Below are 57,671 nucleotides of genomic sequence, written 5' to 3'. Positions count from 1 at the left end.
CGGAAGAGAACTGTGTCGAAGTCGCGATTGATGAGGCGGCGAGTGAGGTAGCCGCGGAAGGCGAGTTCTTCGGCAATGGGTACGGTGATGACGGCTGCTGTGACACGAAATATCAGCCAGGTATAGCGAGCAATGGGCGAGAGTGAGGCCAGAGCGGTGCCGAGATTGCCAGCCGCGTTGTCGGTACCGGTTTGCTTGCTCCAAAAGGTGGATGCGATCCAGATCAGGAAGACGATTGTGCCTCCCAGGGGTGCGGTCCAACTGAAGCGCCAATTCAGGTTTTTATATTCAGCGCGGTAATGCCAGATGGAGAATGCGGCGGCGACGAAGCGCAGGGGGTAGAGCCATTCAAAGTGGCCAGAGGCGGCGCGAGAAATGAAGGTCGCAGCGAGAATCGCGAGGAAGGGAACGAGGTATGCGGCTGTAGCTGGAGATTCCCCGGATTCTTCAAGGGAGAGTGTTGAGACGACTGCTCCGCCGTGCGCGCTGGAAGTAACGGGATCTTTGCGGACCCAAGAGAGTTTGCGCATGGCCATGGAGAAGGCGAGAGCTACGGCGGTGAATGCAATCCAACCGGCCTGGGAATGGAAGCCAACCATGGCGATTTCGCTGGAGAATGCGTTACCGATGAGGACAAGTGCGCTGATACGAACAACATTCAGTATCCAGACGCTTATGAGGGCACAGGGAATGAGCACGAGTGCCTGGGGAAAGCGGCTTTCCTTGCGAAAGTACCAGAGCCATAGCGTGGTGAAGACGAGAACCAGTGCGAGGCCTTCGAGACCGGAGCAGGCCTCAGCGACGATGACGACAAAGTTCGGGGTGCCGATGGTGAAGGATGCGGGATCGACGGTGACTCCGGGCAGAACTGCCTGCAATACGAGGCGGACTGAGTCGAAGGTGATGCCTTGCAGGATGCGTCCAGGCGCAGAGCTTGAGCCATTCCAGATGGATTGGAATGGGCTACGCAGATACAGAGCGGTAGCGCCCGCGAGCAGGGAATAGAGCCAGAGGAAATGAGTGGTGCGGAGGGTGCGAATCCAGGCCGAGATGGGTACGCAGGCCACGGCAAGCAGGGCTATGGCAGCGACTATGGCAATACGCAACTCTACGATGAGATGACTGCCATGAGCGACAGCGATGCTTCCGATAAAGACACCGACCATCAGCAGGGCGTGGACGATAAAGGGCAGCCAGCCAAAAGGGAGGCTTTCGCGATCTGTTTTGAGGCGGGAGTAGCCGAGTCCGATGAAGACGGCGAAGGCGACGATGCCGACAGGAGCGGCAGGGCCTACGAGTGCCTGATGATGCGGAATGCTGGCGACCACAATGCAGTCGATCGCCAGCACCGCAGCAAACAGAAAGAACCGTGCAAGTAAATGGTTCAGAAAAGATGGAACGTTGAAAAACGACCTTGCCTGGGAGGGGTTGCTCCCAGTGCAAGCGTGGTTGGAGTGGGGAATCAAGAGCCTACTGCTTGCGACGCTTCATGCGAAGAACCGTGAGTGCCCCACCCAGCAGCGTGAGTCCGCTGATGGCCATGCCAGGGTCAACTTCCGGTGCAGTGCTGCCAATCGGGTGTGGGTGCGACTTGGCAGGAGATGCATTGAGTCCGTTTGCATGGGCCAACGTGCTGGTACCTGCAACCAAAGCCAAAGCGAGAATCGAATACTTCAGAGTTTTCATCATTGTGTCCTTTCGGGCAGTTGTGGACAGTGGCCGGGATTACGGAATCGAATGTACCGATGCCCGACTCATTTGCCAGGCATTTCGATCCTTCGTCTTCGATCTTGCTGATTCCGCAATCGAGGTTCCAGGACTCTGTGCGTTACGTTGCTCGAGCGAAGAAGTTCTTGAATCGCCCGATTATGGAGCTACAAGCGAGGGATGAATGGCTGAGGCTAAACCCAATCCCCGGATGTAGCTGGCAGCAATGCTTGATACATCTCTTGCCTCACCATGAGTGTGAATGAGGAATGACAATACTGAAATAGCTATTCAGCGTCAGCGACTTGCAGCAAAGGTAATGCATTACTGCTCAATTTAGGTAATAGTGTCGCAAGGTACCAAGGCGTATCCGACGGCTGTAATGTCTTGTAACGTTCATAGAATGAACATCCTATCTGCTTATGGCGATAAACAATCCTGTGGCATGGGCGAGGATTGTTCCGCCTGCATTGAGGATCTGGGCGGTAGTCCAATGCTTGCGTCCTTCGCTGCGAGTGACGCGACCCTCTATTTGAATCAATCCGTTCGAGGCTACCGGGCGGAGGTATTCGACCTGCATTTGGCGAGTCATGGCCGTGACACCACGGGCACGATTGGCTTTGCTCATGGCTTCGTCAAGGAGGGTTGCTATGATACCTCCGTGGAGGTAACCAGGCGGTCCTTCATAAGAGTCGGAGATTGATGTGGAGCAGATTACGGTCTCATCCGGCAGTGTAGAAAATTTCAGTTGCAAACCTACCGAGTTGCCGGGGCCGCAACCGAAGCAGTGGTTTTGGGCTCCGTGAAAGAGCGGTTCGATATTCTGTTGCTCTGGATTTTGTTCGCTTGACCATGTTGTTTCCGTGCTTGTCGTTTCCGTGATGGCTGTTTCTGTAATGGTCGTTTCCGTGATTTCAGAACCTGCTTGCATCGGGCCGTTTTCGGGGGTAGGCAATGGCATAATTTCAGCTTACGATATGGTTTCTAAAATACCTGCTTCGGATGGCGAGGCAGGACATCCCATGTATGGCATTCCGCATTTTCTATCCATAGTCAAAAGAGTCAAAAACTTAAAGGAGAGTTCCATGAATCGCAGGACAGCAATCAAGCAAATGGGCGGGTTGGCCAGCGCGGTATTACTGACCGAATCCCTGGTGGGATCAGCACAGACGGGCGCAGCTAAACCTCAGACGGCTCCAACAGCTCCAGCGCCAACCGGGCCATTCACCTTACCGCCGCTGCCTTATGCGTATGACGCTCTGGAGCCATACTTCGATGCCGAGACGATGCATCTGCACCATGACAAACATCACCAGTCTTATGTAGACAAGTTGAATGCAGCGGTCGCCGGACATCCCGATGTTGCGAGCAAGTCTGTGAATGAGCTGGTGGCGGATCTGGGTTCGGTGCCGGAGGATATTCGGAAGGCGGTGCGCAACCAGGGCGGCGGACATGCGAATCACTCTTTCTGGTGGACATCGTTGGGCAAGGGCGGAAGCGGGCCGACCGGCGAGTTTGCAAAAGCGATCGATGCCAAGTTTGGAAGCTTCTCGGGATTTCAGGACAAACTGTCGGCTGAGGCTGCCGGAGTTTTTGGCAGCGGCTGGGCATGGCTGGTGATATTGCAGGATGGATCGCTGGAGATTGAGAGCACTCCGAACCAGGACAGCCCGCTTACACTTGGGTACAAGCCAGTGCTGGGCATCGATGTGTGGGAGCATGCCTACTATCTGAAGTACAAGAACAAACGGCCTGATTATGTGAAGGCTTATTTCTCAGCGGTGAACTGGGATGCGGCCAGCGCAAGGTATACCGATGGGAAGAAGGCTGTCTGATCTTGGGATTACAAAAGGGAACTGATCGTACTCGATTGCGGGCCGGGGCGGCGTTGGTTTTCGCTGCTCTGGCTCCGGTGGGGTTAGTCCTGTTTGGAATAGGTGCTTCAGGGTGCCATCATCAGGAACTCACTCCGCAGCAGGCTGAGGGGCAAAATCTGTACATGACGCGCTGCGCACATTGTCATGAGGACAATGACCTGATGCTGAAGCCGCCTCCGCCGAACATTCATGGAGCCATGCGGAAGAACCATCTGCCTAGCGGTGCGCCGGCGACGGATGCAGAGATACAACGGCTGGTGCTTGCGGGGAAGAACAAGATGCCGAGCTTTGCCGGGCGGTTTAACCAGGAACAGATGGCGGCGCTCCAGGCTTATCTGCATACCGACATGCCGTTGACTCAACCTGAATAGTGAACTTAAGCGGCTGGTTTGAGCAGTTCTAAAGCAGAAGCGAATGGGGAGCGAATCGGGCGTTATACTTGAATTACTATGGCGTCTGAAAAAACCTTCTACATTGAGACCTTTGGCTGCCAGATGAATGCCCATGACTCGGAAAAAGTCATCGGCACTCTGGAACAGCAGGGCTATACGCAGGTTCAGGTAGAGGAAGCAGCAGACCTGTTGCTGTACAACACCTGCTCGATTCGCGACAAAGCGGAGCAGAAGGTCTTCAACCGGCTGAACGATTACAAGAAGCTGCACAAGCAAGGCAAGCGTTTTGCGGTGATCGGCTGCGTGGCACAGCAGGAGGGCGAGAAGATTTTTGAGCGCGCTCCGTATGTTTCGCTGGTGGCCGGGTCGGCCTCGTATCGAAAGCTGCCGGAGATGCTGGCTCGGCTCGAAGCGGGAGAGACACGTATCACTGGCCTCGATGACCGGCAGACGGACGAGACTTTTGAGACGGAGTTTACCTCACGCACCAATCCTTACCGGGCGTACATCACGATCATTGAGGGCTGCGACAAGTTCTGCGCTTACTGTGTTGTTCCTTACACGCGCGGCAAGGAGCGGAGTCGAGGGTCGGACTCTGTGATGGAAGAGGCGCGACGCATCCTCGACCTGGGATACACCGAGATTCAACTGCTGGGGCAGAACGTTAATAGTTACCGCGATCCTACTGGAAAGAGGACATTTGCGGAACTACTGGGTGCGCTCGGTGAGCTGACTGGGGTTCGACGTGTGCGGTTTACCACGAGCCATCCTCGGGATTTCACCAGGGATATTGTGGATGTCATTGATGCGGTTCCGACGCTTTGCGATCACGTACATCTGCCGGTGCAATCGGGTTCGTCGCGGATTTTGCGAATGATGAATCGGGAGTATACGCGGGACTGGTACCTGGAACGGATCTCGTGGATCAAGGCCGCCAAGCGGCAGATTGCACTGTCCACGGACATCATTGTCGGCTTTCCTGCGGAGACGCCTGCGGACTTTGAAGAGACGGTTGATCTCCTGAACGAAGTTCAATACGATGCTGTCTTTGGATTCAAGTACTCACCACGGCCGAACACGCCGGCGCTGGTGATGATCGATTCCATTCCGGATGCGGAGAAGTCAACGCGGCTTCAGGTGTTGCTGGATCGCCAGCGCGAGATTCAAAGAACGAATTATGACAAGCATTTAGGTCAGGTTATGGAAGTAATGGTTGAGGGCAGCAATCCTTCCCGGGGACAGATTACCGGACGTAGTTCACAGAACAAACCGGTCAATTTTACCTGGAATCAACTGATCAATCCTGCGCCGGGAACTTATCATCAAGTACGGATTACGAAGACTTTTCCTAACAGCCTGGTAGGGGAAGCCGTTTAAGGAAAGGCTGCGAGAGGGGATTGGCATGGATATCGAAATGCGTATTCGCGGTCTGATGATGGACCCAAACACCAACATGCCTATCATTGTCCTGAAGGACGTGGGTTCCGACATGGTGCTGCCTATATGGGTTGGGATCTACGAGGCGAATGCGATCGCTCTTGAAATTGAGAAGCAATCCGCGTCGCGGCCAATGACTCACGACTTAACTAAAAACCTTATTGATTACATGAATGGAAGGCTGGATCGTATTGTTATTACAGAACTTAAAGACGATACTTTTTACGCAGTTCTATGGCTCACGCATCAAGGTGAGGCCATGACGGTAGACGCTCGCCCCTCGGATGCGATCGCACTGGCATTGCGCGCGGATTGCCCGATTTATGTGGCGGAGCCAGTGTTGGCGTTGGCCAAGCTGAATACATCCGGGCCATCGGATGGACCTAGCGCGGAGCAATTGAAGAAGTGGCTTGAAGGGTTGAACGACGACGACCTCGGCCGATACAAGATGTAGTTCTATTCACGATTAGCGCTCTTCCATAAGAAAGATCGGATGTTGCAATGCTGATTCCATCGAAAGGTGGAATTGCATGCCATCCCTTATGTCCAAGACACTTGTCTGACCTCACCGATAAGGTTCTCCTGTACCGAAAACAATAATCAGGAGAACTGGATGTCATTGAAGAGGCTTGTAGTTAGGTCAGGAATAGTGGTTTTGGCTGTCGCCGCGTTAGGGGTAGCAGTTCCCCAGGTATTAGAGGCTCAGGGATGTGTTGTAGCTCATTCCGTAGGTGGAGTGGGAGGTCCAGACAATGATGGAGGTTATCTTGCGCCAGGTCATTGGCAGCTTAATTTTGATTACAGGCATTTGTATTCCTTTCGCCATTATGTAGGGTCGGTTGAGCAGGTTTATAGGACGCAGGGACATTCCAATGTGCGCAATCGGATCAACTTGCTGGATGCAGGGTTGACGTACCAGATCACGCCACGATTCAGCGTAGAAGGGAATATTCCAGTAGAGTTTGCCAGCCGCCGGTATTTCATCGCGGCAGGTAGTCTCGGCGGAGGAGCACCCGGAGTCGATCTCATTGGAGATTACGGGGTATCTGGAGTTGGCGACGTGAGTTTCCAGGGGCAGGGCTGGGTCTGGAATCCGAAGAACAATCCAAGCCATAACATCCAGGTTGGATTGGGTGTGCAGATGCCGACAGGACGAGACAATATCCAGAACAATTTTGTGGCTATTCCGGGAACGCCATCGGCGAATTCGACGGCTGATTACTCCATCCAGCCGGGAATTGGCGTGTGGGCTATTCCGGTGACAGTGCAGTCGTTTCAGGCGCTTTCCCATTCGACACAGGCCTATTTCAATGGGAGCTACCTGGTGACTCCATCTGAGACGAATGGCGTTGCAAACGTTTCACCGCTTGGAACCCCGGAACCGGCGCAGGAAGCCAAAGTTTCGGCAGCGGATGAATACCTGCTACAGCTTGGTGTGGCCTACATGGTCGCCAAAGTGCCGGGCCTGACAGTGACCGGCGGACTGCGCAAAGAGGGCGTTCCGGCACATGACCTGATTGGTGGAGATGAGGGTTTCCGGCGGCCGGGATATGCGGTTTCGCTTGAGCCTGGAGTCATCTACAGCATGAAGGGCGGCCATGACCTCATCACGGCCAACATCGACCGGGCTGTTTACCGAAACCGAATTGCCAGCGTTCCGGACATGCAGTTGGGTACACATGGAGACGCGGCGTTTGCGGATTGGCTGTGGCTGGCCAGCTTCCAGCATCGCTTCTAGTATTTGCCGAAACTATATGTGGAGGATGGCCCTGTCGCTGGGTACAGGGCCACCGCCCATTTGCTGATTACATATCGAAGGAGAGTATTTTGAAGCGACTTTCATGGATGGCAGCCGTCATGCTGCTGGCTAGTTTTGTGGTTCTGAATGTGGGAGTTCTAAATGCGGGATCGGAAAAACCAGCTTCGTTGTCCCTGAGAAATTTACAGGGAAAAGACATGCGCCTGTCCGATCTGCGGGGAAAGATCGTCGTGCTGAATTTTTGGGCTACTTGGTGCGGGCCGTGCGACGCGGAGATGCCTATGCTCGTCAAGGCTGCGGATAAATACAAGGATGACAATGTTGCGTTTTTGGGCGTCTCGGTCGATGCCGCCGATACACAAAAAAAGATTCCTGGGTATCTGGAGAAGCGCGGGATTTCTTATCCTATTTGGGTCGGAGCGACAGATGAGGATCTAAAGCGGCTCAAGCTGGGAGAAGCTGTTCCGGCAACAGTATTTTTGGATACGGATGGTATGGTCCGCGCTCGAATACTCGGGCAGATGAGGCCTGGAGAAATTGAAGAACGAGTGGAGTGGTTACTAGGCAAAAAGCAGAGTAGCGAACCTCTGGCGCTAGTTAAACATTTGGATGAAAAATAAGAATTCAAGCCATAGTAGCCAAGATGGTTAGCTAATTTAATCTAATTGTTACAGAATATCTGTTATCAGACATGATGATTCTTTTCCTGATACTGCATAAAAGCGTCTATAAAGACCTTTTACACCGCATCTCGTCTCGTTGGTTTTGGGTCCGTTGTCAGCACTCATCACACCTCAATTTCCATGCGATGGTGCTGATTGGCGGCCGGATTCATCTTACAGATTCCTTGCCGCCGCAGTTCTTCAAAATGTATAGCTGAACGCTAGCCGGCTAGCATTCAGTCAATAGTGGGCGACGATAGGCTGGCCGCTTCACGCACGAATTTCCCTCGCTGCGCGATGCCCCGATTCGATAGCTCCCTGCATCCATCCATTCCAGCGGGACGTATGCTCGCCCGCAAAAAGAATTCGCCCTTCCCTGCGCGCGTTCACAGGAATAGAGCTGAGTTCGCCAGGGCCGAAAGCCGAAAGACCGCCTAGCTGCCAAGGATCCTGAGCCCAACTCTTTGATCGAGCTGCTTCAAAGTGTTCGACCGCACCGGGAAACACGATTTCTGCATCAGCGAGTGTTTGTTTTATACGGCTTTCTACATCCATTTCGTCCAGCTTCGCTGCTTTCGACCCGATTACATAGGACAGCAGGAGACCTCGCTTTTCGGGCGTATCCGGTCCCAGTGCCCAGAAACGCTCAGACAGCAGATCGGTATTGGCGAATCCGCTCTGGCCGCTCGCCTTCCAAAATTGGCTCTGCATTTGAAGGAATATCTTATCTACCGGGAAGTATTTCAGTTCCTGGATAACGCGTTGCTTGTCAGCGGAAAGGCGCGCCTCAGAGAACAGATTCCTGGCTACCGAGAACGGAAGCGCGGACACAACATAGTCACCGCGAACGGTCTCGTGGCCTTCGGCATTTTGAATAACTGCCCATGCACCGCCGTCATCCTGCCCGATGCTTACGACTCGGCATCCATACCGGACTGCTCCGCCGAGCCGGCTGGCGAGCGCTCCTGGAAGTTGATCGTTACCGCCGGAGATATGGAAATACTGGCGGGATACCTGCTCGTTGAAATTAACCAGCATAAGCAACCCGGCACTCGCAGCGGTGTCCCCACCCACGGTCATGAGTTCAATGCCGTCGGGGGAAAGACCTTGCTTGGTCAGATATTCGCGAAGCGTGGAGTCATCCTGCTCCAAAATAGATTTGGGAACATTGAGCGAATTCTCACTGCCCTTCGCGCGTTGCACTGGACCGCCCATGTAGCGTTCCGCCATACCCTTGCGGCCCAGGCGGCGTTCCTCCGGGCTCAGATTCAGTGGCCAGTCCGGTTCGGAATCGTGACGAAGAACGTAATTTTTCCCGCGCAGATGAATTACGTCTGCGAGATCACCGCCGTGGAAAGGTTCGAGTTTGAGACCAAATTCTTGTATATAAGAAAGCGTAAGATGATGCGTGTCCGGGATTCGTGTCGCCCCGGTTTCAGCGGTAAGCTCTGGATATAATCCTTCTCGCAGCGTTTGAACTCTGCCGCCTGCACGTCCCTGCCCTTCGAGAACAACAACATCGAAACCATATTTCTTCAACTCGTAAGCGCAAGAAAGGCCCGCCAGCCCTCCGCCCACGATAACTACTTTTCGTCGAGAGGTAGCCAAAGGGGCAAAGGCGGCATTGGCTGACGGGGTTAAAGCTGCGGCAGCCAATGCTGCGAGGAAAGCACGTCGGTTCATAATGTTCCTTATCAAATGGCACTAACTATTGGATTTATTACTTCTTAGCCGCAGCTACAGTTTCAGTATGAACTTCAGCAAGTCACTCCTTGCCATGCTTTACCCATACTGAAGATGCAAACAGTTCTTCCGATATTTGTTGTTCCTTAGAGTGTGACGACAGCCGCCTGAATGCCCTTATAGCTTGTGGTGGGTTCGGATAATCTCCGCGGCACGCTCGCCAATGATGATGCATGGAGCCATCGTGTTACCAGTAGTGATCCTTGGCATAATGGAGCCGTCAACGATGCGAAGATTTTCTATTCCGTACACTTTTAAATTGCCATCCACAACAGACATTGTATCGCGGCCCATCTTTGCCGTGCATGTCTCATGCCAATAGGTTGAGGCTCCATTGCGTGCGTATTCTTCAAGATCCGCGCCTTTCAAGTTACCCGGCATAACCTCGTGCTTGGCGAACGGTTTGAGTGCTGCAGAATTTCCTATTTCCCGCGACAGTTCTATACAGGCAATCGCGGCTTTTAGATCGTCCGGATGGGATAGGAAATTGGTGTCAATTTGTAGAGGATCGTCTGGATTGGGACCGGTGAGACTGATACTTCCACGGCTCTTCGGTCTTTCAAGACCTCCGAATAATATCCAGCCGTTGGTGGGCGCGTGAAATCTCGCAATGTTCTCAGGTGTAGATTTGAAGAACTCGCCCAGAATGATCTGCATGTCAGGAGCCTCAAGCTTCGGATCGCTCTTCCAGAAAACCATGGCTTCGGCCAAGTTATTGCGTGGCGATAATGGCTCGGGTGCCTCCCAAACTGAATCGAATCCAACATGGTCCTGAAAGTTCTGACCGACGCCTGGCAGATGCTGCACTACTGGAATTCCGAATCGCTTTAATTCAGCCTCGTCACCTATACCAGATTGCATCAATACCTTCGGAGTATTGATCGCGCCCAGTGAAAGAATGACATCCGACGTCGCTAAAATGCATTGCGTCTTACCTTCAAAGACAATCTCTACACCAGCAGCTCGCTTACCATCGAAGATCAGTTTAGTTACCAGTGCGTGAGACAGAATCGTTAGATTAGGCCGGTCAATATTAGGAAAGACATAAGAGCGGAATACAGATTGCCGCTTTCCATCGCGTACACGGATATCCACGATAGAAGCCCCGCCAGCACCCTCCATCATTCGGCCATTCTGATTCTCATAGACAGGAATTCCGAGTGATCGGCATCCCTCAAGCATCGCTCCCGCCATAGGATTGGGGTCAGGCGCAGGTTCAACAAAGAGCGGACCACCTACACCGCGATACTTCGGATCTGGCTCCCCATGCCAATCTTCGATGCGGCGATAGATGTTTAAAACCGATTGGTAATTCCATGCAGGATCTCCGGCTTCAGAGGCAAAGAAATCCCAATCGGTCTGGTGCCCTCGGGCCCAGATCATGGTATTAATCGTCGAGCCGCCGCCCAACGCCTTACCCATCGATAGAGGCACGGAACGACCATTCAGGTTGGGATCAGGCTGCGATGTGAATCCCCAGTCTCGTTCGCTCCCAATGTTCATGGGCCACGCTGCTGCCTCGGTAACGAACGGATCAGTATCGTCGCCGCCTGCTTCCAGTAGCAGTACTTTCACAGCAGAGTTTTCAGAGAGACGACTTGCAATCACGGATCCAGAAGAACCAGATCCACAAACAATAAAGTCGTAATGCGTGGCTACAACAGAGCCGGGAGTATTGGAACTCATGGTGCTTTGTCCTTGTGTGTTGTTGATGGGCGCAGGTAGGCAGGCTCGCATTCGGCTCCATCGATACCGAATGCGAACAACATGAAGTGTCGCGTCTTAACGGAGAATAATTTTTTATTCCCCGTCACTCCATCTCATGTTTTTGAACACTGCATGGATGATGGCGAGCTTGCGCCATCATCCATGCAGGGGATGCATTTGGGTTAGCTGGCGAGAAACTTGAGTACCTCTGCGCCGAACTCGACAGAATATTGGAAAAGAAATCCGTGTGCGGCATCCGGATAGATTGCAACCTTCGCGTTCGGGATCAAGCCGCCCATCAGGTGGGTCAGCTTGGCGGGGATCATCAGGTCACTCTCGCCATTTGCTACCAGGGTCGGTTGAGCGATGGATTCAAGTCGAGCCAGTTTTGCATGGTCGGAAATACCCCACTCAACTACAGCGTCGTACTGTCTGCTGAATGCCTCAATGGTGCACATGGGGCCGCGATCTTCCGTTCGCGCCATAAAGCGGCCGAGGAACTCCATGCCCTTTGCCTGGCTCGTAGGCGTATGTGCAAAGAAAGCAAAGAGAAGTTCTTCTCCCCCGATATCCGGCTTACGAACGGCGTCGGCAATTTCCTTTTGCCAACCATGCATTGAGGGTCCGCCCTGAGGCCCGGTACCAGCCAGGATCAGCTTTCGAACCTGAAGAGGCCGTAACAATGCTAGCTCCTGTGCGACAAAGCCTCCCAACGAAAAGCCCAGAACATCAACCTGCTCGAGTTTCAGACTATCGAGGAACGCGATTGCATCATGCGCCATCTCCAGAACGGTTGTTGGCACCGTACCTTCGGAGAGCCCAACTCCGGTGTTGTCAAAAAGAATGACTTCACGTTCGGCTGAGATCGTGTCCGTAAGCAGCGGGTCCCAATTGTCGAGTCCACCACGGAAATGTTGAAGGAAGAGTAGAGGAGTACCGCCGGTTTTTCCAAAACGACGATACGCGTACTTGACACCGTTTGAAGCTGTCACAAATAAGTTGGGTGCCACATGATGAGCTGATTGAACTGCCATAAAATAAATCTCCAATTTTGGATATATCTGAAACCCAGGAAGGGTGACATGATTTTCATAAAAGTCGAGCAAGTCGAGGGCAGGACAGGATGCAGTCGTTCACTTGAAACTGGCCCTTGATGCCGCTTCGAAAATACATCCGCCATGTTCACAGTTCTTATGCTGTGTAATCCAAGGCTAGTCTTGGATGGAGATAGCAGTCTTGGCTAAAACTGATGTAATGTGGCTATTTCTGATGGATTATCGAGGCAATAGCGTTCGACGCGGCCCTTCAATCTTCCGTCGCTTCAATCTGAGGTTAGCTGGCTATCGAAAAGGCCGACGCCGGAGCCAAGGAATGGCGGGAGTAGGCTTCGCACTTCTTGGTCTGAACTCGTTTCTCCATTGCCGGAATTGTATTGTCTGCTACTCCCAAGAGTGTTTCTCCGTCGCCATATCCCGGGACTCATCCCCTGAATTCGTTTGAAGGAGCGGTTGAATGCAGATTGATCTGCAAATCCAGACCGAGCGGCGATGTCGGCCAGGGGCAATCGCGAGTTCATCATAAAATCTTTGGCCTTCTCTATACGGCGTTCAGTCAGCCATGTATAAGGCGGCCTGCGAAAGGTCTTTTTGAAAGCCCGCGCAAAGTGACCTAAGGACAAGTCACAGGCCTCAGCAACTTGCTGCAGAGCAATGTTGCCGTCGAGATGGGCATCCAACAACGCTGTAGCTCTTCGCATCTGCCAAGGTGAAAGCCCACCTCGAACTTTTGGAGTCGACCTTGTCATACCGCCATACGAATAAGCAAAATGACAGTTCAAGGCATACAAAACATGATCCACGAAAATCTTCGAAGCGTGATGGGGTTGCTCCAGTGAAGAGAGAAGAGTCTGCCCAAGGTGGTAAACTACAGGATCAACTACCCCGTGCGGCCAGACCAACTGCTCTACTCGTGGCGCCTGATGGGCATCCGTAGTTTCATCCAGATCTGTTTGAGTGACATACAGCACCAACGCATCGAAGGGATTTGGGAGCAGGACCGCCGGCTCCTCTTGTAAATTGATGACACTTACGCCACCTACAGGGTAAGAACCACTCGATACCTTCTTGTTGCTGAGGAATTGTTCGATAAAAGGTATGGCTTTGAGTTGCAACGCAATAATGTAGCCACGCTCACCGACGACAGGACGTGCAACTTCAAGGAGGCCTTGACTGCTCTGAAGTCTACCGAACGAGAAAGAGGCAGCTTCCGATAGCCTTACCTCCGCCGTCGGCGAATCTTTGAGATACATGGCCTCCGCGAGTTGATTCCAGACGGTGGGGACTTCCCTGGATTGATCCATGCGCGCCCGACTCCTAACTATTTTTTTGCGACCTTGGGCTCTACTTTAGAAGGGTCGGATTTTATCTATTTATTCGATTCGGTCTGTGGCGAAACAGGTGCATCTTTGTGGCAAGGAGAGTGTTGAATGGGGTGTACCGAAGGTCGGGAGACTACGCAAGTGTTTATGGCTTACAGAACCAAGTTTAAACAGAATCGTTGCTGTACCTTCTGAGATTAGTCTTTGATAAAGTGACAATCTTGGCAAAACTGACATGATTTGGCCCTTTCTGATGGATTGTCATGCCAATAGCGAGCGGCGCGGTCCTTATTAAAAGAGTCCACCTTGCACGACGAATCGAGATGGTTCGCTAACAGTTTTAGGAGGTGGCAACTGTTGCTTTTGTCTGCCTTTCGATGGGCAAGAAAACCCGCAAAACTCTAGCACACAGCTTCAGGCTTATTTCCCAATAACTATTCTAAAATCAATCACATAGATCTGCGCAATGCCTCCAGAAACACCTGGAATCGGCATGATCGATAATTGTTGAATTATTACAATTGAATTGAATTCGATCATAACGATTGATTGCCACGAACCTTTGCATCGAGGTTGGCATCTAGAACAATATGAGTGATTTTATTAAGACGTTTAAATTGGGCGGCGATCTTGAGATTAACCGTCTTGGGTTTGGTGCCATGCGCATTGTCGGCGACGGAATTTGGGGTGAGCCGAAGGATGCTGAAAATTCGAAGCAGGTGTTGAAGCGTGCGGTTGAGTTGGGCGTTAACTTTATCGATACGGCAGATTCCTACGGTCCGGCAGTAAGTGAACGGTTGATTGGCGAAGCGCTGGCGCCGTACGCTAAAGGCGTTGTGGTGGCAACGAAGGCTGGGCTGACACGCCAGGGACCGAATGCATGGGCTCCCGTTGGGCGTGCTGAGTATCTGATTCAGCAGGCCGAGTTGAGCTTGCGCATTCTCAAGCTTGAGACGATCGATCTTTGGCAGTTGCATCGAATCGATCCAAAGACCCCAGTTGAGGAGTCTCTCGGGGCAGCAAAAAAGCTGCAGAAGGAAGGCAAGATCCGGCACATTGGATTGAGCGAGGTCAAGGTTTCGGAGATTGAGCAGGCACGCAAGGTTGTCGAGATTGTGAGCGTCCAGAATAAGTACAACCTGAGCGACCGCGAACATGAGGATGTTCTGGAGTATTGCGAGAAGCATGGCATCGCGTTCATCCCGTGGTTCCCTGTCGCGGCCGGCAAGCTGGCACAGCCTGGTGGAGTGTTGGACGAAGCAGCCAAGAAGCATGGGGCCACGTTAAGCCAGCTTTCGATTGCCTGGCTTTTGCAACATTCGCCTGTAATTCTTCCTATCCCAGGCACCTCTTCCGTGAAGCATCTGGAGGAGAATGTGAAGTCCGTGGATGTGAAGTTGAACGATTCGGAGTGGGCCGAGATCGAGGCTGCTGCGAAGAGCTAACAAATCTTTGGGGGTTGCAATGCAACGGAGTCGCTGATAGCGGCTCCGTTTTTGCATGCCATCTTCCTGACGGAGTAGAGTTCTCTTTTAAGACTAAAGGTGGGAATATGGCGCTTAAATTTACGACTTCATACTTGGAAGACTCCATTGGACTCTTTTACCACTATAAAAAGCTGACTGACGATGCGATGGCGCAACTGACGGACGAGCAGCTTTACATTACGCTCGATCCCGAGATGAATTCGATTGCAATTGTGGTCAAGCACATGTCCGGCAATATGCAATCGCGCTGGAGTGATCTGCTTGCAACTGATGGGGAGAAGCCGTGGCGCAATCGGGATGCTGAGTTCTGCGAACCGCCGGGAAATCGCGATTCCCTTCTGGAATGTTGGGAAGTGGGCTGGGCTACGTTATTTGGAGCGCTCAAAGAACTAACGGAAGCTGATCTTGTGCAGCAGGTTATGATTCGCGGCGAGGCCCATTCTGTGATGCAGGCCATCAATCGGCAGATGGCTCACTACAGTTATCACTGCGGACAGATTGTTTTTCTGGCGAAACATCTTCAGCATGCGAGTTGGCAGACGCTGAGCGTTCCCCGTGGACAGTCAGAAGTGTTCAATCAAAAGGTTGCTCGAGGCGAAGTCAGCCAACGTTAAGTTTGCAACGAAGCCTGCGCACACAGCTTTTCAGAATCCCGGTGCCAGCGGAGCAGCAGAATGCTCGAGATGACGATCAGAGCTAGCGTGAGACCGATCCACATGCCGTAGATGCCCCACTTGAGCACGAAGCAAAGAATGAGCCCGAGCGGCAGGCCGAGGATCCAGTATCCGATGAAGTTGGCGATCATTGGAGCACTGGTTTCGCCGAGGCCGCGAAGTGCTCCGGTGCAGACGGTTTGAACGCCATCGAAGATCTGGAAGGCGGCAGCGATCCAAAGCAGGCTTGGGCCAACGGCGAGAACTGCGGGGTCGTGCGTGTACAGTTCGATCAATGGCCTGGGGATGATGAAGAAGACGATTCCGGCGATGATCATGAAGCTGGTGCCGAGGCCGAGCGCAAGCCAACCGGCTCGACGGGCACGGGCTTTGTCTCCGGCTCCTACGGCATGGCCAACGCTGACGGCTGCGGCTGCGGAGACTCCGAGTGGCACCATGTAGGTGACGCTGGCGTAGTTGATGGCGATCTGATGTGTGGCCAGTGCGATGGGCGAGAGCCATCCGGCGGAGAGCGTTGCGGCGTTCCATGCGCCGACTTCGAGCGTGATCTGCCCGGCGGCCGGTAGCCCGAGACGGATGAGTTCCTTGATGCGATCGAGCTGCGGTCCAGCCCAATGCTTGAAGAGCGGATGGCCGCGCTTGCGTTCGTAGCGCCAGGCGAAGCCTAGCATCGAGACGGCCATCAGGATGCGGGCGATCACAGTAGAGAGAGCTGAACCGCGAACCCCCATGGCGGGTAGGCCGAAGTGTCCGTAGATGAGCACCCAGTTCCCTCCCCAGTTGATGAGGTTTGCTGCCACGTAGGTGAGCGTAATGACTTTGACCTGGCCGACGCCTTGCAGGTAACGACGTGATGCACCGTAGATGAGGAGCGGCAGGATGCTCCAATTGAGTATGCGAAGGTAGGCGGCTGCAGGCGTTGCTACTTCCGCTGTGATGCCGACGCGGCCGAAGCCGAAGCTTGCCGCGGCTACGAGAATCATGAGAACTGGCGTGATGGCGATGGCCAGATAGATGCCTTGCGCAAGCCAGCGATGACAATCGTCGTAGTCCTTGCGGCCGTAAGCCTGCGCAACTACTGTATCCAGACCGAGCAACAGACCGATGCCGAAGAGCGATGGAGTGTAGAAGAGCGCGTTGCCGAGTGCCACAGCGCCGATGGAGACTGGACCGAGTCTACCGACCATGATCGTATCGACGACGCCCTGTGCCATCCAGCCTAGTTCGCTTAGAACGACGGGAACGGCGAGGCGCACGAGTGCTGCGAGTTCACCCTTCCAATGTGCGCGTGGCATCTCGTTCATCCTGTCAGTTTAAAGGGTTTGATGGGATAGAGGAAGGAGCTTAGCGACGATAACGCATCTGTCACAAATCATGAGAGACTTGCCTGCATGATGGCTCTAAGCAGAACAAGATCGATGCAAATGGAAATCACAGTGCATTCGCGAGGCTATTATGTTGGTCTCGTGGTGATGGGACTGTTTTATGTTGTATCGGGATTGAATCACTTTCGCAATCTGCAGGCTTATCTGCCGATCATGCCTCCATATATTCCGTGGCCTGGAATGATGATTTATATCAGCGGTGCGGCGGAGATTCTTGGAGGCATTGGCGTGTTGATGCCGGATGGGCTTGTCTTTCCGAGAACGCGCGCTTTTGCTGCATGGGGTATCGTGGCGCTGTTGATCGCGGTGTCTCCGGTACACATCAACATGTGCATACATCCGGAGAACTTTCCGCAGATTCCGCTGTGGGTAATCTGGGTGCGATTGCCGCTACAGTTGCCTCTTATTGCATGGGCATTGAATTATACGCGCCGCTAATTTAGCGCAGATCTGTAATGGGTGCTGGGTCCATGTCGGAATAGACTTGGTTTTCGCCACCCATGCCCCAGCAGAACTTGTAATTGCGCGTGCCAACGCCTGCATGAATAGACCAGCCCGGTGAGACTACGACTTGCTTATTCGCGATAACGAGATGACGCGTCTCCTGCGGCGGACCAATGAGATGAATGATGCGATCCGATGCTGGTATGTCGAAGTAGAGATAGACCTCTGAGCGGCGCATGTGGGTATGTGGAGGCATGGTGTTCCATACGCTGCCTGACTCAAGTTCGGTTACACCCATGACGAGTTGGCAACTGCGTGTTCCTTCAAGATGAATGAGTCTGGAAATATGGCGAAGGTTTGCTGTCTCCTGCGATCCGAGTGTCGTTGCGATCTGTTCTGCTTTGCGAATGAGGGTAGTTGGATATGTCGCGTGAGCAGGATAGCTGAGCAGATAAAACTCTGCTGGCGTAGAGGCTTCGGTGCTACGAAAGGTTATGGATGCATTGCCTCTGCTGATATAGAGAGCATCCAGCTTGTCGAGAGTAAATGCTTCGCCATCGACTTCGATTGTGCCTGGGCCTCCGATGTTGAGAACGCCTAGTTCCCTTCTTTCAAGGAAAGATGTCGCGCGCAGTTCATTGGGACAGGGAAGTGTGAGCGCTCCGGTTGCTGGAACTGCGGAGCCAATGACAGTGCGGTCGAGATCGACATAGATCAGTTCCACTGCGTCTTTGGTGAACAGCGATTCGATGAGGAAGGAGCTACGCAATTCCTCTGTATTCATGCGTGTGTAGCGGACTGAGTCTGGCATTTCGAGAAACTTCATAGTGCTCCTACGGATGCTTCTTGTCTTTGGTCCAGCGAATTACAACTGGATGCTGTAGCTGCGTGAGTGTCTGTTGCAGATAGATGTTCCATGCTTGCTGTGTCGGCATGTCGGCCTTGGACCAGCCAGATCCTGCGAGATAGCTCAATGTTTCGCCGGAGTGCAGATGCATGGAGATCAGCGCGTTGCCGCTCAACTGCGATGCGGTGGTGTGCTGCCCTGGAATCACAACGAGACCAGTCGCAATTCTATCTGCGGTGGGGTCTTGTGGTGTGTCCCACACGGACAAAATATTTCCGTCGGCAAGTTGCTCAAACGCTGCCCCGGCATGGACAGCCAATCCGCCTGCTGCGTCAATGTCAGACACACCATTGAAGGTGAATGTGGAGTCGATTTTATTGAGATGTGTGCCAGCATCGAGAGTGATGCGCTTGGTTTCGGTGACCTCAACTCCGTTTGCTATCCAGGGAGCATACGTCAGCTCAAATGCAAAGCGTACCGGCCCGCTGGATAGCATGCGTAAGTGCGTGTAGTTATTCGATACCCATAGCTTACCATCGCTCAAAATGCCAGTGCCGCCACATCCACGGGACGGGCCGACGAGATACGAATCCAATCCGACACCATCGTCTTTGTGATAGGAGAGAGACGGATTATGCGTGCGTGAGCCCTCGGCATCGCGCTTATAAAAACTATCGATAACGAGATTAGGAACACGCTTTGACCAAACATCTATGCCGGACGTGATCTCGCCTGTTGCTTCAAGTGCGGGGCCGTAGACGCGATAGGTTGTGTATTGATTTTCCCATGCGAAATCATCTTTGCGTTCGAGCGCTTCGCGTCCATAGACAAGAGGGTTGGCTGACGGCTCATGGTCGGCTGGGACAAAGTCCAGCGTCAGCGTTTCGCCCTTTGAAAGCTGAACTGCGATGAGTAGTGTCTCTGGTTTGACTCCATCGGCATTGGGGTAAATCTGAGTTGGCAGCCTCTCGTGAGTGCGAGCGTTCTCGGCGATCATGTGCTCTATGTTTGGGACTCGTTTACGAACATCGGCAAGCGGAAGTTGGATCACCTCTGTCGTTCGTGTTTCATGCAGCAGATTGGTGAGAACGAGTTGCTGGGCATACGACGCATTCACGCCTGCAAGCATAGAGATAGTCATCATGGAAGCTGCTATGCATGAGCGCATGCTTGAAATTGACATGGGGATTTTCCATCCTTACTTCGGCGAAAGTTCGTAGACTTCGGAGCCTGCAAGCAGAAATGCGCCTACTCCAAATACATAGCTTGAGCTAGCGGTAAAATCACCGGGAGCAGCGCCGATAGGTTGGATGCAACCTAGCCTTCCATCCTGATATACGTGTGCAAGAAGGCCAGCCCACGCCTTTTCTACTACAGGAAGATAGCGCTTTCTATCGAGGATTCCTGTACGCACACCATACGCCAGAGCATACGTGTAAAACGCTGAACCCGAGAGCTCGGGAAGTTGATACGCGTCTGCATCAAGCAGGCCAGGACGCCAGAGTCCATCTTTGCCTTGAAGTGCTGCGATGGATGCAGCCATTTCTTGTAGCTGGATCACATATTGTTGTCGCGATGGATAGTCTTTGGGCATTGCTTCAAGTACGCGAACCAGGCCGGCCATTACCCATCCATTGCCGCGCGACCAGAAGACTTTTGTTCCGTTCTTCTCTTTCTTATCGAGGAACGTTGCATCGCGAGAGTAGAGATGTTCTTGCGGGTCGTAGAGGAGCTTCGAGGTGATCCACCACTCGCGATCCATGAAGTCGATGTACTTCTTATCGCCAGTTGTTTTCGATAGATTCGCGAGTACAGGGGGAGCCATGAACAACGCATCGCACCACCACCACAAGGGTTGCTGCGGGTCGTCCACGTGCAGGATGAGTGCATCCATGGTTGCGCGTGTTGGCGCGATCATAGCTGGATCATGGTGCTTTTCATATAACGCGAGATACGTTTGCCCAACCGCATGATCGTCGGCATGTTCTGAACGTGAACCTAATTTCCAATCGAATTGCTTGCTCATGGTTATCATTGCGTGCTGATATGCATTGCCATGAACTGTAGGTGGAACAGCTACAAAACCAGCGTACAGCGCGGCGAAAGTCCAATCCTGACTATAGTGATCCTGGACACGACTAAGTTGCCAGTCAGCTACTTTGCGAAGTGCGTGGGCTACATCCTTCTTCTTCAACGCAGGGGATAGATCGTGGGCCAATGGCCCTGCGATTGACTCTGAGGGCGAGTCGCCGAGGCCGGGCAGCACATCTCGTTGCATTGCAAAAGCTGTGCCAGAGCCAATCGCCATGCTTGCCGTCAATAGAAATATCAGCAGACTATAAGGCTTGATTTTGCGATGAAGATGGGCAATGGGCCCAGTTAAGTAACCATGAAATAGAACTGTCATTTAGTTGCGCCTTCGATTGGTAATACCTGAAAGGTGTGAGGTTTTGGTTGCGCGAGCTCGTAGATCATTTTCTGTTGTACCTGCTCGAAGTCGATCAGATCTCTCACGCCTTGCTCTTCTGAAATGCCGGTCTTCATCTGACTCACGAGCATTCTCGAGCGAACATAATGAGTACTGTCGCGATCGCGGATAGTCCACCCAACAGCGTTGGACTGCCCTCGCATTGGCGTATCGAGGTCGGCGAGGTTGATTCCCTTTTCAAACTCCTGAGCCGTGATCTTTGCGGTTGGCTTACCGTCGATCATCAGTTGATAAAGACCGGCCTTCAGTTTATGTATCTGGAGAGGCTGTTGATTCAACTGCTCTTCAATATCAATCAGTTGGCGGAGAAAATGTTGGGCAGGATTTGTGTCGTCCAGAGGAAGTGGAAGCGCGTCGTCGAGCGCTGTCCAAGTAAGGCCCAAGTCACTCTTATGAAGATCTGCGATGTGAGTATTGGTTTGCTCGATGATGGTTGCTTTATCCGCATCGATAATAAGCGACGAAACTATTGAAGGTGCGTTCCAGCCTTTGAGTACTGGGAGAGCCATGAACCAATGCGCTAGTTGCTCCGGATGAATTTTGTCGGGGAGCAACAGTTCGATCGCGAGCGGATTTATTGCAGTGCCGCGCTTGAGCGCCTTTACAAATGGAGCGTTGAGGTCAATATAGGTGGCGTGGTATTTCGCGGCTAGTCCTTTATCTAATTCAGAGAATCGTACGAGCGTTGGATTGTAGCCACCAAGGATCTTTGTTCGTCGGGTTATTTCGTCATACGGGGATGGTCCAAACAGAGAGATGCGCGTAGTGGGCAGTGTCTGCTGGATAGAGGTGAGGATGTGCTCGTAGCCCTTTGTATAGTCGTTTTCAATTGAAGCGTTCAATGGCTGATAACCGCCATCGTTCATACCGAGCATGATGGTGACTACGGTTGGCTTGTGCGGGAAGACATCGCGGGCCAGGCGCTCATCAACAGGGCCGCCCCCGCCGCCGGTTACACGGTCACCACCGTATCCGGCATTGAAGAATTGAACCTGCATGTGGGGAAAGCGAGTGGCCGTATAGAACTCAATCCAGTAGGTGTAATAGCGCTGCTCGGTGATGCTGTCACCGTAGAAGACAACGGTGTCGCCATCATGCAGGTAGAAAGGCTTTGCATTTATCTTGGCAGACGGAGCCTGAGCTGGAGTAATGATGCACGACACAAAAAACAAAACGGTCAGTATACCGCTGGTATGCAGCTTAGAAGGCATAGTCGGTTCTCTCAAATCTTTTTCTCAACGAGAATACACGGAGAAGTTGGTGAGTGTCTGCTATCAAAGATCAAGAAGCTCTGAGGAAGAGGTTGCATTCGCCGGTGCCGACAAGACCCATGAGGTAGGGTGCGACGAAGGCGATCTTTGCATCTGTGCGAGGCAGATGTGCCGTGAGGTTTTCTGCTCTACAGCAGAAACGGGTAGCTTAAGCTGATGGGGGTTGCAAGTTCGCTCATGATCTGCGCAAATGGCTGGCTGGCGGGCGGACGCACGAAAACAGCCTACATAGAGGCGGGTTTGCTCGATCCTGCAGACCATACTAGGTCGTTGAGAACTTAGTATTCTCTCGCCACCTCGCAAAGTCAAATCTTCTGCTGTATTCTCTTGAAATCTTCTTTTTATCAGCGGAAATGCACAATGGTGATAGCTTACCATCCAGAGCCTTCCCAACCAATACCGGAGTACTCTAGCTTGAAGGGTGATTATGGAAAGCTTGATCCTGAATCCCGCTGATGCTGATACCGGCATAGAGATCATCGACCTGCTCACGGATCCTGCCTTCAACTCCAGGCGGCTTCACCTGCACGACACGATGATCCAGATGGAAGCTCTCCAGCGTCTGGCCAACGCCTTCGTAGAAAGCCCCGATACTATCCTCCAAGAACTGGTAAACGCAGCTGTCGATCTCTGTGGAGCTGACAGCGCCGGCATCAGCATCGAGCAGGAAGATAAGACAGACGAAAAATACTACCTCTGGGTCGCCACCGCCGGCAGTTACTCCAATTTTTTGAACGCTACACTCCCCCGCTACCCCAGCGCTTGCGGCGTCTGCATCGAACGCGGCACACCACAGCTCTTCCGCGTAACCCAGCGCTTCTTCGACATCATGAAAGTCGAGGCCCCAGCCGTCACCGACGGAATCCTCCTTCCCTGGCAGGTTGAAGAGACCCGCGGCACCATCTGGATCGTGTCGCATCAAAAGTCAGTAGCCTTTGACGGCGACGATCTGCGCCTCATGCAAACTCTTGCTAACTTCGCCGCCATGGGCGTTCGTCAGCAACGCCAGCAAAAAATTCTCGTGGAGCAAGCCAAAGCCACCGCCGCAGCAGCACTCGCAAACGAGCTCGCCCACAACATCAACAACCCGCTGCAAAGCGTGACCAACCTGCTCTATCTGGCTCGCGAAGACAAAGACCATCGAGAGGCATCCAGCCTGGCCCACGAATTAACCGAGCCAGTCCAGCGTCTCTCTTCTCTCGTCCAGGAAATTCTCGCCCTGCCAATAGGCAAGCTCCGCTCTGAATAAGCCCACCTGCTTCAGCCACAGACATACATAGCCCATCCGAAGTATCCTGACTTCGCACGCCAAATAGCGCCTAATAACCGCGCCCAACAACTGTGAGAGCGAGTCAGTAAATGCCGCCATTCCAATCCCCGATTACCCGCCGCCAGGCCTGCAAACTCCTTGCAACGGTAGCCATTCCCTCCGCTTCTACCTGGGCTCTCCCAATCCCCAAAGAGGATGCCTACAAATTAGTCGCCGCTAACGATCGCCAGCGAATCCTCAAAGCGGCCGCCAACTATCTCCCCCTGCAGCCCCAGACGATAACGGCATTCCCTTCCCTCAAAATCCCCGGCGGCCCGCACGATTTCTTCTCTCAGGCCGACTACTTCTGGCCCGATCCTCAAAATCCCAGCGGCCCATATATCAATCGCGACGGCCAAAGTAATCCTGAAAACTTCAATGACCATCGCAAGGCCATGATCGCGCTCTCCATTCAGATGCCGGCCCTCACCGCTGCCTGGCTCCTTACACGCGATCGCAACTATGGCCAACAAGCCTGCAATCACCTACGCGCCTGGTTTATCAACCCTGCCACCCGCATGAACCCCAACCTTGAATACTCCCAGGGAGTTCACGGAGTCTCCACGGGTCGCTCCTGGGGCATCATCGACACACTGCACTTAGTCGAAGTAGCCCGTGCCGCCAGCATCGTCAGCCCACACTTCCTCAACCCCGCGGAACAGACCGCGCTCAAGGATTGGTTCCGCAGCTACCTGCAATGGCTCAAGACCAGCGACAAAGGCCAGCACGAACGCGACGCCCAAAACAACCATGCCACCTGCTGGGCTCTCCAGGCATCGGAGTTCGCCCGTCTCATCGACGACACGACCACCCGCAGCGAAATCCACCGGCAGTACACCGAAATACTTCTGCCCGATCAACTTGGCCTCGACGGGTCATTTCCCAAAGAACTGGCTCGCACCAAGCCCTATAGTTACTCCATCTTTAACTTCGATGTTATGGCCACACTCTGCCAGTCGCTTAAGTCTGTCGAGCCGGAGTTACTAACATTCCAACTCCCCGACGGCCGCGGAATCTGCAAAGCCGCCCACTTTATCTATCCCTATCTAAAAGACAAAACCACATGGCCATACGTAAAAGACGTAGAACATTTTGAAGCATTGCCCGTCCGCTCTCCCGGTCTGCTCTTCACCGGCCTGGCTTGCCACCAGCAACCTAACATAGCCCTATGGAAAACCCTCAACCCCGACCCCACCGACCACGAAGTCATCCGGAACAACCCAATTCGCCAACCCCTGCTCTGGATATGACACATGCTCCAAATCACGACCAAAGAGGAAAAGTAACCCTGAGATATTTCGGCCCCTCGTCAAAGCCCTATACACATCCCCACTCCCCCTGATAAAAGAACACCATGATCAGGCCCTGTTTCCTTGTAGTAGATCGCGAAACCTCCAGCGGCATCTCGACCCGCAAACTGATCCTTGAAACCGCAAAGTTTAACGTCATCACCGCCTATAGCAGCTACGAGGCAATCGAAACCCTCAAAAAGTTTCCCGCGATTGAAGGCGTAGTCGCCGACTCCGGAATGATCGATATGCCCTGCGAAGAACTGATATCCGCCCTCAAGGCGCTGCGCCCCGATATCCCTACCGTCGTCATCTGCACACCAAGAGGCGGCATCTGTAAAACAGCCGATCATTCGCTGGAGTCCTTTGACCCAAGGCTGCTTCTCGCCCTGCTGCAAAAACTTCATCCGGTAGCCACTGCCGAAATCGAAAAGCGGAACGAGGACTTGGAAGACGGCTACTTCAAAGCTCGATAGCCGCATCCGATTACTGCGTTGCGCTATTCCTCGCGTATTCATGTTCAAACTTCAGCCGCTCCGCTACATCGGGCCGCCAGGTGCGTACTCCCCGCAACGCTCCTGGTGACCAGACTTACTTCCTGCCCTGCAAATCATCCTCCCAAAGCCTATAATCAGGACTGGACTCATGCGCCTGCCCCCGCGGGGAACGCACAGGCAACGTCGCCAAACTATCACCCCAGGGTGCTCCCCTTTGAATGATTCGATCTCGATCCGCGGCGCGCGGACGCACAATCTAAAGAACATAAGCTGCGATATCCCCCACGGCCAGCTCACTGTCGTCTCCGGAGTTTCCGGATCGGGCAAGAGTTCGCTTGCGTTCGACACCATCTACGCCGAAGGCCAACGCCGCTACGTGGAATCGCTCTCCGCATATGCTCGCCAATTTCTGGAACGTATTGAAAAGCCGGACGTTGACCTCATCGACGGCCTAGCCCCAGCCATCGCCATCAAGCAGAAAAACACGACGAGAAACCCGCGTTCGACAGTCGCCACGGCCACTGAAATCTACGACTACATGCGCCTGCTTTACGCGCGATGTGGGACAGTCCATTGCATTTACTGCGACGGACTGGTTGGCCGCGACTCGGTAGACGAAATTGCAGAATCCGTACTGGCTCTCGGCGAAGGGACGCGGTTGCATGCAATTTTTCCTGTCCGAGCTGTAGTCGCAGAAGCTCCGCAAGAGGCCGCAAAGCCAGCCAAACGCGGACGAAAGCCCGCAGCGAAACCGGACGTCGATCCGGAATCACCGCTGACCGAATCTCTGAAAGCGCGCCTTGTTGAACTTCGCGCCAACGGCTTCAATCGCCTTTATCAGCATGAGCGCATCTTTGAGTTTTCCAGCCCCGAGTCTCTGCTCGACCTGGATTTTTCACTGCCGGTTTTTGTTCTTATTGACCGAATTGTCGTCTCAGACGAGGCTCGCGGTCGAATAGTTGACGCTGTCGAAATCGCTTATCGCGAATCTGCCGAGGTGATCTTCGAAGAGGTTCCGCGCAATGACGAAATTACGGAGCGTCCGCGCCACCGTTATTCGTCCGCCTACGAATGCCGTAGCTGCCACCGTCCCGCCAAAGAGCCGGAGCCGAGACTGTTCTCGTTCAATAATCCCTTCGGCGCCTGCCCACGTTGCCAAGGTTTTGGAAACACCATAGATTTCGACATCAACCTCGTGATTCCAGACAAGTCGTTAACGCTCACCGACGGAGCAATCGACCCCTGGAACCGCCTGAAATACCGCACCTGGTTCACAGATCTGAAGCGCCACGCAAAAGCCCTGGGCGTGCCCCTGGACGTTCCGTGGCAGGATCTTACTGCTGAGCAGCACGAGACTTTGCTGTACGGCGACAAAGGTAAATCCGGGACATCCTTCGTCGGCATCTACGGATTCTTTGCCGAGATGGAGCGCAAGAAGTACAAACTGCATGTCCGCGTAATGCTCTCGAAATATCGCGGCTACGCAGTTTGCCCCGAATGCCGCGGACAGCGCCTGCGCGCGGAGGCTCGTTCCGTTCGCATCAATAACCAGAATATCTGCGAAGTCGCCGCACTCACAATTTCCGGCGCAAAGGCCTTTTTCAGCGCCCTGATCCTTAGCCCAATGCAGCACGAGATTGCCGGGCCAATCCTCGACGAAGTACGCGAGCGCATCAGCTTCCTCGATGCCGTCGGACTCGATTATCTGACGCTGGATCGCCTCGCCAGCACGCTTTCCGGCGGAGAAGCGCAGCGCATTCAACTGGCAACTTCGCTTGGATCACGCCTCGTCGGCGCGCTTTATGTTCTCGACGAACCATCTATCGGCCTGCACACACGCGATACGGATCGCCTGATCAACATCCTCAAAAACCTGCGCGATCTCGGCAATACAATCCTCGTCGTGGAGCACGATCCAGACGTGTTGCGGGCAGCCGATCATCTGCTTGATCTAGGCCCCGGCGCGGGTGAATTTGGCGGCAAGCTGCTAGCCGAAGGGACCGTTGAGGAAATCCTGGCTAATCCCAATTCCCTCACAGGCCGCTACCTTTCCGGCCAGTTGGCGATTCCCGTTCCCACGCGCCGTCGTGAACCAGGGCGCGAAAAACTGGTACTGCGCGGAGCGCGCGCAAATAACCTCAAGAACGTCGACGTCGAAATACCACTCGGCATGCTAGTCGCAATTACCGGCGTATCCGGATCGGGAAAATCTTCGCTTGTCCATCAGGTACTCTATCGCGCAGTGGCCCGTGCTCTTGGACAATCCGAAGGAGCAGATCCCACCGGTCTCTTCCGCGATCTGACTGGCACAGAGCGATTGAATGATGTGATTCTGGTCGATCAAAATCCGATTGGCCGGACGCCGCGCTCAAATCCAGTGACATACATCAAGGCATTTGATCTTATCCGGGAATTGTTTGCCGCGCAGCCGGATTCAAAGAAGCTTTCGCTTACACCGGGACACTTTTCTTTCAATATCCCGGGCGGCCGCTGCAAGACCTGCGAAGGCGACGGAACAGTCACTGTAGAAATGCAGTTCCTTGCCGACGTTGAACTGCCTTGCGAAGACTGCAACGGTACACGCTTTCAGCCAAGAATTCTCGGTGTTCAATACAAGGGCAAGAATATTCATGAAGTCTTGAATCTGACAGTGAAAGAAGCATTACGATTCTTTGTCGGCCTGCCTCGGTTGCTGGACAAGCTGGCGGTGCTCGATGAGGTTGGGCTGGGCTATCTTCGATTGGGGCAATCTGCAACGACACTCTCCGGCGGCGAGGCACAGAGGGTCAAGCTGGCGGCGCATCTTTCCCAGGTGCGTTCTGCGAATGCAAACATCCGCACGGCAGGGCTCAGCCGCGTGCTCTATATTCTCGATGAGCCGACGACAGGTTTGCACTTCGACGATGTATCGAAATTGCTTACTGCATTTCGTAAGCTGATCGATGGCGGTGGTTCGCTGGTGGTGATCGAACACAATCTGGATGTCATCAAATCTGCCGACTGGGTGATTGATATGGGACCAGAGGGCGGTTCCGGGGGAGGTCAGGTTGTTGCTGTAGGAACGCCTGAAGAGATTGCCGCGAATCCCAACTCGCATACCGGGCAGTGGCTGGCGAAAGTTTTATAGGCCTTCTGAACAGGCGAAACAAGAGCCTTGAATTACAAATGCTGGATGCGCCGGAGATAGCTCTCTACCGCATCCAGCATTTGAATTATTGCGAGTGATTCAGCTTACGGATTGCTTGGAGTATTTGGTGCTCCAGCGGCGGGTATGGATGGCAGGAGCAGGATGTTTTTGACATCTAGCGTGCCATTGCCGATGACTTCGCTGTAGGCCTGGCCAGGGGTCACAGTGAAGAAGTTGTTACTTCCCGAGATGTTGCGATGGTAGAACTGAAACGCAGCAGGCGCCTTCGCTCCGCCAAGTAGGTTTTGTACCGCTGCCAATCCATAGATCTCCGGGTTGACGTTGCCGAGGCGCCCGTTGTTTATCTCAACAGCAAGGGCCAGAGCGCCTGCAAATTCAGGAGCTGCAGCACTCGTGCCAATGACGAGATCAAGCTCGCCTCCGATCCAGATGAGGGCTGAGCTACGCGGCAGAGCGGTGCAGTCCTGAGCGGCAAGATCAGCATCTCCGGGGCAGCCACCCATCATGAGAGCAAGATCAGGCGTTGTACGATACTGTTTGCTGCCGGTCGGCACCAGTTTCTGATACCAGGGTTTTGGGAAGACAGAACTGATACCACCACCGGAGCCCCAGGTGTTATTGCCCACACTGACGATGGTTGTTGGGCCAATCTGATATTCCGCTGGAACTACCGGATCGAAGTCTGCGTTCTCCGATTTGTAGGTCGCGTCGTCGGCTCCCGGAGCAGCGCTCGTGGAGAGGTTAGTGCCACCTACCGCGGTGACATCCGGATCTGCTGCCGGTGTTTCCACGCCAGCTACAAACGAAGTGCCGTTCGACGGATTATTGAGGAACTCAGGTGAGAGGCAGGGTACACCGCCATTGTCACCTGTGCTGGCGATAAAGGTGATGCCCTGGGCGTTCCCTTGATCGAATAGAGAGTGATAAACCTGGAGAATGTTGGTGAAGTCGACGCCACCGTTATAGGCTGCAGTGTAATACCGTTCGCATCCACCGAAGGATGAACTCACGATATCAACGACATTGTCCTCATCGACAGTGGCGTAACCGTCAAGTATCGAATCATCGCTGAGGTCGGGAATGTTGTAGAGCGTTTCCGTAGCTCCAGGAGCTGTTCCCAGGGACATCTGGGTATCGAGCGAGGCTTCGAGAGCGTCATCCGATGCTGGATTGAATGGGCCGCTGCCACCGTCTACTGGAACAACCGTCAGGGTAGGAACCGGCAACTTAGTGTTCGCCGAATATGCCTGAACGAGATTTATACCGCCGCCCAGATTGAGCGTCGAGTTAAAGGTAGCTGCCAGATCGCTGGGGCTGATGACCGACGAAATGACAATGCCAATGTGGGTGCCAACTCCAGCCAGCGGAGCTCGATGACCGGTGCGCGCCAAGGTGGTTTCGGCCTGGAATGAGGGTAGTCGATAGGCCTCATTCAGATCGTTTGGATAGAAGAAACTATCGTTGCTGGTGAGCCTGAAGAGTGGATCTAAGTATGCAAGAGACTTGGCCATCCTTCTTGAGTGCGTACGGGCCTCAAGACGAGAACTGAATGCGGGAATGACCGCGCCGAGAGAAGCCAGGGTTGAAGGCAATGTAAGATGGCGTTCCACGGCGGTTAGTTTGACACCGCCTCGCGCTGTTTGAACGCGCTGCAAATGCGTGGAGAACGTTCTTTGCACAGCCGATACGGAACCCTCAACTTCGAGGCTTTGAGTTTTTTCGCCTATGACTTTGAACCCTGCGGATTGCAATGCAGCCTTCGCTTGCGCAATGGTAGACGCGCTAGGGCCAAATTGAGTTTTGAACTGGGCGGGCGTGAGCCAGTGGTGATACTGGGGCGAACTCGTATCGGTCAGATTCTGTAAGAGCTGCTGAAGCGTCTCCTGATGCGTCAATGGCAGAAATACAGTGAAGTGCGTGATTGCGTTCTGATCCGCTACTCCGAGAGTTTGAACATGTAAGGTTGTAGATACATGGCTAGTTTGCGCAAGGCCTGTTGTTGTAAATACCCCTAGGATCAAGGCAGTAGCTGCTAGCAGAAAAACTTTCATAGGTAGTCCTCTCGTTGTTTTTGAGTTCTCTTTTTGGGGAGCTAATGCTGGCACCGTTTCTTGTGTCTACTGTGCATATGCTTTTGTGTTGGGACTCACTATAACGTTACAGGGCGGATTAGAACAGACAAACTTACACAAAATCAGGATGCGTCGGGATTGTCTGCTTTTGTCCTGGTAACACTTACCATTTCAAGTTACCGTTCAGATCGCACTTCTATCTTTAGGCCGTCTAAATCTATGCATTCCTATGTGCGGGATGGCCCGGTAAACTGGATATGAGGTATTTCGTGTTTCGTTCTTTATTGTTTGTGATATCGATTTTATTTTTGAGTTGGGGCTTGCCCGTTGTTGCGCAGGAATCATCCTCTACTCAGGGGATTCAGGCTCCAAAGGAAATTGCCGTGCCTGAGAGTGCGAATGTTGAATCGCCCGAGATAGCCAAGGCTGAGGCCGCGTTACTCAAGAATGATTGGAAGACTGCCGAACCTATTCTTGACTCCTGGCTTGCGACGCATCCGGTAGACGCTCGTGCGCTCTTTGATGCCGGGTATCTGGCCGATGCGCAGGGGCGCAATGAGGATGCGATGGCTTTTTATACCAAGGCGGTTTCGGCAAATCCAAAGAGCTTCGAGGCACAGATTTCGCTTGGTCTGCTGCTCGCGCGTATGGGTAAATCAGCAGATTCGCGCCCGGTGCTGGTAGTTGCCACGACGCTCGATCCGGGCGATGCTGGAGTTGCCGCCAAGGCTAAGGCATGGCGTGCACTGGCACAGATTGATCGGGTAGGAGTGGATGGCAAAGCCGATCCAGCGCAGGCCTCAGCGGATTTGATCGAGGCATTGAAGCTCACTCCCGAAACGACAGAGGACACACTGTTTGCGGCCAGTCTTGCCGAGGCTGCTGGTGACTCAGTCTCGGCCGAGGCTGCATATCGGCGGTTGCTGAAAAAAGATCCCGATTCAGAGCAGGCGTCTACAGGACTGGCTCATGTACTGATTGCGCAGAAGAAGTATCCCGAGGCTGAGGATCTGGTGAAGGAGGCGCTTAAAAAACATCCGGAGGACCCAGCATTGACTGCCCAGCTTGCGGCTGTGCTTGTGGCTCAGGATAAAGCCGAGGCGCTTCCGCTACTACAGGAGTTCCATCAAAAGCATCCGGATGACGCAGCTCTGACACGAATGCTGGCGCAGGTGAACGCGGATGCAGGAGACTATGAAGCATCCGATGAACTGTACGTCAAAATGCTCGCCGCCGATCCCAAGGATGCCGATCTGTTGGCTGGACATGGACAAAACCTAATCCGGCTGCATCGTTATGCCGAGGCTATGAAAGCTTTTGAGCAGGCGACCTCGATCGATGAAACGAATGGTGAGGCCTGGAATGGGCTGGCCTTTGCCTCCTTTGAGATGCATCAGCCTACGATCACGCTGCACGCTCTTTCCGTACGGTCAAAATATTTGCCTGAAACGGCAACAATCTACTTCCTATGGGCGACTGCATACGATACGCTTCACGACAAGAAGCAGGCCTCTGCCTACTATCACCAATTCCTGGACACAGCCAATGGTAAGTTCCCGGATCAGGAATGGCAGGCGAAGCAAAGACTGGCGGTGCTCGAAAAGGGGCGATAGGCCAGCCGTAGATGTGGAAACCAATGCAGTGGGGGCATCCTATGCGTACCATGGTTCCTGTCGCAGTGCTCGCTCTAGTCGTCACCTTCAATTGTCCCCGCTCATCCGGGGCGCCAGTCGATTCTAAACAGCCGGATGCGCAGAGCATCGCAGCACTGGAGGCGAAAGCCAACCTTGCTTCGCCTCGTGAACAGTGTTATCTCTACGCCGAACTGGTTCACGAAATGATTGAATACTCTTCGGCTCAGTACGCGTCCGGAGAAATAGATAAAGCTGCCTACACTTTAAAACGCGTCACACTCTTCTCACAAAAGATTCACCTGGCCATGTCGAATGACGAAAAGCGACTGAAGAATGCGCAAATCCTGTTGCGACATACAGCCTTTCGCCTGAATGAATTACTGCATACGAGTTCGATGGAAGATCGGCCGCTTGTGCAGCAGGCACTCGCGCAGGTAAACCAGGTTCAAACAGAAACGATGATGCAGGTTTTTCGCAAGTAAAGGAACGATGCGCGGGCGACCGCACGATTGCTATATGACGCGAATACACGTTGCTGGTCTTTTGTATCTCATTCTGCTCGGTGCGCCAATCGCAACCCTGCCTGCGTTTGCGCAACATCCGCGGCGTGAGACGTTGACAGAAGCGGAGATCGAGCAGGTGCGCGAAAGCTCGGTTTTCCCTGACCAGCGCATCCGGCTTTATACCAAGTTCGTGGATGAACATGCCGCCAGGATCAAGGATCTTACGAGCAGACCGAAGTCTGGTCAGCGCGTGATCAAACTTGATAATGCGATACAAGATCTGACCTCGTTGATGGATGAATTGGGCAGTAATCTTGATATGTACTCCGATCGGCATTCGGATATCCGCAAGGCATTGAAATCACTGACGGAGGCAACACCACGCTGGATTGCTATTCTGCGTGCTCTTCCCGGCGAATCGGGCTTTGATCTGGCGCGTAAAGAGGCAATCGAGAGTAGTGAAGAACTGTCGGATCAGACGACGCGCCTGCTGAGGGAACAGGAAGATTATTTTGCCACACACAAAGACGAAAAGGGCCAGGAGCGCGAGGATTCAGCTGCAGAGGCAACGCAAAAGCCTCGTTGAATTTTCTAGCAGAAAAATCGCATCAAGCCTGTCGGTTTGAGGTCTGCGACGAGTAACTGACGATCGTCCCCCAGGTTGTTGCATAACGCTTCTGCAGCGAGATAGCCGCTGCGAGCTGCGCTCTCCATTGTTGAGGGCCATCCGGTCGCAATCCAGTCCCCGGCGAGAAAGCAGTTAGGCCAGGGAGAAACAGCACTTGGACGCACAGCGTCTATTCCGGGCGGAACACCGAAGGTGGCACGGACTTCCTTGATCAGCGCGGACTTTACTATCTTCGCCTTCTTTACTTCAGGGAAAAATTCGGCGAGTTGTTCTATCGCGCGCGCCAATGCCTGCTCTCGGCTAAGCGCCGCAAACTCACGTGAGACGCTGACTACGAGTTCGATGTAACTGGCATTTGAGTTTCGCTGCGGCTGCCAGCGAGACTTGTGATACATCCAGTGAATATCTCGATCGAGGAGCACTGCATGAGGCAGTTCTGTTATCTCGCGGTCAAACCATAGATGAACGCTGCAGATAGGCCAATGCTCCAGCTTTTTGAGTTCTTCTGCAAGCTGGATTGCGTCTTCGTTCGCGGGCATCTTTGGCAGCAGTTTCGCGGTCGCTTCAAAGGGCAACGCGAGGATGAGGCTTTCAGAGACGTAGGGCTTGCCCGCAGCGGTCACGGTCCATAGCTGAGCCTCTTCGTCCCACTCGGCGGCATCGACGTTGGCGTTGTAGATGATTTCGCTGTGACGAGCTTTGAGGTAATCCTCTGCGCCGCGATACAAGTCGCTTAATGGTACGGTGCTCATGCCCATGCTGCCTGCGTTGGCCGAGTTGAGAAACAGTTCGCGAATAACTTTTGCAGCATAAGGCATCGCTATCTGATCAAGATCGGCGTTCAAAGCACTGGCTATTACCAGCCACCAGAAACGATTCATTGCGCCACGCGTCTGCCTATGGGACTTCAGCCAGCTTGCAAGATCTTCATCAGGGTCTTGTTTTTTCTTCAACATTACGCTAACAAGGGCAAAGATGATTGAGAACTTGTCAGCCAATGAAAAGCAATTTGATTTGAGGATGCCGGGAAGGCCGTGCATTGGCGCTGGAAGGCTGGATGGTGCCAGCACAGAACGTCGTCCACCGGGCTCGATCAAAGTCATCTTACTGTCCCAGAAAATCTTATCCGCTACTCCGATACGTTGGTATAAATCGATGAGATTTGTACAGCAACCGAAGAGTACATGCTGACAGTTATCAATGACCTCGCCAGTACCCGGATGCAGATAGGAAGACGCACGTCCTCCTGGATAGCTGCGGCGTTCCAACACTTGGACGCGAAAGCCGGCGTCGGCTAGAGCACAAGCCGCAGTGAGGCCTGCCACTCCGCCGCCGACGATGGTCACGACGTGTTGCGTCTTGCGGATTCCGGGGGTCGAAGAGATAGAGGCGGCTGTCATATTCGCTATTGAGAGAATATCCGGCGGGAGAGCCGCATTGCTCCCATGCGCGTTATGCCGACAAATAAGATGCTTAACTTTTTGACGGTCGGAACACTTGCGCGTTTTGAGAAGACGTCATAATCCGCACTCACAATACGCTTCAACAGCGAATGATAGATCGATACCAAGACCCACAGGGCTGGGCGGCTTTCCGGATCTATCAGCGGCAAGAGCTGCTGCGCCGAGGCATAGTATGCCTCGGCGCGATCCGCTATCGACTTCAGTAATGCGCGTTCCTTCGGCGTGATATCGCGGCCATTGCGATGTAGCAGCTGATCGAGTGAAACGCCATGCGCGGCCAGGTCTTCGAGCGGCAGGTATACACGATTGCGTTCTGCATCCTCGGCCACATCACGCAGGATATTGGTGAGTTGAAAAGCTATGCCCGTTTCTTCCGCAAGCTTCTCTGCATATGGCTCTGAGTAGCCGAAGATGCGGATGCAGACGAGTCCAACAACGGAGGCTACAAGATAGCAATAACGATATAGATCAGCGAATGTTGCGTAGGTGTCGGGCTGATTGGAAGGACGCGCATCGAGGTCCATCGTAGTGCCCGCGACCAGTTCGTCGAGCAGGCTATAAGGAATGTTGAAGCTTGACGCAGCATCTCTGACTGCAATGAACACAGGGTCAGAGGTCGGTGACCCACTGCGAGCGCATTTCCAATCGGCAAGCCAGTTATCCATGAGGCAGCGGCGTTCGTCGAGCGAGAGGCTCTCATCGTCAGAGAGATCGTCCGCCTTGCGCATGAAGGCGTAGATAGCGCAGATTGCGTTGCGACGAGCCTCGGGCAGAGCTACAAAGGAGTAATAAAAATTCTTTGCCTCGCGCTTGGCGATTGCACAACAGACCGCATAGGACTCATCCAGAGTTGGGATCTCGATCGATGCGGCTTGAAGATCAGCCATCACGCTGCCCTCGCCTTCAATCGCGTCCATGGTAAAAGCTTGCCCGAGACGGCGCGCAAGGCGAGCGCGATCTTCGTTGCCTTGGAGATAGCTGGTCGCTCTGTCAGCACGTCATAATTGCGCTTTTCTATTGCTCGGAGAATCTCCATGCCGCCGCGGCTGAAGAGATCCAGATCGAGTGCGAGTTCAGCATCTACCATCTCAAGCAAAGGCAGTCCTGCTTCAAACAGCGATTGTGCATACGCAACCTCATACTTGAGCAGCGCACGAAATTCAGGCGTGGCTTGTCCGCTGGCAATCAACGCTTCCGTCACGCCGAAGCGTTGCATTGCATCCTGCGGAAGATAGATGCGATCGCGCTGATAGTCTTCCGCAACATCCTGCCAGAAGTTGGCCAATTGCAGTGCCGTACAAGTTGCATCGGAAAGACGAAATCTCTCTGGATCGGAGTAGCCGCAGGCATACAACACTAGCCGTCCGACTGGATTGGCGGAGTAGCGGCAGTAGGCCAGAACTTCATCCATAGAGGCGAATCGAGTTATGATCTGATCCTGCTTGAAAGCGATGAGCAGATCAGCGAATGGCTCTTTGGGAATCCTGCAGATGCGAATCGTTTCAGCAAGCGCGACGAAGACAGGATGGCGCGCTTTGCCCGCATAACAGGCATCCAGTTCTTCGCGCCATAAATCGAGCAACGCAAGCGACTGCTCACGATTACCTGTCTCGTCGCCGAGATCGTCAGAGACGCGGCAGTAAGCATAGATAGCGTGGAAATGCGGACGAAATTTCTTAGGCAGAAACCAGGACGCGACATGAAAATTTTCGTAATGTGTCTCGGCCAGATGTTTGCACCAGGCACGGGCTTCTTCTAATGTAGGCGGCGTCACAGGAAAACGATAATTGGTGGGCAGAGACGCCCAACCTTGCTCCAAAAGCAGTTCACGCTGGCTGGTTACTTCGGCGGTTTTACTTACGCTGCTCATGCTATCGTTCTATCTCCGTCATGCCAGGAAGAATCGCCGTCTTGATGTCGTTGCCGCGATCAAGCAATTGAGTGAAGACTGCATTCAATTCACTTAATGGAGCATGGCCGGTAATGAAACGCTCGGCGTTAAACTCACCACTCGCTATCAATGCAAACGCTTGACGGCAGATTGCAGGCGTGTGGTGAAAAGTAGCTTTAAGCGTGAGATCGCCATAGTGCAATCTATTGGTATCCAGGCTCACTTCTGTACCCGCAGCGGGACCGCCGAAGAAGTTCACCACACCACCATTGCGCACCATGGCCACAGCCTGGTGCCATGTCTCTGGAAGGGCTACTGCTTCGATAGCGATGTCGACGCCGCGCTGATTAGGCGTGAGCGCACACACGGCGGCGGCGACGTCTGTAACGTCCGTTGTCTGGATCACATGAGCAGCGCCCAGAGAACGCGCTGCCTCAACCTGTGCATTACGCTTGACTACTGCAATTACCTTGCATCCAGCGAGCGCGGCGACATGCAGGATCATCAGGCCCAGCGGCCCTCCGCCAATGACTGCGACGGTATCGCCAGGTCGCGGGCTGCTATCTTCAAAGCCATGTAAGGCACATGCCAATGGCTCGGTAAGTGCGGCATACTCCAGCGGAACATCCTTAGGAATGAGCAACGTATTTTTTGCGACAATACGTGCGGGGACGCGAATGAATTCCGCATATGCGCCGTTGTTAAAGAGAAGATCTTCGCAGAGATTTTCCTGATCGCGCAGGCAGAAATAGCATTTGCCGCAAGGAGCTGAATTAAGCGGGACTACGCGATCTCCAACAGCGAAATTTGTAACGCCATCCCCTATCTCAACGACGATGCCCGAAACCTCATGTCCAAAGAGAGCTGGCGGCTGAATCATTCGTGCATGGTAGCCGCGCCGATAAATTTTGAGATCTGTGCCGCATGTTAGCGCAGCTACCACGCGCACAATCAGCTCGCCAGGAGCGGCATGTGGAACAGGAACCTGTTCAATGCGCACGTCTTCTTTGCCGTAGAGAACTGCGGCGGTCATGGTCGTGATTGCAACGGTCGTTGACATTCGGATCTAGGCTTCTGGCTCTATCATGATTTTCATTGAGCTGGCCGTAGGTTTAGATGCAACATCGATTGCCTCGACAGCCTGCTTCAATGGGAAGCGATGCGATATCAGCTTCGTCAAATCGAAGCCGTTGCGATAGCCATCAAATACAAGCTGCGCGCCTTCCTCTTGAATATCGACAGCCGCTGAATATGAGCCTAATAACGCTTTTTCATCCATGCATACAGCGCCCGGATCGAAGATCGCTTCCCCATGCTGAGTCTGAGCGAAGAGAAGAACTTTGCCGCCAGGACGAACCGCGTCCATTGCTGTTTTGATGAGAGCATCGACGCCGACAGCTACAAACACGGCGTCTGCGCCGCGTCCTTCCGTTGCTTCGCGTGCACGTGCAGCAACGTCTTCGGTGCGTGCATCGATGGGGTTCGAAAGGCCAAAGGTTGCTGCGATCGCATGACGCTCGGGGTAGAGGTCTGAGGTGAGGACTGTTGCCCCGGTTCGTAGAGCAAGTGAGGCGAGCAGAATACCGATAGGACCTTGCCCGATTACCAATACTGTTTCGTCCGGTTGCAGATTGAGCATCTTCACGCCCTTGAGGCAGGTATTCACCGGCTCTACAAAGGCTGCCTGCTCAAAGGGAACGCCGTCGGGGATTCGCACGACACCACCGTCGCGAATGATCCAATCCATGACGCGAACATATCCGGCGAATCCGCCACCGGATGGCTCGAAGCCTGCGCCCACGCCCACCTTTTTATAAGTCGCACATTGGGCAAATGTCTGCTTTCGGCAGTAGTAGCACTTGCGGCATGGAATGTGATGGAAGACCATGACGCGTTCGCCGACGGAAAAATTTGAGACGTCAGCGCCGGTAGCCACGATAGTGCCGGCTGTTTCGTGACCGAAGATGCGGGGCGCCGAATGAGAGCCGTTATGAATCTTCTTGAGGTCTGTGCCGCAGATGCCGCACGACGCTACTTTGATAAGAATCTCTCCAGCTCCGATTTGAGGTACAGGAACGGTCTCTACGCGCACGTCATTGACGCCACGATAAACAGCGGCGTGCATTGTGGCGGGAATTCTTTCGGAATATGTTGTTCCGGAAATTGCGGTAGCTGTACTCATGTCGTCCGATTCCGATATGGATGCATGTGCGTCTCAACCTCTGCGCACAAATGCCCTGCTGCTAGTTTACTGCCCTTTGCCATTGCCAGCACAGAGGCCCAAAGTGTCGGCCTCAATGCAACATGCAAACCGAAGGCAGCTTCACGAAATTGGCCATCCTGAGTGGCAAATTGAGCCAGGTCTGGTAGCTCGAAGGTTACGTCGTCCGAGATGGCCTTGATGGCGTAAAAAGGCAATTCTCGCGCACGTGCCAGACGAGCCACGGCCGCTGCTTCCATATCAACAGCACTAGCGGAATAAGCAGCACCGAGCCGCTGTTTTTCCTGTGCGCTGGCTGGGCTGGCGACGGTCACTACCGTCTGAATGGTTTGAGGTTGAGTGCCTTCACCGGTAAAGAAACGCTCACCTGTCCTGGTGTCTACAACAATATCTGCATGAACAATATCGCCGACATGCAGGCGCTCATTGCATGCACCAGCCCAGCCGATGGAGATGAGTTCGGACGCTGGTCCCAGTTTCAACGCGGCTTCTACTGCAAGGGCTGCGCGGTCTGCGCCCATGCCCGCGCAAGCGAGGATTGCGTCGTCATGTTCAAAGAGATGGATATTGCGGCTAAGGAGCTTTTGGTAGGCGCGCCATCCACGATGGCTAACGAGAGAAGCGATCTCACGCGGCAGAGCTGCGATAAAAACCGGACGAGGCCTGGGAGCTGTATTCATGCCGGTGGCGCGTAGCCGTTTGCGCGAAACCACTCGATTGCTGTCCGCATTGCTGGATACACAGGAGCAACGCGAAAGCCCAACTCCTGCTGCGCTTTGGCCGATGACGCAAACATCTTTTTCCGCCCCATGCGCACTTCTTCGAGGGTGGCGCGAGGCTCTTTTCGAAGGATACGTCCGGTGATGTTCTCTTCAAAAAAGGCGTAGGCTGCGGCCACAGCGAATGGAATCTGAACCGTAGGCGATGGGATGCCGGTGATGGCGGACATTTTGTCTAGAATCTGTTTCAGCGTGAGATTTTCGCCGCCGAGAATATAACGCTCGCCCGGGCGACCAACCTCAAGCGCGGCCACATGGGTTTTAGCCACTTCAGAGACATCGACAAGATTCAGGCCGGTATCGACGTAGGCTGGAAACTTGTGGTTGAGAAAATCCACGAAGATGCGCCCTGTCGGCGTAGGCTTGCTGTCATTTGATCCTACGGGCGTGGTCGGATTCAGGATCATCACTTGCTGGCCAGCACGGGCTGCTGCGATCGCTTCCTGCTCGGCAAGAAACTTGGAGCGCTTGTAATGACCGACCATTGAGGAAAGCGATACAGGCGTGTCTTCATTGATGATCAGGCCATCGGCACGAAAACCCATAGTCGCCACACTCGACGTATAGACAACGCGGCGTACGCCAGCTTCTCGGGCAAGTCGAAGTAGCTCGCGGGTACCATCCACATTGGCGCGGTACATCGATTTGGGATCGGGTATCCACAGGCGATAATCGGCGGCCACGTGCATTACCGCATCGCAGTCGGCGAGTGCGGGCTTGATCGATTCTGGATCGGAGAGATCGCCAGTATACGTCTCGCCGATGATGCCTTCGAGATTGGCGAGATTGCTACTTTTGCGTACGAGCAACCGAAGCGTAGCGCCCTGAGCGGCGAGTTCGCGGGCCACATGATGGCCCACAAACCCGGTCGCGCCTGTTAGAAAAACTTTCATGATTAGCTTTGCGTATAGTAGAACGCGACTGAATTATAAGTTAGTCCAGAGCCTCTGGATGCAGGGCGATATTGGTTTCGCCGGCTGCCTTCTTTTCGGCATATTTCTTGAGCCAGGCTTCCCAATGTTTGCCTGCTGCACGGTCTTTGCCGGTGAACTCGATCCTGGCGATTTCAGCGTAACTTGCTTTCCGTTTTTCGAGCGCATTCGAAGCGAAATATTGCACGTACGAATCCGCCAGCGACTTACCCGATTGACGATTGAAAATGTAAGCCTCAACCGTTTCGCCATTCTTGAACGTCAGCGAGATATCCCCGCGATAATCGAATGCCTTTTCAAGCGCATTCTGCAGATCGGCTTCGTTGGCTAATTCTGGGATCCAGCCTTCGAGGTTTTCGTAAGCACGGCCGTCTACTACTTCAAGTTCATCGACGTTCACAGGAGTTGCAGCGTGCACGGGTTGGCTCATGCGCGTGTCTCCTCAAGCTGGGCCACTTGCGGCGTGAGCGAGACGCCCTCGATCTTAACGAGGTGGCTACGCTCTGCCGTGAAGGTGGTGTGATTGTTGAGCAGATCGAGAGCACCCTGGTCTTTGTAGCTGGAGAAAATTGCAGCCTTGGCCATCGCGAAAAATCCACTCAACGAACCAAAGCCTGCGTTTACGGCAGTCGGTTCATAACCGCAACTTACCATGCAGTTAGCGCACTTGGGGTTGCCGCTGGCGGTGCCATATTCATCCCAGTTAGTCGTATCGAGCAGTTCCTGGAAGGTGTCGGTGTAGCCATCCTGGAGCAGGTAGCAGGGCTTCTGCCATCCGAAGATGTTATACGCGGGCGAACCCCATGCGGTGCACTCGTAGTTACGCTTGCCCATCAGGAATTCGAGGAAGAGCGGCGACATGTTGAACTTCCACGACTTCTTGCGGTTGGACAAAATGGCGCGGAAGAGACGGCGAGTTTTGGCGCGACCGAGGAAGTGCTGCTGATCCGGAGCCTTTTCGTAGCTGTATCCCGGCGAAAGTACGATGCCTTCAACGCCCATGGACATTACTTCGTCAAAGAAGCTGCGGACGCTGTTTGGATCGGTGCCGTCGAAGAAGGTGGCGTTAGTAGTGACGCGGAAACCACGCTTCACTGCTTCCTTGATGCCTTCGACGGCGATGTCGTAACCACCTTCGCGGCAGACGGACATATCGTGGTGCTCACGCTGGCCGTCGAGATGAACCGAGAAAGTCAGGTACTTCGAAGGCGTGAACTCGTGCAGACGCTTCTTGAGTTCGAGCGCGTTGGTGCAGAGATAAATGTACTTCTTACGCTCGACCAGGCCGTTGACGATCTCGACGATCTGCGGGTGCAGCAGCGGCTCGCCGCCAGGTAGCGAGACCATGGGGACGCCGCATTCTTCGACTGCATGGAAGCACTCTTCGGGGCTTAACTGCTTCTTGAGAATGTGTGGCGGATACTGCACCTTGCCACATCCAGCGCACGCCAGATTGCAGCGGAAGAGTGGCTCGAGCATCAGCACGAGCGGGTACTTCTTCTGGCCGCTCAGCCTCTTTTTGAGGATATAGCTTGCTACGGTCCACATCTGTGAAATTGGTACAGCCATCGTTCAAACCTCCTGTGCCCTTAGGGCGATCGTGCAAACCAGCTTAAGCCAACAATGATTAAGCGGCGCTTTCCATTGCCCGCTTGTAGGTCGTCATTGCCAGTAGCGGGAAGAAGTTGCGATACATGTGATAAGCAAGGTAGAAGACTCGCGGAAAACCTGTTCCGGTATAGAGCGCCTGATGGGTCGCACCTTCGCCGGTGGATTCGTCCCAGGAACCATCCGCCTGCTGGCGTTCCAACAACCAGCGGATGCCCTTGGCTACCGAGTCACTACGATTGTCACCAGCCGCTAATAAGCCCAGAATTGCCCAGGCAGTTTGCGACGGGGTACTTGGCCCGATGCCACGCGTAATTGGATCATCGTAGCTATTGCAGCTTTCGCCCCATCCACCATCGGAATTCTGAATCATGCGAATCCACTCGGCGGCTTGCTGGATCTGGGGTTCATGATTGTCGATACCCATCGCGTCCAATCCGCGCAGAACCAGGAATGTCCCGTAGATGTAGTTCACACCCCAGCGGCCAAACCAACTGCCGTCGGATTCCTGTTCGGAGAAGATGAACTGGATCGCCTTTTCGACACGCTTGTCTTCACGCGAAAAGCCGTACGTAGCCAGCATTTCAAGAATGCGCCCGGTAATATCTACGGTCGGTGGGTCCAGCATCGCGTTGTGATCAGCGAATGGGATGTACTGGAAGATCATCTTGGTGTTGTCTTTATCAAAGCTGGCCCAGCCGCCGTTTTTGCATTGCATGGCAAAGAGCCAGTTGATAGCACGTTGCGAAACATCGTACTGATAACGCTCACGCGGATTCTCAACCTTGTTCAACGCCAACAGCACTTGAGCCGTGTCATCGGTATCGGGATAGAACTCGTTATTAAATTCGAAGTACCAGCCACCCGGCTCCGCATTGGGGACTTTAACCGACCAGTCGCCCTTGTGACGGACTTCTTTGGAGAGCATCCAGTCGGCGGCCTTGAGCATGCGCGCATCTGTGGATGGCACCCCAGCTTCCCCTAGAACGAAGACTGCATACGCGGTATCCCATACCGGAGACATACAGGGCTGCATACGGAAGGTTGGCTCAGAGTAATCCGGAATACCCGCGTCCTCGATGCCAAGCTTTTCAAACTCATCGCGGGCGCGAATAACCTGAGGATCGTCATCGGAGTAGCCCAGGCAACGCAGTGCCACAATCGCGTTCAGCATGGCGGGATAGATAGCACCCAGGCCGTCTGACATTTCGAGGCGTTCGAGCATCCACTTTTCTGCCTTACGCAGGGCCAGCTTGCGTAAGGGACGGATGTAAACAGCCTCTACCCAATGAAAAGCCCGATCGGCGATGAGGAAGAAATTGCGCCAACTAACAAGCTTCTTGCGATCCATGCGCAGACGCAGATTGGCATTCTCGCGACCACCGACAAAAAGCTCATCAATTCCCTGCTCTGCTGCAATCTTTTTGAAGGGCTTTTTGGCGTAAATGATCGAGAGTGGAACCAGGATTGCTCGGGACCAGGAAGAGATCTCGTAGATATTGAAGTAGAACCAGTTCGGCGCAAGAACAATTTCCGGCGGGATAGCAGGAACAGCGTCGTAGTCGTATTGGCCAAGTGCGCAGAGGTAGATCTTGGTAAAGGTGTTGCACTCGACTACACCACCGCTGGCCAGAATCCACTCTCGGGCACGAACAAGGATAGGATTGTCCGCAGACATCCCCATCAGCTTGCAGGCGAAGTAGCACTTCACTGCAAGCGAGATATTTCCGGGCGCGCCGGGATAGATGCTCCAGCTTCCATCGGCGTTCTGATAACGCAAAATCTCAGTCAACGCACGTTTCATTTTGCCTGGATCACCGCTTTCAAGCAGCGTATGCAGGAAAATATAGTCAGCCTCAAGCATCGAATCTGCTTCGAGTTCAGCAGACCAGTAGCCGTCGGGATGCTGCTCCGAGAAGATGTAATCGCACGAACGAGCCACCGCTGCGTCCACCTGAGAGATGTCCGCGTCGATGCGGCCAAACCGTGGTGCAGCGGGCTTTACGTTGGCTTCAAATTTACTCATGCGTCTCAGTTTCGTCTGGCTCTACAAGTGTCCCCGAATGCGGAGAGTTCTAGCGGACTGGAATCGACTGGGCGCCGTTCGCGCCACCGATAGCTTGGATGATCTCAGGCGGCAAACCGAAGCGCACATTTTCCGGCATAACTTCAACTTCTTCGACGCTGGAATACCCGTTTTGTTGCAAATAATTGATCACATCCTCGACTAGAACTTCCGGTGCGGAGGCTCCGGCTGTCACGGCAACGGAATTCACGCCCTCCAGCCACTTGGGATCAATTGCTGCGGAGTTATCAATGAGATACGCCTGAGTGCCGAGGTTGTTAGAAACTTCGACCAGGCGATTTGAGTTCGAGCTGTTGGTCGAACCAACAACCAACACCAGATTCGCTCCGGGGGCAACGTTGCGCACGGCAACCTGACGATTCTCAGTGGCGTAGCAGATGTCCTGCGTATGCGGCCCTACAATGTTTGGGAACTTTACCTTAAGGGCGTGAATAATATCGCGCGCCTCGTCGAGAGAAAGCGTGGTCTGCGTCAGATAGGCGACACGATCAGGATCGACCACGACCAGCGCTTCAACCTCTTCGACGTTGGAAACAACCTGCGTCGCTTCAGGAGCTTCGCCCAGGGTGCCTTCGATCTCATCGTGATCGCGATGACCGACGAGCACGAGCGAGTAGCCCTGCTTGGCGAACTTGACGGCTTCGACGTGAACCTTGGTCACGAGTGGGCAGGTGGCATCAATCACCTTAAGACCGCGTGCTTTACTGGCTTCGCGGACTGCAGGGGAGACACCGTGCGCACTGTAGATCACACGCTGGCCGGCTGGCACTTCTTCAATTTCGTTGACGAAGATTGCGCCCTTTTCTGCCAACTCGTTGACCACAAATCGGTTGTGGACGATTTCGCGGCGGACGTAGATTGGCGCGCCGAATGTTTCGAGCGCAATTTTGACAATGTCAATCGCACGAACTACGCCAGCGCAAAATCCACGAGGCTTGAGCAACAGAACGCGTTTTTGAGCCGCGCTGCTATCCGCGCGGCCAACGTTGGGAAGAGATTCCTGAGCTAAGAGTGTCACTCTCTGAGTATACCAATTAGTGACTCCCCTTCCCATCAGGGAAATGTAATAGGGGAATTCAAGCAGCCAATGGTCGTTCTAAGCGGTTGAGCGGGAACAGGTTGCGATCGGCGGGATACTGACGGTCAGCGGCTGGCTTCAATCATCTGACTGGCGTGCCGCTGGCTGGCCTCAGTAACTACTGCGCCACTGAGCATACGGGCAACTTCTTCGACCCGCATACGGTCATCCAGCAAACGAACCTGGGTCTTGGTGCGGCCGTGATCTTCGCGCTTTTCAAGCAGGAAGTGTTGATCTGCGAACGCTGCAATTTGCGGAAGATGGGTGACGCACAGCACTTGCTGGGCCTGGCTGAGTGTCTTGAGTTTCTGCCCTACAGCCTCTGCGGCGCGACCACCGATGCCGATATCGATTTCATCGAAAACCAGTGTTCTGGGTGCGACTGGCTTGCTGGAGCGTGTTGCGGCAGGCTTGCCGGTTCCCTCTTCGACAGTAACTTTGAGCGCCAACATGACGCGGCTCATTTCGCCGCCCGATGCGATCTCATGCAATAGCTTAAGTGGCTCGCCGGGATTAGTGGCAATGCGATACTCCACGGAATCCCAGCCATGAGAAGCCCATGCTGATTCGTCTGACTGCGGGGCGATGGTCACGGTGAATTGAACCTTCATGGCCAGGTCGTTGATCTGCTTCTCGGCAAGGCGCGCCAACTTCCCTGCTGCTGCCGAACGCAATCCACTCAAGGCCTGCGCTGCCGTCACGTACTTTGCGCGTGCATCTGTCAGGTCTGTCCGAAGCTGCTTTAGAATTTCGTCTCTATCCTCAACCTCGGCGAGCTTTGCGGCGACTTCTGCTCCAAAAGCGATTACTTCGTCGATGGTGCTGCCGTACTTGCGCTTGAGCCTGTCGAGAACAACCAAACGATCTTCGATTTCAGCCAGCCGGTCAGGGGATGCGTTAATTTTCTCGGCATAATCCCGCAGGGTATCGCTAAGGTCGTCCACGATGGCGCGGGCAGAGGTAAGTTGTTGCACCGCATCGGTAAATTTGGCATCGTAGCGGGCGAGCTCTTCTACGCTTCGCAGAGCGTTACGCAGAGACGACTCGGCAGAGGTATTGCCCTCGTAAAGCTGGTCGAATGCGCCCATGGCTGCTGCATAAAGTTTTTCGGCATTGGCCAGTACGCGCTTTTCGGTCTCTAACTGCAGGTCTTCGCCTGCGGCGAGCTGAGCTGCTTCGATCTCTTTTTTCTGATAGCTCCAAAGATCGACCATTCGAAGGCGGTCTTGTTCGCCCTGTTCGAGCTCAGCTAATTTTGCGGCTGCCCCGCGCCAGCGCGTGTAGGCTTCGGAGACGGTTGTCGATTCAAGGCTGGCGAACCGGTCCAGAAGAATTCGCTGCTGTACCTGGTCGAAGCTGCTCAGAGTTTCACTCTGCGCGTGAACCAGTGCGAGTTCAGGAGCAAGTAACTTAAGTACCGCGACCGTTGCGGGCTGGTTATTTACAAAGACGCGGCCTTTGCCTGTAACCAGAATCTCCCGGCGTAGAATGATTTCCGATCCGCTCCCGTCGATGCCATTTTCTTCTAGAATCGAATCTGCTGTCGCCGTTGCCTCGAAAACGCAGGAGACCACGGCCTTATCAGCGCCATGGCGGACTACTTCGGCTGAGGCTTTACCGCCCATGAGCAGGGCAAGCGCGTCAACCAGGATCGATTTGCCAGCGCCAGTTTCACCGGTGAGTAAATTTAGCCCCGGGCCGAAGACGGCTATGGCGTGATCAATGACAGCATAATTTTCAGCGCGCAGTTCGACGAGCATCGTTAAACCATTCTCCTGCATTTGGCCTGAAGTGTAAGGACGTCATACCAGTTGGCGAAAAATGCAGGATTCCGTGCGCAGCATACCATGCGGCAGCCCTGCTATTCGCTCAGAACACCGGCACAAGTGGCGACCGGAACCTTGTTAGCAACTTGGGGTAGTGCTACTTCATCTGCTAGCTTCATAGACGAGGTACACGCCGATTTTAGCCGCTGCCCTTGCCCTTTTTCTCCAGTCAGACGCGCCGCCTCCCCCTCCCACGCAGGGATCCAGCGCGATCGTTGAAATGCTCTCCAACAGCGGACCGGTGGCCCTAGCGGTGCTGCTCGTGCTGGCGATTGCCAGCGTTTATTCCTGGACGCTGATTTTTGGCAAGATGAGCACTTTCTCCAAGGCCACAAAACAGAGCCGCCGCTTTATCCGGACCTTCCGCAAAGCTACGCGCCTTCAGGAAATTGCCGCCAATACCGGTGACTACGCGCCGAGCCCGCTTGCATTGGTTTTTGAGGAAGTTTATGAGGCCTACAAGCGCCAGACTGGCGGCTACGGTCCGCCGCGCAATGTTGCTACGTTGGAGCGCTCTGCTCAGACTGCAAGCAGCGAAGCGGTTACTCGGCTTGAACAGAGACTGACCTGGCTGGCGACTATTGCTTCCACCAGCACATTTGTCGGCCTCTTCGGCACCGTTATGGGCATTGTGGATGCGTTTCACGGCCTGGGGACCGCCGGTTCTGCTACCCTGCGTGCTGTCGCGCCTGGAATTTCAGAAGCACTCATCACCACGGCTGCGGGCATCTTCGTCGCTGTGCCTGCCGGCATCGCTTACAACCAGTTCGCCGCTCGGCTGCGTGTTTTTGCGTCGGGGATTGATGACTTTGCGCGTGAACTTCTGAATTCTCTGGAAGAGATTCCACAGCGCGGCGCGAACCAGCCACCTCCTTCCCAGGGAGCGCGGGCAGGTGATCCTCGTTCGACAGACCCTCGCTCGACAGATCCGCGGCTCATGGAACGGGAGGTCTAAATGGCCTTTACGGGCAGCAACGGGCGCACACAGACATCGCTGGCCGAGATCAACATCACGCCGCTGGTCGATGTGGTGTTGGTATTGCTGGTTATTTTCATGCTTGCCGCACCAGTGCTGCAGTCGGGCATTGAAGTTGCTGTGCCCAAAACACGCACGGTCAAGGAGATCACCGAACAACGCCTGGTGGTTACCATAGCCAAGGATCAGACGGTTTTCCTGGGCGATAAGCCGGTGAATATCCACGAATTGGCGACGCAACTGCATCAATCCGGCGTAGATCCCGCTCACCAGGTGATTTATCTACGAGCGGATGAGCGCGTTCCTTTCGGCGCGTTTGCCTCGGTCATGGATTCTGTTAAACAGGCTGGCATTACCAACATCAGCATCGTTACCCAGCCACTCGAAACCAAGTCCAACTAGTAGATCTTTACCAACAGAAACAGGTCAGGAGCAAGAAGCTGCAGGTCAGCGAACAACTCGAGCCGGAATTCCTACGGGAGCCTATCGGCAAGCCGATGGTGAAGGCCGTGCTTTTCCATGGTCTGCTCGTGGGACTTGTTCTGGGCTATGGTTTTTTGAATGGGCTGTTTCCTCACAACACCTGGGGAGGGGCGACCGAGGGTGCGATCGCCGTGCAGCTAGTCAGCAGTGCCCTGCCTCTGCCTGCAGACCACAAGCCGAACGATAATGTACTGGCAACTGAAAAACCCAGCGAAGCGCCTGCGCCGCCCGCGCCTAAAGCACAGCCCACGGTAGACGAAAAAGCGATCCCCATCCCGTCAAAGATCGAGGCTCCTAAAAAGCCAGCGGCAAAAAAGCAGGAAGCCAGCAAAATACCCGAGCCTAAGCCGGTGGTTACCAGCAAGACTCCACAGCGCCAGCCAACACCGCCCAAGCAGGACAATCGCGCGCAATATGGCGAGCAGTCTTCAAGCGCGATGCAGCGCACGGCTCAGCCTGGCACTACGACCGTGGGAGCAACCAGCGTGACAGCATCGCCGGGCAGCCGGGGATTTAACTACCCGTGGTACATCCAGAATATTCAGCGAAAAATGCAGCAGAATCTCTATCGAGGCGAGGTTGATCCGCGGACGCCGGTAGGCTCCCGCACCTATATCACCTGGGTAATTCGCCGCGATGGCACTGGAATGGAGGCCAAGCTGGATAAATCCAGTGGTAGTCCCACTCTGGATCGAGCCTGTCTTAGAGCAGAACAGAGAGTTGACACTTTTGGGCCCCTTCCTTCACCACCAAGTGATCCACCGCCCAATGTCTCCTATTATTGTGAGTACTGAGTGTTATGAAATTCACGCGTGATCTGGATACAACGGTCGAAACAAGTTGTTTTTTGAGCTCCAGTCGAACGCAGCAGTAACCCTGTATTTTTGAGGAAGAGGACTGAACCGCATGACTGCAATCCTTCGCAAGCTTCCCCGAGCATTTTCTTGTTTTTTGCCTCTGCTCGCATTTGCAGTCAGTCTCCCTGTACTGCATGCGCAGGATTGGATTCGGACTGGCAGTAACCTCACCGATCAGCGTATCCGCATCGCGGCAGCCGATTTCAAACCTGTTGGTTCTGATCCGCAGACGCCATCGCTGAAGTCCACGTTTGACGCGACACTTTATAACGACCTGTCGAATGCTGGCATCTTCGACATGGTTTCAAAGAGCCTGATTCCGCCGGTTACGCCGGGCGCTCCTCAGGAAATCAATCTGCCGCAATGGGCAGCCGATCCGGCTAACGCGTCGATGGTCGCATTTGGAGCGCTATCTTCTACCAATGGCCGCCTGAGCGTCTACGGCTGGGTATTCGATGCCAAGAACCCAGGCAGTCCACAGATCCTGGGCAAGCAATACAACGAAACTGCCAACCAGGATAATGCCCGTTTGATTGCACACCGCTTTGCCGACGAAATTATCGCCCGTCTCGGAGGCGGTCTGAACGGCATTGCCGAGACCAAACTCTACTTCGTCAGCGCACGTACCGGCTCCAAGGAAATATGGGTGATGGATTACGACGGGCAAAATCAGCACATCGTAACCAAGCAAGGCAGCATCTCTCTATCACCGCGCATTTCGCCGGACAACAGCAGGCTTGCATTTTCGACATTGGGCAAAGAAGGTTGGACGATCCGCATGTTCTCGATGGACCTCGGGCGGACGGTGAGCTACCCTGCGGGCGTGGCGGGCGGCAGCAATCTTTCGCCTGCATGGTCTGGCGATGGATCCAAGATCGCTTTTTCGTCATCCCGTTCGGGAGACCCTGAAATATGGATATCGGATAGCAATGGCGGCAATCTGCGTAAAGCCACCTCTATCCGCGGTCCGGATGTTTCGCCAACTTGGAATCCGAAGACCAATTCTCAGATCGCCTGGGTCAGTGGGCGCACCGGTCTGCCGCAGATTTACACTATGGATGCGGATGGTACAAATATTCAGCGTATGACGGATGGTGGTTATGCCATCTCACCTTCGTGGTCGCCGAACGGGCAGTTTCTCGCATTTTCCTGGAACCGGAAATACGGCCCCGGCGCTCCCGGCGGACAGGATATTTATGTGATGGATATCGCATCCAAGCGGTGGCTGCAACTGACGCATGAGGCTGGTAGCAATGACTTTCCCAGCTGGTCCCCCGATGGCCGCCATGTTGTATTTCAACGCGAGATTGGCAAGCAGGTCGAAATCTGGACTATGCTGGCAGATGGCACGGAACAGCACCAACTAACACACTCTGGCAAGGACTCTATGCCAAACTGGAGTTGGAAGTAATTTCGGTTCCGGAGTAGGTTATCGGCGCCTTGTATGACAAACAGATTTACAAATTTCGTTGTAAGGAGAAAAACTTGAACTCCAAATATCGTGCTTTCAACCGCACAGCTACGGCCTTAATCCTGCTCATGGCTACATTCGCAGTGATCGGATGTGGTAAAAAGAAATCCTCCTCGTCCAATGCCGCACCACCGCTCTCAGGGCCCCCCCCCACGGCACAGTTGACCGCAACTCCTTCTACGATCACCGCTGGCGATCAGGTTGTGCTTTCATGGCGCGCCACGGATGCGACAAACGTCTCTATCGATGGCATTGGCGACGTCCCCAGCTCTGGCGTCAAGACGGTCACTCCAACTACCTCGACCAGTTACCATCTGATCGCGCGCGGCGATGGCGGGTCGGCAGACGCAACTGCGCGGGTCACGGTAAATGCAGCCCAGATGGCTGTTGCAGTACCGCAGGATTCCTCGGCGTCAAACATGACGGCGGACGAGCAGTTCAAAGCCAGCGTACAGGATATTTTCTTCGACTATGACAGCTACGATGTACGCCCGGAGAACCAGGCCGCTCTTTCGAAGGCCGCCGCATACCTGGCGACAAACTCTCGCATTCACGTCTTAATCGGCGGGTACTGCGATGAACGTGGCTCGAATGAATACAACCTGACTCTGGGTCAGAGCCGTGCGAACTCGGTCAAGCAGGCATTGGTTCAGGCCGGTATCGCAGCTGATCGCCTCCGCATTGTCAGCTACGGTAAAGAGAAGCCATTCTGCAGCGAATCTACCGAAGAATGCTGGCAGCAGAATCGTCGCGCCGGCTTCTCCATCGACAGGTAACGAAATCGCAATTGGCCACTCCATAGTTACAATGAACGAACGACGCGGCAACCTGGATACAAATCCGGTTGCCGCTATCTCCTTCACAAACAGAATGTGAGAATCTGATGCAATTAATCGATCACCGACGTATCTGGCGTTATCGCTTTGCGGCTCTGCTTCTTGCGGTGCTGTTTATTGTGCCTCGCCCTGCACACGCAGCTTCCAAGGAAATCATTGAGCTGCAGACTCAGGTGCAGCAGTTGCTTGACATGGTGCAGCGTCTCCAATCCACCGTAGATTCGCGCTTCGGACTGGTGCAGCACCTGGTGGAACAGAGCACGGACAGCGTGAATCAGATGAATGCTACCGTCGCCACGATGCAGCAGAAGCTGAATGCGCAGAATGAATCAACCAACGGCAAGCTGGATTCGGTCTCCGGCCAGGTGCAGTCGCTGAATGACTCCCTCGATGAGATGAAGACTCGTATCGCAAAGCTCGACAAACAGCTTCAGGATATTCAGTCTCAACTCCAGAATGTACAGGCGCAATCCACTGCGACAACGGCGACCATGCCAGGTGGCATACCGCCTCAGCAACAGGGCCAGCCAAACGGAGGTCAACCTATGGGCGGGCAGCCGATGCAGGATGGCGGAGGAGCGCCGAATCCCGGCATCCCCGACGCTGGAGCATCTCAGGCTCCGCCGCTTCAAGAGACATATCAGAGCGGCCTACGCGATTACAACGCCGCAAAGTACGATCTGGCTTTCTCCGAATTTGGCGATGTACTGCACTATTATCCGCAGGATGACCTGGCTGGAGATGCGCAGTTCTATGTCGGCGAGATCGCTTATCGGCAACAGAAATATAAGGACGCAGTCAAATCCTACAATGCTGTTCTGGAGAATTTTCCAGGCAACCGCAAAGCACCCGCAGCCCAGCTTCGCAAAGGTCTTGCTCTGATTCAACTGAACCAGAAGGACGCGGGCGTCCACGAACTACGCTCCTTGATTCAGCGGCATCCGCAAACTCCGGAAGCCCTACAAGCGCGAAGCAAACTGAATGCACTCGGAGTACGCATCACCCCCGCTACGCGATAGCTTTATTTTGTAATTTAAGCAAAGAAAGAGCCCCGCATTCAGCGAGGCTCTTTTCTTTTTGGGTGAAGAAATACTACTGCAGGCTGGCCATTACTTTATCCAGTACTTCTCTTGAAGGCCGGATAACGGATTCAGGCAGGGAGCTCAACGGCTGATCGACCAGGTTAAGCTGATCGGTGAAGGTTGGTTTCTGGGTGTCGACGTAGAAGATACCGGTCAGCACCTCACCTTTTTCATGCGCTTCCATGAGAGCCTTGACTGAACCGATTTTGTCGGTTGGATCATAGTCCTCGCGGATCTTACGCAGACGCAGGCTGGAACCGTCATGCATGCGTACATCAAGCGTCGTACCGTGATCGTACTCGACCTCGATATCTTCAAAGCTCGGAACGAACCCTAATTCATTGATGGGCTCGTCGTGCTCCTGCATGAACTTGTAGCTCTTGGTAGAACCCTCGTGGTCGTTGAAGGTCACGCAAGGGCTGATTACGTCCAGCATGACCGTACCCTTATGCGCGATAGCGGCCTTGAGCATGGTCAGCAACTGCTTCTTATCGCCGGAGAACGAGCGGCCAACAAAAGTAGCGCCGAGTTGGATGGCCAGTGAGCAGGTGTCGATGGGAGGCAGATCATTGATGACGCCTGTCTTCAGCTTGGAGCCGAGATCAGCGGTCGCAGAGAACTGGCCCTTAGTGAGACCATATACGCCATTGTCTTCGATGATGTAGATCATCGGGAGATTGCGGCGCAGCAGGTGAACAAACTGCCCCATGCCGATAGAGGCCGTATCTCCGTCGCCAGAGACGCCCAGCGCCTTCATCGTGTGGTTGCCGAGGATAGCTCCAGTTGAAACTGAAGGCATACGCCCGTGCACACTGTTGAAGCTGTGCGAACGGCTCATGAAGTAGGCAGGGCTCTTGGAAGAGCAGCCAATGCCGGAAAGCTTCATAAGGCGCTCTGGCTGTACACCCATCTCAAACATGGCATCGATAATGCGCTCGGAGATAGCGTTATGCCCGCAGCCTGCACAGAGAGTTGTCTTGCCGCCTCGATATTCAAGAACCGGCAGACCCAGACGATTAACCTTTGGCCCCGGAGTGATCGGTGATGTTGCTGTCGCTGTTGCCATGGATTAGAGGCCCTCCTTGGTGACTAGTTCGTCGGTCACCGACTGCGCATCCATCGGCAGTCCGTTGAAGTGCAGAATGCTGCGCAGCTTTGTCACTTGCTCCGCAGCCAGATCCAGCTTGAGCAGACTGGCCAATTGCGCATCGCGATTCTGTTCGACTACATAAATACGCTCATGCGAAGCTACAAACTCGTGTACCTCATCGGTAAAGGGGTAAGCCCTCACGCGGAGGTAGTCTACGTCGAGATCGTAGTTCTTTTTGATTTCGTCGAGAGATTCGGTAATCGCATAGTGCGAAGTGCCGTATGCGATGATGCCAATCTTCGATGTGCCGTTCTTTTCGATTACGGGCTTTGGAACCAGTGTGGCTGCAGTCTCAAACTTACGAGCGAGCCGCTCCATCAAGTTCACGTAATCTTCTGGTTTCTCGGTGTACCCAGCACTCTCGTTGTGGCCTGAGCCGCGCGTGAAGTAAGCCGCCTTGGGATGATCCGTTCCAGGCAACGTACGGTAGCCGATTGCGTCTCCGTCGACATCCTTGTAACGAGCAAAACTACCCAATCGATTGAGATCGTCTGCGGTAAGAACCTTACCGCGATCGAGCGGTTTGTCGGGATAAAGGAACGGCTCGGACATCCAGTTATTCATGCCCAGATCGAGATCCGAAAGCACAAAGATCGGGGTTTGCAGGCGCTCCGCAAGATCAAACGCGGAGTAGCCAAATTCGAAGCACTCTTTAACCGAACCGGGCAGAAGAATAACGTGCTTCGTATCTCCATGCGAAAGGAAGGCAGTCGATAGCAAATCGGCTTGCGAAGTACGTGTTGGCATACCGGTCGAAGGACCAGTGCGCTGCACGTCAAAAATCACGCCAGGGATTTCTGCAAAATAACCCAGGCCGGAGAACTCCGCCATAAGCGAAATACCAGGTCCCGAGGTTGCAGTCATCGAACGCGCGCCAGACCAGCCGGCACCCAGCACCATACCGATCGCGGCCAGTTCATCTTCAGCCTGAACCACGGCGAAAGTGGCTTTGCCATCTTCAGTGACTCGGAATTTCTTGAGATATTCGATGGTCGCTTCGACTACGGAAGTCGAAGGCGTAATGGGATACCATGCCACGACTGTTACGCCAGCAAATACAGCGCCCAGCCCGGAGGCTGCGTTCCCATCGATGATGATCTTCCCTGCTGTTGCATCCATCCGCTCAATGACAAAAGGATCCTGCTTGGTCAGTTTCTCGGCGAAATACTCAGCGCCTGCCTTGACTGCACCAAAATTCAGTTCCATTGCCTTCTGCTTCTTGGCGAACTGCTTCTTCAGAGCCGCTTCTACAGCGGTCATTTCGATGTTGAGCAGGTGTGCTACCACTCCCACGTACACCATGTTACGGACCAGCTTGCGCAGCTTTGCTTCAGGACAGACCGCAGCCGTAATCTTGTCAAATGGAACTGGGTAGCAGACAACATCGTCGCGATATTGCTTTAGATTCAAGCTCTCGTCATAAATCGCTACGCCGTGGGTAGGCAGGGCGAGAATATCTTCACGCGCCGTTTCAGGATTCATCGCGATGAGGATATCAATGTATTTTCTGCGAGCAACGTAGCCATCCTTGCTGGCGCGGATGGTAAACCATGTAGGCAGTCCGGCAATGTTTGAGGGGAACAGGTTTTTCCCGCTAACGGGAACTCCCATTCCAAAAATGCTCTTCAGCAGAACGCTATTGGCCGATTGCGAACCGGACCCGTTGACCGTTGCGACCTGAATGCTGAAGTCATTTATGACGCGTTTGGCGGCGTCTTCTACCGCTGATTTGCTCTGCTCTTGACCCAGAGCAAGGTCTCCAATCGCCATGTGGCGGGAACCCCTTCACTTGAATTTCTAGAAAGCACGATTCTTTCGCTCAATTGATGATTATAGCCACTTAGTTGCATCCGTGTTCGATACTGCACCGAAGTGGTTACTGCTCAATTGGATAGACCCATAAGTTGGCCCAAATCACAGCCAATGGTCCCAATATGTGGGCTAATATAGACAGATTACTCAAAAATAGTAAGGAACTTACAAAGTTTACCCAGAATACTTCTAACTTTCTCGGGATTTCAAAGCCGTAAATGGCTCTGAAATCCCGGTAGATTTTAATTTCGGATATTCGATAGAAGACGCTCAATCGCTGCTTTCGACTCTGAAGTCAAAGCGAGCAGCGGCGAACGTGCATTGCCACCGAAATACCCGTTCCAGTCGCAGGCATACTTGATACCGGGGATTCCCAGGCTGCCGCAAACCAGGTTGCTGGCGTCGGTAATATGCAATTGTCTATCAACGGCCAGTTGGTCGTCGTGCTCTTTCCAGGCGATATAAATCTCCTGGCAGGCCTGAGGTGCGCAGGCTGCGAAGGCCAACACGGCACCGCTCGCACCGGCATCCAGAGACTCTTTGAGCGTCGTGGTAGAACCTGTCAGCACCTGAAATCCAACCTCGCGCGTGCGAGTCTTGCGCGCAGGTGCGGGAGGAGCAACTGCGAGAGCGACTCCACCATCGCCTCCCGATGCCAGGCCCTCGGCTGAGATAAAGTTACCGGATGTGGCAGGTTTCGCAGCCAGCATTCGTCCTGTAACTGCCTCAAAAATCGGCGTGACTGTAACCGTTCTTCGAGGAGCAAGCCGAGTGGCCTGGACTATATCGCGCACACGCTCCACGCTACCACTCGATTCTTTAAGGCCGAGAATATTTGGATGCTGTGCCAACTCGGTAATTACTTCCAGAGGAATCTCAAGGCCCGTAAATTTGGGAATGGAATACAGCACCACGGGCAGCGGCGATCGATCGGCCACGGATCGGAAGTAATGAAGAAGAGCTGCTGGAGTCAACTGCGGACGATAGTAGCTGGGATTTCGCACCAGGACTGCATCATAGCCGTAGCCAGCCGCTGCCTCCGCCAAAGCCACCGTTGCCTTGACGCTCTCACGAGCGATGCCTGCCAGCAATACCTTGTCTTCAGCAGCAGACTCCGCCGCGATGCGCAATACATCGCGGGTTTCAGCATCCTCAAGCGCAACCGCTTCTCCGGTCGAACCAAGCACGACGATACCGGCGAGCCCGGTTAGAGAGAGTCTCGCAACATTGAATTCCAGCTTGCGAAAGTAGATCCGTTCATCCGGATAAAAAGGTGTCGTAACGGGAGCAAATATGCCTTCAAGCAACATGCTTTCTATTTTAGAGCCTTTTGGAAAAACTAACCCCGACTCAACGTGAACACTCCCAACTCTGTAGAAGTTACATACGCCCTCAAAAGGAGTTCGCGTACACTCGACTCACATAGAATGTCAGAGAATTGGGGCGACCAGATGTCCGCTGAACTAGACGAAGAGCTGATTTTGGAAGAAGGTCAGGCTGCCAATCTGGGCCAGCAAGCGCTTTGGGTCCTGATTCATACTCTTCTCGCTATCGCCACCTGGGCTCTTATGATGTTCGCCATCACGGCCGCTCATCCTGACAACGTTCCGGTGCTGATAACTCTGGCGTTGTCTTTCAGCGTTCCGTTTGTGGTTGGCTACATCTTCACGCGCATAAAGCAAAACGACATGGCGCCTTATACATGGCTGATTGGTCTTATCTGGTTTTTGATCATTTGCTTGTGGATTCTCGACATGCCCACCGGCCCGAACCAGTGCTTTCA

51 protein-coding genes (2 of these 51 cut by a window edge) are annotated in these 57,671 nt (G+C 53.8%); 23 read left to right on the top strand and 28 right to left on the bottom strand.

What is annotated here, in order from left to right; all coding sequences use genetic code 11:
* From xrtE to OHL19_RS11200, 3 genes are all read right to left on the bottom strand, one after another.
* On the bottom strand, positions 1-1,328 hold the 5' portion of the coding sequence (gene xrtE, locus OHL19_RS11210; protein WP_263357786.1) for an exosortase E/protease, VPEID-CTERM system. The gene continues 211 nt to the left of window position 1, outside the view; the window shows 1,328 of its 1,539 coding nt (coding positions 1-1,328); its start codon is at positions 1,326-1,328; its stop codon lies beyond the left edge, outside the window.
* Between the two features lie 142 nt (positions 1,329-1,470).
* Positions 1,471-1,689: an LPXTG cell wall anchor domain-containing protein gene (locus tag OHL19_RS11205; RefSeq protein WP_263357785.1), complete on the bottom strand. Its 219-nt coding sequence runs from the start codon at positions 1,687-1,689 to the stop codon at positions 1,471-1,473.
* Positions 1,690-2,119: 430 nt separating this feature from the next.
* A complete protein-coding gene (locus OHL19_RS11200; protein WP_263357784.1) occupies positions 2,120-2,668 on the bottom strand; it encodes a PaaI family thioesterase in 549 nt (182 codons plus the stop codon).
* A 124-nt stretch (positions 2,669-2,792) separates the two neighbouring features.
* Here OHL19_RS11200 and OHL19_RS11195 point away from each other — a divergent pair, with 124 nt between their 5' ends.
* The 6 genes from OHL19_RS11195 to OHL19_RS11170 all read left to right on the top strand — a co-directional run bounded on the left by OHL19_RS11195 (position 2,793) and on the right by OHL19_RS11170 (position 7,792).
* The gene (locus OHL19_RS11195) at positions 2,793-3,542 is read left to right on the top strand and encodes a superoxide dismutase (protein ID WP_263357783.1); all 750 of its coding nucleotides are present in this window, start codon (positions 2,793-2,795) and stop codon (positions 3,540-3,542) included.
* 2 nt (positions 3,543-3,544) lie between these two features.
* Positions 3,545-3,955, top strand: a complete 411-nt coding sequence (locus OHL19_RS11190) for a c-type cytochrome (protein WP_263357782.1) — start codon at positions 3,545-3,547, stop codon at positions 3,953-3,955.
* A 78-nt stretch (positions 3,956-4,033) separates the two neighbouring features.
* Entirely contained in the window at positions 4,034-5,353 is a 1,320-nt protein-coding gene (gene miaB / locus OHL19_RS11185) for a tRNA (N6-isopentenyl adenosine(37)-C2)-methylthiotransferase MiaB (protein ID WP_263357781.1), read from the top strand.
* A gap of 25 nt (positions 5,354-5,378) precedes the next feature.
* Positions 5,379-5,867 carry a bifunctional nuclease family protein gene (locus tag OHL19_RS11180; RefSeq protein ID WP_263357780.1) on the top strand — a complete coding sequence of 163 codons (489 nt, stop codon included), beginning with the start codon at positions 5,379-5,381 and terminating at the stop codon, positions 5,865-5,867.
* Between the two features lie 159 nt (positions 5,868-6,026).
* Positions 6,027-7,151 carry a hypothetical protein gene (locus OHL19_RS11175; RefSeq protein WP_263357779.1) on the top strand — a complete coding sequence of 375 codons (1,125 nt, stop codon included), beginning with the start codon at positions 6,027-6,029 and terminating at the stop codon, positions 7,149-7,151.
* 89 nt (positions 7,152-7,240) lie between these two features.
* Positions 7,241-7,792 carry a TlpA family protein disulfide reductase gene (locus OHL19_RS11170; protein ID WP_263357778.1) on the top strand — a complete coding sequence of 184 codons (552 nt, stop codon included), beginning with the start codon at positions 7,241-7,243 and terminating at the stop codon, positions 7,790-7,792.
* 312 nt (positions 7,793-8,104) lie between these two features.
* Here OHL19_RS11170 and OHL19_RS11165 read toward each other — a convergent pair whose 3' ends face one another.
* The 4 genes from OHL19_RS11165 to OHL19_RS11150 all read right to left on the bottom strand — a co-directional run bounded on the left by OHL19_RS11165 (position 8,105) and on the right by OHL19_RS11150 (position 13,643).
* A complete protein-coding gene (locus OHL19_RS11165) occupies positions 8,105-9,517 on the bottom strand; it encodes a flavin monoamine oxidase family protein (protein ID WP_263357777.1) in 1,413 nt (470 codons plus the stop codon).
* 177 nt (positions 9,518-9,694) lie between these two features.
* Complete coding sequence (locus OHL19_RS11160; RefSeq protein ID WP_263357776.1) at positions 9,695-11,263, bottom strand: GMC family oxidoreductase; 1,569 nt, start codon at positions 11,261-11,263, stop codon at positions 9,695-9,697.
* 203 nt (positions 11,264-11,466) lie between these two features.
* Positions 11,467-12,318, bottom strand: coding sequence for an alpha/beta fold hydrolase (locus OHL19_RS11155; protein ID WP_263357775.1), 852 nt, complete (start codon positions 12,316-12,318; stop codon positions 11,467-11,469).
* A 287-nt stretch (positions 12,319-12,605) separates the two neighbouring features.
* A complete protein-coding gene (locus OHL19_RS11150; RefSeq protein WP_263357774.1) occupies positions 12,606-13,643 on the bottom strand; it encodes a helix-turn-helix domain-containing protein in 1,038 nt (345 codons plus the stop codon).
* Positions 13,644-14,251: 608 nt separating this feature from the next.
* On the opposite strand from OHL19_RS11150, the gene OHL19_RS11145 reads away from it, so the two are divergent.
* Both OHL19_RS11145 and OHL19_RS11140 read left to right on the top strand, forming a co-directional pair.
* The gene (locus tag OHL19_RS11145; protein WP_263357773.1) at positions 14,252-15,106 is read left to right on the top strand and encodes an aldo/keto reductase; all 855 of its coding nucleotides are present in this window, start codon (positions 14,252-14,254) and stop codon (positions 15,104-15,106) included.
* Positions 15,107-15,213: 107 nt separating this feature from the next.
* The gene (locus OHL19_RS11140) at positions 15,214-15,762 is read left to right on the top strand and encodes a DUF1572 domain-containing protein (protein ID WP_263357772.1); all 549 of its coding nucleotides are present in this window, start codon (positions 15,214-15,216) and stop codon (positions 15,760-15,762) included.
* Here OHL19_RS11140 and OHL19_RS11135 read toward each other — a convergent pair.
* Positions 15,759-17,117 (bottom strand): MATE family efflux transporter, encoded by a 1,359-nt coding sequence (locus OHL19_RS11135; protein WP_263357771.1) that lies wholly within the window; start codon positions 17,115-17,117, stop codon positions 15,759-15,761. The two genes, OHL19_RS11140 and OHL19_RS11135, sit on opposite strands and share 4 nt — an antisense overlap.
* 123 nt (positions 17,118-17,240) lie before the next feature.
* Here OHL19_RS11135 and OHL19_RS11130 point away from each other — a divergent pair, with 123 nt between their 5' ends.
* The gene (locus OHL19_RS11130) at positions 17,241-17,645 is read left to right on the top strand and encodes a DoxX family protein (RefSeq protein ID WP_263357770.1); all 405 of its coding nucleotides are present in this window, start codon (positions 17,241-17,243) and stop codon (positions 17,643-17,645) included.
* Position 17,646: 1 nt separating this feature from the next.
* Here the strand turns inward: OHL19_RS11130 and kduI are convergent, their stop codons facing one another.
* Genes kduI through OHL19_RS11110 form a run of 4 tightly spaced genes read right to left on the bottom strand, consistent with a single transcriptional unit; the run spans position 17,647 to position 22,197 of the window.
* The gene (gene kduI, locus OHL19_RS11125; RefSeq protein ID WP_263357769.1) at positions 17,647-18,477 is read right to left on the bottom strand and encodes a 5-dehydro-4-deoxy-D-glucuronate isomerase; all 831 of its coding nucleotides are present in this window, start codon (positions 18,475-18,477) and stop codon (positions 17,647-17,649) included.
* Positions 18,478-18,484: 7 nt separating this feature from the next.
* Positions 18,485-19,642 carry a DUF4861 domain-containing protein gene (locus OHL19_RS11120; RefSeq protein WP_263357768.1) on the bottom strand — a complete coding sequence of 386 codons (1,158 nt, stop codon included), beginning with the start codon at positions 19,640-19,642 and terminating at the stop codon, positions 18,485-18,487.
* A 54-nt stretch (positions 19,643-19,696) separates the two neighbouring features.
* A complete protein-coding gene (locus OHL19_RS11115; RefSeq protein ID WP_263357767.1) occupies positions 19,697-20,905 on the bottom strand; it encodes a glycoside hydrolase family 88/105 protein in 1,209 nt (402 codons plus the stop codon).
* Positions 20,902-22,197, bottom strand: a complete 1,296-nt coding sequence (locus OHL19_RS11110) for an SGNH/GDSL hydrolase family protein (protein WP_263357766.1) — start codon at positions 22,195-22,197, stop codon at positions 20,902-20,904. The genes OHL19_RS11115 and OHL19_RS11110 overlap by 4 nt, the downstream gene beginning before the upstream one ends.
* A 487-nt stretch (positions 22,198-22,684) precedes the next feature.
* On the opposite strand from OHL19_RS11110, the gene OHL19_RS11105 reads away from it, so the two are divergent.
* From OHL19_RS11105 to uvrA, 4 genes are all read left to right on the top strand, one after another.
* Positions 22,685-23,506, top strand: coding sequence for a GAF domain-containing protein (locus OHL19_RS11105; RefSeq protein ID WP_263357765.1), 822 nt, complete (start codon positions 22,685-22,687; stop codon positions 23,504-23,506).
* Between the two features lie 110 nt (positions 23,507-23,616).
* Complete coding sequence (locus OHL19_RS11100) at positions 23,617-24,816, top strand: alginate lyase family protein (protein ID WP_263357764.1); 1,200 nt, start codon at positions 23,617-23,619, stop codon at positions 24,814-24,816.
* 104 nt (positions 24,817-24,920) lie between these two features.
* Positions 24,921-25,331: a response regulator gene (locus OHL19_RS11095; RefSeq protein WP_263357763.1), complete on the top strand. Its 411-nt coding sequence runs from the start codon at positions 24,921-24,923 to the stop codon at positions 25,329-25,331.
* Positions 25,332-25,566: 235 nt separating this feature from the next.
* A complete protein-coding gene (uvrA, locus tag OHL19_RS11090; protein ID WP_263357762.1) occupies positions 25,567-28,479 on the top strand; it encodes an excinuclease ABC subunit UvrA in 2,913 nt (970 codons plus the stop codon).
* Between the two features lie 104 nt (positions 28,480-28,583).
* Here the strand turns inward: uvrA and OHL19_RS11085 are convergent, their stop codons facing one another.
* Entirely contained in the window at positions 28,584-30,551 is a 1,968-nt protein-coding gene (locus tag OHL19_RS11085; protein ID WP_263357761.1) for a S53 family peptidase, read from the bottom strand.
* A gap of 404 nt (positions 30,552-30,955) precedes the next feature.
* Between OHL19_RS11085 and OHL19_RS11080 the strand changes: the two genes are divergently transcribed.
* The 3 genes from OHL19_RS11080 to OHL19_RS11070 all read left to right on the top strand — a co-directional run bounded on the left by OHL19_RS11080 (position 30,956) and on the right by OHL19_RS11070 (position 33,295).
* Positions 30,956-32,185, top strand: a complete 1,230-nt coding sequence (locus OHL19_RS11080; protein ID WP_263357760.1) for a tetratricopeptide repeat protein — start codon at positions 30,956-30,958, stop codon at positions 32,183-32,185.
* Between the two features lie 41 nt (positions 32,186-32,226).
* Positions 32,227-32,688, top strand: a complete 462-nt coding sequence (locus tag OHL19_RS11075) for a hypothetical protein (RefSeq protein WP_263357759.1) — start codon at positions 32,227-32,229, stop codon at positions 32,686-32,688.
* 133 nt (positions 32,689-32,821) lie between these two features.
* The gene (locus OHL19_RS11070) at positions 32,822-33,295 is read left to right on the top strand and encodes a hypothetical protein (protein ID WP_263357758.1); all 474 of its coding nucleotides are present in this window, start codon (positions 32,822-32,824) and stop codon (positions 33,293-33,295) included.
* Positions 33,296-33,300: 5 nt separating this feature from the next.
* Here the strand turns inward: OHL19_RS11070 and hpnE are convergent, their stop codons facing one another.
* The 12 genes from hpnE to recN form a co-directional block, all read right to left on the bottom strand.
* Positions 33,301-34,737, bottom strand: coding sequence for a hydroxysqualene dehydroxylase HpnE (gene hpnE, locus OHL19_RS11065; RefSeq protein WP_263357757.1), 1,437 nt, complete (start codon positions 34,735-34,737; stop codon positions 33,301-33,303).
* Between the two features lie 5 nt (positions 34,738-34,742).
* Positions 34,743-35,717: a phytoene/squalene synthase family protein gene (locus OHL19_RS11060; RefSeq protein ID WP_263357756.1), complete on the bottom strand. Its 975-nt coding sequence runs from the start codon at positions 35,715-35,717 to the stop codon at positions 34,743-34,745.
* Entirely contained in the window at positions 35,687-36,670 is a 984-nt protein-coding gene (gene hpnC, locus OHL19_RS11055; protein WP_263357755.1) for a squalene synthase HpnC, read from the bottom strand. The genes OHL19_RS11060 and hpnC overlap by 31 nt, the downstream gene beginning before the upstream one ends.
* A gap of 1 nt (position 36,671) precedes the next feature.
* Positions 36,672-37,751 carry a zinc-dependent alcohol dehydrogenase gene (locus tag OHL19_RS11050; RefSeq protein WP_263357754.1) on the bottom strand — a complete coding sequence of 360 codons (1,080 nt, stop codon included), beginning with the start codon at positions 37,749-37,751 and terminating at the stop codon, positions 36,672-36,674.
* A 6-nt stretch (positions 37,752-37,757) separates the two neighbouring features.
* Positions 37,758-38,873 carry a zinc-dependent dehydrogenase gene (locus tag OHL19_RS11045; RefSeq protein WP_263357753.1) on the bottom strand — a complete coding sequence of 372 codons (1,116 nt, stop codon included), beginning with the start codon at positions 38,871-38,873 and terminating at the stop codon, positions 37,758-37,760.
* Positions 38,870-39,592, bottom strand: a complete 723-nt coding sequence (locus tag OHL19_RS11040; RefSeq protein WP_263357752.1) for a phosphorylase family protein — start codon at positions 39,590-39,592, stop codon at positions 38,870-38,872. Before OHL19_RS11040 ends, OHL19_RS11045 begins: the two co-directional genes overlap by 4 nt.
* Positions 39,589-40,584, bottom strand: a complete 996-nt coding sequence (hpnA, locus tag OHL19_RS11035; protein ID WP_263357751.1) for a hopanoid-associated sugar epimerase — start codon at positions 40,582-40,584, stop codon at positions 39,589-39,591. Before hpnA ends, OHL19_RS11040 begins: the two co-directional genes overlap by 4 nt.
* 40 nt (positions 40,585-40,624) lie before the next feature.
* Complete coding sequence (locus OHL19_RS11030; protein ID WP_263357750.1) at positions 40,625-41,053, bottom strand: hypothetical protein; 429 nt, start codon at positions 41,051-41,053, stop codon at positions 40,625-40,627.
* Entirely contained in the window at positions 41,050-42,192 is a 1,143-nt protein-coding gene (gene hpnH, locus OHL19_RS11025; protein ID WP_263357749.1) for an adenosyl-hopene transferase HpnH, read from the bottom strand. Before hpnH ends, OHL19_RS11030 begins: the two co-directional genes overlap by 4 nt.
* A gap of 58 nt (positions 42,193-42,250) precedes the next feature.
* Complete coding sequence (gene shc / locus OHL19_RS11020; RefSeq protein WP_263357748.1) at positions 42,251-44,257, bottom strand: squalene--hopene cyclase; 2,007 nt, start codon at positions 44,255-44,257, stop codon at positions 42,251-42,253.
* A 49-nt stretch (positions 44,258-44,306) separates the two neighbouring features.
* Entirely contained in the window at positions 44,307-45,335 is a 1,029-nt protein-coding gene (locus OHL19_RS11015) for a 4-hydroxy-3-methylbut-2-enyl diphosphate reductase (protein ID WP_263357747.1), read from the bottom strand.
* Between the two features lie 125 nt (positions 45,336-45,460).
* Positions 45,461-47,155 carry a DNA repair protein RecN gene (recN, locus tag OHL19_RS11010; protein ID WP_263357746.1) on the bottom strand — a complete coding sequence of 565 codons (1,695 nt, stop codon included), beginning with the start codon at positions 47,153-47,155 and terminating at the stop codon, positions 45,461-45,463.
* 286 nt (positions 47,156-47,441) lie between these two features.
* Between recN and OHL19_RS11005 the strand changes: the two genes are divergently transcribed.
* From OHL19_RS11005 to OHL19_RS10980, 6 genes are all read left to right on the top strand, one after another.
* Positions 47,442-48,176, top strand: coding sequence for a MotA/TolQ/ExbB proton channel family protein (locus tag OHL19_RS11005; RefSeq protein WP_263357745.1), 735 nt, complete (start codon positions 47,442-47,444; stop codon positions 48,174-48,176).
* Positions 48,177-48,599, top strand: a complete 423-nt coding sequence (locus tag OHL19_RS11000) for an ExbD/TolR family protein (RefSeq protein ID WP_263357744.1) — start codon at positions 48,177-48,179, stop codon at positions 48,597-48,599.
* A 107-nt stretch (positions 48,600-48,706) separates the two neighbouring features.
* Positions 48,707-49,474, top strand: coding sequence for a TonB C-terminal domain-containing protein (locus OHL19_RS10995; protein WP_263357743.1), 768 nt, complete (start codon positions 48,707-48,709; stop codon positions 49,472-49,474).
* Positions 49,475-49,586: 112 nt separating this feature from the next.
* Positions 49,587-50,948, top strand: coding sequence for a Tol-Pal system beta propeller repeat protein TolB (gene tolB / locus OHL19_RS10990; RefSeq protein ID WP_263357742.1), 1,362 nt, complete (start codon positions 49,587-49,589; stop codon positions 50,946-50,948).
* A 74-nt stretch (positions 50,949-51,022) separates the two neighbouring features.
* Complete coding sequence (pal, locus tag OHL19_RS10985) at positions 51,023-51,784, top strand: peptidoglycan-associated lipoprotein Pal (protein WP_263357741.1); 762 nt, start codon at positions 51,023-51,025, stop codon at positions 51,782-51,784.
* Positions 51,785-51,891: 107 nt separating this feature from the next.
* Complete coding sequence (locus OHL19_RS10980; protein WP_263357740.1) at positions 51,892-52,863, top strand: tetratricopeptide repeat protein; 972 nt, start codon at positions 51,892-51,894, stop codon at positions 52,861-52,863.
* 73 nt (positions 52,864-52,936) lie between these two features.
* Here OHL19_RS10980 and OHL19_RS10975 read toward each other — a convergent pair whose 3' ends face one another.
* The 3 genes from OHL19_RS10975 to OHL19_RS10965 all read right to left on the bottom strand — a co-directional run bounded on the left by OHL19_RS10975 (position 52,937) and on the right by OHL19_RS10965 (position 57,198).
* Positions 52,937-53,992, bottom strand: coding sequence for a 2-oxoacid:ferredoxin oxidoreductase subunit beta (locus OHL19_RS10975; RefSeq protein ID WP_263357739.1), 1,056 nt, complete (start codon positions 53,990-53,992; stop codon positions 52,937-52,939).
* A 3-nt stretch (positions 53,993-53,995) separates the two neighbouring features.
* A complete protein-coding gene (locus OHL19_RS10970) occupies positions 53,996-55,846 on the bottom strand; it encodes a 2-oxoacid:acceptor oxidoreductase subunit alpha (protein ID WP_263357738.1) in 1,851 nt (616 codons plus the stop codon).
* Between the two features lie 284 nt (positions 55,847-56,130).
* Positions 56,131-57,198: a dihydrodipicolinate synthase family protein gene (locus OHL19_RS10965; protein ID WP_263357737.1), complete on the bottom strand. Its 1,068-nt coding sequence runs from the start codon at positions 57,196-57,198 to the stop codon at positions 56,131-56,133.
* A gap of 141 nt (positions 57,199-57,339) precedes the next feature.
* On the opposite strand from OHL19_RS10965, the gene OHL19_RS10960 reads away from it, so the two are divergent.
* Positions 57,340-57,671: the 5' portion of a hypothetical protein gene (locus OHL19_RS10960; protein WP_263357736.1), read on the top strand. Its footprint extends 157 nt past the window's final position; 332 of the gene's 489 nt are visible here — the first part of the coding sequence; it begins with the start codon at positions 57,340-57,342; the stop codon falls past the right edge of the window.

The sequence above is a fragment of the Acidicapsa ligni genome, from assembly GCF_025685655.1.
GTDB lineage: Bacteria > Acidobacteriota > Terriglobia > Terriglobales > Acidobacteriaceae > Acidicapsa > Acidicapsa ligni.
Note: the sequence above shows the minus strand (reverse complement) of the source record. Positions and strands in the feature narration are given on the sequence as shown.

Coding starts and splice junctions, on each gene's coding strand:
- OHL19_RS11205 (WP_263357785.1), bottom strand. CDS start 1,689: ATGATGAAAACTCTGAAGTATTCGATTCTCGCTTTGGCTTTGGTTGCA.
- OHL19_RS11200 (WP_263357784.1), bottom strand. CDS start 2,668: ATGCCATTGCCTACCCCCGAAAACGGCCCGATGCAAGCAGGTTCTGAA.
- OHL19_RS11195 (WP_263357783.1), top strand. CDS start 2,793: ATGAATCGCAGGACAGCAATCAAGCAAATGGGCGGGTTGGCCAGCGCG.
- miaB (WP_263357781.1), top strand. CDS start 4,034: ATGGCGTCTGAAAAAACCTTCTACATTGAGACCTTTGGCTGCCAGATG.
- OHL19_RS11180 (WP_263357780.1), top strand. CDS start 5,379: ATGGATATCGAAATGCGTATTCGCGGTCTGATGATGGACCCAAACACC.
- OHL19_RS11175 (WP_263357779.1), top strand. CDS start 6,027: ATGTCATTGAAGAGGCTTGTAGTTAGGTCAGGAATAGTGGTTTTGGCT.
- OHL19_RS11165 (WP_263357777.1), bottom strand. CDS start 9,517: ATGAACCGACGTGCTTTCCTCGCAGCATTGGCTGCCGCAGCTTTAACC.
- OHL19_RS11160 (WP_263357776.1), bottom strand. CDS start 11,263: ATGAGTTCCAATACTCCCGGCTCTGTTGTAGCCACGCATTACGACTTT.
- OHL19_RS11155 (WP_263357775.1), bottom strand. CDS start 12,318: ATGGCAGTTCAATCAGCTCATCATGTGGCACCCAACTTATTTGTGACA.
- OHL19_RS11150 (WP_263357774.1), bottom strand. CDS start 13,643: ATGGATCAATCCAGGGAAGTCCCCACCGTCTGGAATCAACTCGCGGAG.
- OHL19_RS11145 (WP_263357773.1), top strand. CDS start 14,252: ATGAGTGATTTTATTAAGACGTTTAAATTGGGCGGCGATCTTGAGATT.
- OHL19_RS11140 (WP_263357772.1), top strand. CDS start 15,214: ATGGCGCTTAAATTTACGACTTCATACTTGGAAGACTCCATTGGACTC.
- OHL19_RS11135 (WP_263357771.1), bottom strand. CDS start 17,117: ATGCCACGCGCACATTGGAAGGGTGAACTCGCAGCACTCGTGCGCCTC.
- OHL19_RS11130 (WP_263357770.1), top strand. CDS start 17,241: ATGCAAATGGAAATCACAGTGCATTCGCGAGGCTATTATGTTGGTCTC.
- kduI (WP_263357769.1), bottom strand. CDS start 18,477: ATGAAGTTTCTCGAAATGCCAGACTCAGTCCGCTACACACGCATGAAT.
- OHL19_RS11120 (WP_263357768.1), bottom strand. CDS start 19,642: ATGATGACTATCTCTATGCTTGCAGGCGTGAATGCGTCGTATGCCCAG.
- OHL19_RS11115 (WP_263357767.1), bottom strand. CDS start 20,905: ATGACAGTTCTATTTCATGGTTACTTAACTGGGCCCATTGCCCATCTT.
- OHL19_RS11110 (WP_263357766.1), bottom strand. CDS start 22,197: ATGCCTTCTAAGCTGCATACCAGCGGTATACTGACCGTTTTGTTTTTT.
- OHL19_RS11105 (WP_263357765.1), top strand. CDS start 22,685: ATGGAAAGCTTGATCCTGAATCCCGCTGATGCTGATACCGGCATAGAG.
- OHL19_RS11100 (WP_263357764.1), top strand. CDS start 23,617: ATGCCGCCATTCCAATCCCCGATTACCCGCCGCCAGGCCTGCAAACTC.
- OHL19_RS11095 (WP_263357763.1), top strand. CDS start 24,921: ATGATCAGGCCCTGTTTCCTTGTAGTAGATCGCGAAACCTCCAGCGGC.
- OHL19_RS11085 (WP_263357761.1), bottom strand. CDS start 30,551: ATGAAAGTTTTTCTGCTAGCAGCTACTGCCTTGATCCTAGGGGTATTT.
- OHL19_RS11075 (WP_263357759.1), top strand. CDS start 32,227: ATGCGTACCATGGTTCCTGTCGCAGTGCTCGCTCTAGTCGTCACCTTC.
- hpnE (WP_263357757.1), bottom strand. CDS start 34,737: ATGACAGCCGCCTCTATCTCTTCGACCCCCGGAATCCGCAAGACGCAA.
- OHL19_RS11060 (WP_263357756.1), bottom strand. CDS start 35,717: ATGGACGCGATTGAAGGCGAGGGCAGCGTGATGGCTGATCTTCAAGCC.
- hpnC (WP_263357755.1), bottom strand. CDS start 36,670: ATGAGCAGCGTAAGTAAAACCGCCGAAGTAACCAGCCAGCGTGAACTG.
- OHL19_RS11050 (WP_263357754.1), bottom strand. CDS start 37,751: ATGTCAACGACCGTTGCAATCACGACCATGACCGCCGCAGTTCTCTAC.
- OHL19_RS11045 (WP_263357753.1), bottom strand. CDS start 38,873: ATGAGTACAGCTACCGCAATTTCCGGAACAACATATTCCGAAAGAATT.
- OHL19_RS11040 (WP_263357752.1), bottom strand. CDS start 39,592: ATGAATACAGCTCCCAGGCCTCGTCCGGTTTTTATCGCAGCTCTGCCG.
- hpnA (WP_263357751.1), bottom strand. CDS start 40,584: ATGAAAGTTTTTCTAACAGGCGCGACCGGGTTTGTGGGCCATCATGTG.
- OHL19_RS11030 (WP_263357750.1), bottom strand. CDS start 41,053: ATGAGCCAACCCGTGCACGCTGCAACTCCTGTGAACGTCGATGAACTT.
- hpnH (WP_263357749.1), bottom strand. CDS start 42,192: ATGGCTGTACCAATTTCACAGATGTGGACCGTAGCAAGCTATATCCTC.
- shc (WP_263357748.1), bottom strand. CDS start 44,257: ATGAGTAAATTTGAAGCCAACGTAAAGCCCGCTGCACCACGGTTTGGC.
- recN (WP_263357746.1), bottom strand. CDS start 47,155: ATGCTCGTCGAACTGCGCGCTGAAAATTATGCTGTCATTGATCACGCC.
- OHL19_RS11005 (WP_263357745.1), top strand. CDS start 47,442: ATGCTCTCCAACAGCGGACCGGTGGCCCTAGCGGTGCTGCTCGTGCTG.
- OHL19_RS11000 (WP_263357744.1), top strand. CDS start 48,177: ATGGCCTTTACGGGCAGCAACGGGCGCACACAGACATCGCTGGCCGAG.
- tolB (WP_263357742.1), top strand. CDS start 49,587: ATGACTGCAATCCTTCGCAAGCTTCCCCGAGCATTTTCTTGTTTTTTG.
- OHL19_RS10980 (WP_263357740.1), top strand. CDS start 51,892: ATGCAATTAATCGATCACCGACGTATCTGGCGTTATCGCTTTGCGGCT.
- OHL19_RS10975 (WP_263357739.1), bottom strand. CDS start 53,992: ATGGCAACAGCGACAGCAACATCACCGATCACTCCGGGGCCAAAGGTT.
- OHL19_RS10970 (WP_263357738.1), bottom strand. CDS start 55,846: ATGGCGATTGGAGACCTTGCTCTGGGTCAAGAGCAGAGCAAATCAGCG.
- OHL19_RS10965 (WP_263357737.1), bottom strand. CDS start 57,198: ATGTTGCTTGAAGGCATATTTGCTCCCGTTACGACACCTTTTTATCCG.